The organism is Methylobacterium marchantiae (assembly GCF_042679825.1).
Lineage (GTDB): Bacteria > Pseudomonadota > Alphaproteobacteria > Rhizobiales > Beijerinckiaceae > Methylobacterium > Methylobacterium marchantiae.
Genome location: NZ_JBHTND010000008.1, coordinates 55,229 through 112,609 on the forward strand (window position 1 = coordinate 55,229; position 57,381 = coordinate 112,609).

At 66.2% G+C, this 57,381-nt stretch carries 48 protein-coding genes and 1 tRNA gene (2 of these 49 only partly in view); 27 read left to right on the forward strand and 22 right to left on the reverse strand.

Annotation, left to right across the window (positions count from 1 at the left end; genetic code table 11):
- The 7 genes from pheT to ACFQ4G_RS07935 all read left to right on the forward strand — a co-directional run.
- Positions 1-1,244, forward strand: the 3' portion of a protein-coding gene (pheT, locus tag ACFQ4G_RS07905; RefSeq protein ID WP_238205383.1) for a phenylalanine--tRNA ligase subunit beta. 1,180 nt of this gene lie to the left of the window's left edge; the window shows 1,244 of its 2,424 coding nt (coding positions 1,181-2,424); its start codon lies off the left edge, out of view; its stop codon occupies positions 1,242-1,244.
- A 49-nt stretch (positions 1,245-1,293) separates the two neighbouring features.
- A complete protein-coding gene (locus tag ACFQ4G_RS07910) occupies positions 1,294-2,133 on the forward strand; it encodes a DUF1186 domain-containing protein (protein ID WP_238205384.1) in 840 nt (279 codons plus the stop codon).
- Positions 2,134-2,214: 81 nt separating this feature from the next.
- Positions 2,215-2,793: an NADPH-dependent FMN reductase gene (locus ACFQ4G_RS07915; RefSeq protein WP_238205385.1), complete on the forward strand. Its 579-nt coding sequence runs from the start codon at positions 2,215-2,217 to the stop codon at positions 2,791-2,793.
- Positions 2,794-2,904: 111 nt separating this feature from the next.
- On the forward strand, positions 2,905-3,231 hold the full coding sequence (locus ACFQ4G_RS07920; protein WP_238205387.1) for a hypothetical protein: 327 nt from the start codon (positions 2,905-2,907) through the stop codon (positions 3,229-3,231).
- Between the two features lie 147 nt (positions 3,232-3,378).
- Positions 3,379-5,691 (forward strand): ribonuclease R, encoded by a 2,313-nt coding sequence (gene rnr / locus ACFQ4G_RS07925; RefSeq protein WP_238205388.1) that lies wholly within the window; start codon positions 3,379-3,381, stop codon positions 5,689-5,691.
- 199 nt (positions 5,692-5,890) lie between these two features.
- Positions 5,891-6,370 carry a DUF983 domain-containing protein gene (locus tag ACFQ4G_RS07930; protein WP_238205390.1) on the forward strand — a complete coding sequence of 160 codons (480 nt, stop codon included), beginning with the start codon at positions 5,891-5,893 and terminating at the stop codon, positions 6,368-6,370.
- Positions 6,327-7,085 carry an NUDIX hydrolase gene (locus ACFQ4G_RS07935; RefSeq protein WP_238205392.1) on the forward strand — a complete coding sequence of 253 codons (759 nt, stop codon included), beginning with the start codon at positions 6,327-6,329 and terminating at the stop codon, positions 7,083-7,085. The genes ACFQ4G_RS07930 and ACFQ4G_RS07935 overlap by 44 nt, the downstream gene beginning before the upstream one ends.
- A 285-nt stretch (positions 7,086-7,370) precedes the next feature.
- Here ACFQ4G_RS07935 and ACFQ4G_RS07940 read toward each other — a convergent pair whose 3' ends face one another.
- The 4 genes from ACFQ4G_RS07940 to gor all read right to left on the reverse strand — a co-directional run bounded on the left by ACFQ4G_RS07940 (position 7,371) and on the right by gor (position 13,157).
- Positions 7,371-8,753 (reverse strand): class II 3-deoxy-7-phosphoheptulonate synthase, encoded by a 1,383-nt coding sequence (locus tag ACFQ4G_RS07940; protein ID WP_238205394.1) that lies wholly within the window; start codon positions 8,751-8,753, stop codon positions 7,371-7,373.
- A gap of 252 nt (positions 8,754-9,005) precedes the next feature.
- Complete coding sequence (locus ACFQ4G_RS07945; RefSeq protein ID WP_238205396.1) at positions 9,006-9,305, reverse strand: RNA polymerase sigma factor region1.1 domain-containing protein; 300 nt, start codon at positions 9,303-9,305, stop codon at positions 9,006-9,008.
- A gap of 86 nt (positions 9,306-9,391) precedes the next feature.
- On the reverse strand, positions 9,392-11,689 hold the full coding sequence (locus ACFQ4G_RS07950) for an FdhF/YdeP family oxidoreductase (RefSeq protein WP_238205558.1): 2,298 nt from the start codon (positions 11,687-11,689) through the stop codon (positions 9,392-9,394).
- 82 nt (positions 11,690-11,771) lie between these two features.
- Positions 11,772-13,157 (reverse strand): glutathione-disulfide reductase, encoded by a 1,386-nt coding sequence (gor, locus tag ACFQ4G_RS07955; protein ID WP_238205398.1) that lies wholly within the window; start codon positions 13,155-13,157, stop codon positions 11,772-11,774.
- 414 nt (positions 13,158-13,571) lie between these two features.
- Here gor and ACFQ4G_RS07960 point away from each other — a divergent pair, with 414 nt between their 5' ends.
- Positions 13,572-13,958, forward strand: coding sequence for a hypothetical protein (locus ACFQ4G_RS07960; protein ID WP_238205400.1), 387 nt, complete (start codon positions 13,572-13,574; stop codon positions 13,956-13,958).
- A gap of 50 nt (positions 13,959-14,008) precedes the next feature.
- Complete coding sequence (locus tag ACFQ4G_RS07965) at positions 14,009-14,644, forward strand: general stress protein (RefSeq protein ID WP_238205402.1); 636 nt, start codon at positions 14,009-14,011, stop codon at positions 14,642-14,644.
- Positions 14,645-14,722: 78 nt separating this feature from the next.
- On the opposite strand, the gene rpmG is transcribed toward ACFQ4G_RS07965, so the two are convergent.
- The 11 genes from rpmG to ACFQ4G_RS08020 all read right to left on the reverse strand — a co-directional run bounded on the left by rpmG (position 14,723) and on the right by ACFQ4G_RS08020 (position 28,193).
- Positions 14,723-14,890, reverse strand: coding sequence for a 50S ribosomal protein L33 (gene rpmG / locus ACFQ4G_RS07970; protein WP_018044575.1), 168 nt, complete (start codon positions 14,888-14,890; stop codon positions 14,723-14,725).
- Positions 14,891-14,996: 106 nt separating this feature from the next.
- Positions 14,997-16,169, reverse strand: a complete 1,173-nt coding sequence (locus ACFQ4G_RS07975; RefSeq protein ID WP_238205404.1) for an MFS transporter — start codon at positions 16,167-16,169, stop codon at positions 14,997-14,999.
- A gap of 147 nt (positions 16,170-16,316) precedes the next feature.
- Complete coding sequence (locus ACFQ4G_RS07980) at positions 16,317-17,660, reverse strand: efflux RND transporter periplasmic adaptor subunit (protein ID WP_379040032.1); 1,344 nt, start codon at positions 17,658-17,660, stop codon at positions 16,317-16,319.
- Positions 17,657-20,884, reverse strand: a complete 3,228-nt coding sequence (locus ACFQ4G_RS07985) for an efflux RND transporter permease subunit (protein ID WP_238205406.1) — start codon at positions 20,882-20,884, stop codon at positions 17,657-17,659. The genes ACFQ4G_RS07980 and ACFQ4G_RS07985 overlap by 4 nt, the downstream gene beginning before the upstream one ends.
- A gap of 156 nt (positions 20,885-21,040) precedes the next feature.
- On the reverse strand, positions 21,041-22,141 hold the full coding sequence (locus tag ACFQ4G_RS07990) for a M48 family metallopeptidase (protein ID WP_238205408.1): 1,101 nt from the start codon (positions 22,139-22,141) through the stop codon (positions 21,041-21,043).
- Positions 22,141-23,433, reverse strand: coding sequence for a YjgN family protein (locus tag ACFQ4G_RS07995; protein ID WP_238205410.1), 1,293 nt, complete (start codon positions 23,431-23,433; stop codon positions 22,141-22,143). Before ACFQ4G_RS07995 ends, ACFQ4G_RS07990 begins: the two co-directional genes overlap by 1 nt.
- A gap of 230 nt (positions 23,434-23,663) precedes the next feature.
- Positions 23,664-23,888, reverse strand: a complete 225-nt coding sequence (locus ACFQ4G_RS08000) for a YbdD/YjiX family protein (protein ID WP_238205412.1) — start codon at positions 23,886-23,888, stop codon at positions 23,664-23,666.
- 5 nt (positions 23,889-23,893) lie between these two features.
- Positions 23,894-25,960: a carbon starvation CstA family protein gene (locus ACFQ4G_RS08005; RefSeq protein ID WP_238205413.1), complete on the reverse strand. Its 2,067-nt coding sequence runs from the start codon at positions 25,958-25,960 to the stop codon at positions 23,894-23,896.
- A gap of 170 nt (positions 25,961-26,130) precedes the next feature.
- Positions 26,131-26,742: a TPM domain-containing protein gene (locus tag ACFQ4G_RS08010; RefSeq protein ID WP_238205414.1), complete on the reverse strand. Its 612-nt coding sequence runs from the start codon at positions 26,740-26,742 to the stop codon at positions 26,131-26,133.
- A gap of 1 nt (position 26,743) precedes the next feature.
- The gene (locus ACFQ4G_RS08015; protein WP_379040036.1) at positions 26,744-27,517 is read right to left on the reverse strand and encodes a TPM domain-containing protein; all 774 of its coding nucleotides are present in this window, start codon (positions 27,515-27,517) and stop codon (positions 26,744-26,746) included.
- A gap of 22 nt (positions 27,518-27,539) precedes the next feature.
- Positions 27,540-28,193 (reverse strand): LemA family protein, encoded by a 654-nt coding sequence (locus tag ACFQ4G_RS08020; protein WP_379040038.1) that lies wholly within the window; start codon positions 28,191-28,193, stop codon positions 27,540-27,542.
- A gap of 222 nt (positions 28,194-28,415) precedes the next feature.
- On the opposite strand from ACFQ4G_RS08020, the gene ACFQ4G_RS08025 reads away from it, so the two are divergent.
- From ACFQ4G_RS08025 to ACFQ4G_RS08055, 7 genes are all read left to right on the forward strand, one after another.
- The gene (locus ACFQ4G_RS08025) at positions 28,416-28,721 is read left to right on the forward strand and encodes a SelT/SelW/SelH family protein (RefSeq protein WP_238205415.1); all 306 of its coding nucleotides are present in this window, start codon (positions 28,416-28,418) and stop codon (positions 28,719-28,721) included.
- Positions 28,722-28,801: 80 nt separating this feature from the next.
- Positions 28,802-30,946: a sensor histidine kinase gene (locus tag ACFQ4G_RS08030; protein WP_238205561.1), complete on the forward strand. Its 2,145-nt coding sequence runs from the start codon at positions 28,802-28,804 to the stop codon at positions 30,944-30,946.
- Between the two features lie 513 nt (positions 30,947-31,459).
- Positions 31,460-32,836: a methyl-accepting chemotaxis protein gene (locus ACFQ4G_RS08035; RefSeq protein ID WP_238205416.1), complete on the forward strand. Its 1,377-nt coding sequence runs from the start codon at positions 31,460-31,462 to the stop codon at positions 32,834-32,836.
- A gap of 132 nt (positions 32,837-32,968) precedes the next feature.
- Positions 32,969-34,507, forward strand: a complete 1,539-nt coding sequence (locus ACFQ4G_RS08040) for a class I adenylate-forming enzyme family protein (RefSeq protein ID WP_238205417.1) — start codon at positions 32,969-32,971, stop codon at positions 34,505-34,507.
- Between the two features lie 111 nt (positions 34,508-34,618).
- Complete coding sequence (locus tag ACFQ4G_RS08045) at positions 34,619-35,449, forward strand: glycosyltransferase family 2 protein (protein WP_238205418.1); 831 nt, start codon at positions 34,619-34,621, stop codon at positions 35,447-35,449.
- 12 nt (positions 35,450-35,461) lie between these two features.
- Positions 35,462-35,553 (forward strand) — tRNA-Ser (locus tag ACFQ4G_RS08050).
- A 133-nt stretch (positions 35,554-35,686) separates the two neighbouring features.
- The gene (locus ACFQ4G_RS08055) at positions 35,687-35,815 is read left to right on the forward strand and encodes a hypothetical protein (RefSeq protein WP_379040040.1); all 129 of its coding nucleotides are present in this window, start codon (positions 35,687-35,689) and stop codon (positions 35,813-35,815) included.
- 85 nt (positions 35,816-35,900) lie between these two features.
- Here ACFQ4G_RS08055 and ACFQ4G_RS08060 read toward each other — a convergent pair whose 3' ends face one another.
- Positions 35,901-36,713 (reverse strand): DUF2806 domain-containing protein, encoded by an 813-nt coding sequence (locus ACFQ4G_RS08060; RefSeq protein WP_238205419.1) that lies wholly within the window; start codon positions 36,711-36,713, stop codon positions 35,901-35,903.
- A gap of 789 nt (positions 36,714-37,502) precedes the next feature.
- Here ACFQ4G_RS08060 and uvrC point away from each other — a divergent pair.
- From uvrC to ACFQ4G_RS08080, 4 genes are all read left to right on the forward strand, one after another.
- A complete protein-coding gene (uvrC, locus tag ACFQ4G_RS08065) occupies positions 37,503-39,557 on the forward strand; it encodes an excinuclease ABC subunit UvrC (RefSeq protein ID WP_238205420.1) in 2,055 nt (684 codons plus the stop codon).
- 213 nt (positions 39,558-39,770) lie between these two features.
- Positions 39,771-40,370: a CDP-diacylglycerol--glycerol-3-phosphate 3-phosphatidyltransferase gene (pgsA, locus tag ACFQ4G_RS08070; protein WP_238205422.1), complete on the forward strand. Its 600-nt coding sequence runs from the start codon at positions 39,771-39,773 to the stop codon at positions 40,368-40,370.
- Positions 40,371-40,401: 31 nt separating this feature from the next.
- On the forward strand, positions 40,402-40,653 hold the full coding sequence (moaD, locus tag ACFQ4G_RS08075) for a molybdopterin converting factor subunit 1 (RefSeq protein ID WP_238205424.1): 252 nt from the start codon (positions 40,402-40,404) through the stop codon (positions 40,651-40,653).
- Positions 40,654-40,700: 47 nt separating this feature from the next.
- The gene (locus ACFQ4G_RS08080; RefSeq protein ID WP_238205426.1) at positions 40,701-41,135 is read left to right on the forward strand and encodes a GNAT family acetyltransferase; all 435 of its coding nucleotides are present in this window, start codon (positions 40,701-40,703) and stop codon (positions 41,133-41,135) included.
- A gap of 108 nt (positions 41,136-41,243) precedes the next feature.
- Here ACFQ4G_RS08080 and ACFQ4G_RS08085 read toward each other — a convergent pair whose 3' ends face one another.
- Positions 41,244-42,203 carry a metal ABC transporter substrate-binding protein gene (locus tag ACFQ4G_RS08085; RefSeq protein WP_238205428.1) on the reverse strand — a complete coding sequence of 320 codons (960 nt, stop codon included), beginning with the start codon at positions 42,201-42,203 and terminating at the stop codon, positions 41,244-41,246.
- 287 nt (positions 42,204-42,490) lie between these two features.
- On the opposite strand from ACFQ4G_RS08085, the gene ACFQ4G_RS08090 reads away from it, so the two are divergent.
- The 6 genes from ACFQ4G_RS08090 (at position 42,491) to ACFQ4G_RS08115 (ending at position 48,609) form a co-directional block, all read left to right on the forward strand.
- On the forward strand, positions 42,491-44,272 hold the full coding sequence (locus ACFQ4G_RS08090; RefSeq protein ID WP_238205430.1) for an ABC transporter ATP-binding protein: 1,782 nt from the start codon (positions 42,491-42,493) through the stop codon (positions 44,270-44,272).
- 56 nt (positions 44,273-44,328) lie between these two features.
- Positions 44,329-45,366, forward strand: a complete 1,038-nt coding sequence (locus tag ACFQ4G_RS08095) for an aldose epimerase family protein (protein WP_238205432.1) — start codon at positions 44,329-44,331, stop codon at positions 45,364-45,366.
- 62 nt (positions 45,367-45,428) lie between these two features.
- Complete coding sequence (locus ACFQ4G_RS08100; protein ID WP_238205434.1) at positions 45,429-45,989, forward strand: GbsR/MarR family transcriptional regulator; 561 nt, start codon at positions 45,429-45,431, stop codon at positions 45,987-45,989.
- A 26-nt stretch (positions 45,990-46,015) separates the two neighbouring features.
- A complete protein-coding gene (locus ACFQ4G_RS08105; protein WP_379040070.1) occupies positions 46,016-46,711 on the forward strand; it encodes a DUF4166 domain-containing protein in 696 nt (231 codons plus the stop codon).
- 25 nt (positions 46,712-46,736) lie between these two features.
- The gene (locus tag ACFQ4G_RS08110) at positions 46,737-48,236 is read left to right on the forward strand and encodes a TIGR01777 family oxidoreductase (protein ID WP_238205438.1); all 1,500 of its coding nucleotides are present in this window, start codon (positions 46,737-46,739) and stop codon (positions 48,234-48,236) included.
- Positions 48,237-48,285: 49 nt separating this feature from the next.
- Positions 48,286-48,609, forward strand: a complete 324-nt coding sequence (locus ACFQ4G_RS08115; RefSeq protein ID WP_238205440.1) for a YnfA family protein — start codon at positions 48,286-48,288, stop codon at positions 48,607-48,609.
- 9 nt (positions 48,610-48,618) lie between these two features.
- On the opposite strand, the gene ACFQ4G_RS08120 is transcribed toward ACFQ4G_RS08115, so the two are convergent.
- The 5 genes from ACFQ4G_RS08120 to tesB all read right to left on the reverse strand — a co-directional run bounded on the left by ACFQ4G_RS08120 (position 48,619) and on the right by tesB (position 55,989).
- Positions 48,619-51,384 carry a DNA translocase FtsK gene (locus ACFQ4G_RS08120; RefSeq protein WP_238205441.1) on the reverse strand — a complete coding sequence of 922 codons (2,766 nt, stop codon included), beginning with the start codon at positions 51,382-51,384 and terminating at the stop codon, positions 48,619-48,621.
- A gap of 238 nt (positions 51,385-51,622) precedes the next feature.
- Positions 51,623-52,594 (reverse strand): TorF family putative porin, encoded by a 972-nt coding sequence (locus ACFQ4G_RS08125; protein ID WP_238205443.1) that lies wholly within the window; start codon positions 52,592-52,594, stop codon positions 51,623-51,625.
- A gap of 307 nt (positions 52,595-52,901) precedes the next feature.
- A complete protein-coding gene (locus ACFQ4G_RS08130; RefSeq protein WP_238205445.1) occupies positions 52,902-54,407 on the reverse strand; it encodes an ammonium transporter in 1,506 nt (501 codons plus the stop codon).
- A gap of 88 nt (positions 54,408-54,495) precedes the next feature.
- Positions 54,496-54,834 (reverse strand): P-II family nitrogen regulator, encoded by a 339-nt coding sequence (locus tag ACFQ4G_RS08135; RefSeq protein WP_027172523.1) that lies wholly within the window; start codon positions 54,832-54,834, stop codon positions 54,496-54,498.
- A 273-nt stretch (positions 54,835-55,107) separates the two neighbouring features.
- Complete coding sequence (gene tesB, locus ACFQ4G_RS08140; RefSeq protein ID WP_238205446.1) at positions 55,108-55,989, reverse strand: acyl-CoA thioesterase II; 882 nt, start codon at positions 55,987-55,989, stop codon at positions 55,108-55,110.
- A gap of 251 nt (positions 55,990-56,240) precedes the next feature.
- On the opposite strand from tesB, the gene ACFQ4G_RS08145 reads away from it, so the two are divergent.
- Positions 56,241-57,381, forward strand: the 5' portion of a protein-coding gene (locus ACFQ4G_RS08145) for an FAD-dependent monooxygenase (protein WP_238205447.1). Its footprint extends 110 nt past the window's final position; only the first 1,141 of its 1,251 coding nucleotides appear in the window; its start codon is at positions 56,241-56,243; the stop codon falls past the right edge of the window.

Consider the following 57,381-nt stretch of genomic DNA (forward strand, 5'->3'; position numbering starts at 1 on the left):
CCGCCTCGATCACCGGCGACCTGCCCGAGACCGAGCGGGTCATCGATTTCCCCTGGACCGAGACCCGGCGGCTCGCCGGAATCGAGCTGTCCCGCGCCGAGATGAAGGTGACGCTGGAGACGCTCGGCTTCCATGTGGCCGGGGCGGGAGACCGGGTGAAGGTGCTCACCCCGTCCTGGCGCCCGGATGTAGAAGGCAAGGCCGATCTCGTGGAGGAGATCATCCGCATCGCCGGTCTCGACCGGATCGAACCGAAGCCGCTGTCCCGCAACGACGAGTCCATCGGCAAGGCCGTGCTGACGCCGCTGCAGAAGCGCACCCGCGTGGCCAAGCGTGCCCTCGCCACGCGCGGTCTCGTCGAAGCGGTGACGTGGTCCTTCATTCCGCATGACGATGCCGTGCTGTTCGGCGGCGGCAAGCCGGATCTGGCCCTGGCCAATCCCATCGCCGCCGATCTCTCCGATATGCGCCCCAGCCTCGTGCCGGGATTGCTGCGCGCGGCCCAGCGCAACGCCGATCGCGGCTATGGCGACGTCGCCCTGTTCGAGGTGGGTCAGTGCTTCGAGACCGATCAGCCCGAGGGCCAGTCGATCCGCGCGACGGCCATCCGCCGCGGCACCGCGCGTCACGAGGGCGCTGGCCGGCACTGGGAGGGGGCTGCCGCCCCCGTCGACGCGTTCGAGGCCAAGGCCGATGCCCTGGCGCTGCTCACGGCCCTCGGCGTGCCGACCGGCGGTCTTCAGATCGTGGCGGGCGGTCCGGGCTGGCTGCATCCCGGCCGGTCAGGCACGATGCAGTTCGGCCCGAAGAACCAGATCGGTTATTTCGGTGAGATCCATCCCCGGGTGATGAAGGCGCTCGACCTCAAGGGGACGCTCGTCGCCTTCGAGATCACCCTCGACGCCGTGCCCCTGCCGAAACACCGCCCGACCAAGGTGAAGCCCGCCCTCGCCCTATCCGACTTCCAGCCGATCTCGCGCGACTTCGCCTTCGTCGTAGGGCGCGACGTGGCGGCGGGCGACGTGGTGAAGGCGGCCCAGGCCGCGGAACGCAAGCTCATCGCGGGAATCGACGTCTTCGACATCTACGAAGGTGCCGGCATCCCCGAGGGGGCGAAGTCCGTCGCCATCGCGGTGCGGCTGCAGCCGGTGGAACGCACCCTCACGGATGCGGAGATCGAGGCGGTGACCGGGAAGATCGTCGCCGAGGTCGCCCGCAAGACCGGCGCCACCCTGAGGGGCTGAGACGGCTCGCGCGACCTGCGATCCCGCCTGCCGGACAATGAGAGAGGCCATGACGGAAAGCCCAGGACTGATCGAGGCCCTATCGGCGGCGAAGTATCTGCCGAAGGAAGCGATGCTTCAGGCCGTGGCGAAGCCGTCGGAGATCGCCGAGACCGTCCTCGCCGTCCTGGCTCTCGCCGCCGATGGCGAGGAACTCGACGAAGGCCAGGGCAACCTGCTGTTCTGGGGGCTCCATGTCCTGGGTACAGCCCGCGAGACACGCGTTTTCGCTCCGCTGATGCGCCTGCTCCAGCGTCAGGATGCCGATACGCTGGACGCTCTTCTCGGCGATGCCCTGACCACGACGATGGCCAAGGTGATCGTCAGCGTCTTCGACGGCGATGTCGAGCCGATTCAGGCTCTGCTCCTCGATTCCACGGTCGATGGTTTCGCCCGCAACGAGGTCTTCGCCGCCCTCGCCTACCTGACGCAGACCGGACGGATCGACCGGAACCGGACGCACGACCTCCTCGTCCGGTTCGACGACAAGCGGGCCGCCGTCGAGGGCGATGTCGCCTGGGTCGGCTGGGAGGAGACCATCGCCCTCCTCGGCTTCGCCGATCTCGCCATGCGGAGCACAGTGGCCCGGGCCGATGGCCGGCTGACGGACGAGTTCAGCGACGCCCAGTGGTTTCACACCACCCTGCGGCGGGCCACCGCCAAGCCGGCCGACCTGCAAAGGTTCGATCCGCGCGACTACGGCACCTTTGACGATCCCATCGCGGATCTGAGCTGGACGGCGGAAGGCGCCGGCCTGCCGGTCCGCAACCCGGTGAAGATCGGCAGGAACGATCCCTGCCCCTGCGGCAGCGGCAAGAAGTACAAGAAGTGCTGTCTCAGCGCGGCCTGACGAGAGGCGCCGAGATCCGCGACAGACTCGTCCTCCGACGATACGGTGGACGGACAGCGTCATCCCCGTCGGAGCAGCATCATGTCCCTCGTGATCCCCGTCATCCTCGGTTCCGTCCGCAGCGAGCGCCAGGGCCTGCGCGGTGCGCGCTTCCTAGTGAAGCTCCTGGAAGAGCGCGGTATCGAGGCGCCCCTGGTCGATCCGGCAGAGCTGAAACTCCCGCTCCTCGACAAGATGTACAAGGAATACCCCAAGGGCGAGGCGCCTCCCGTGCTGGAAGAGCTCGCCGCCCTCTATCGCCGGTCGGACGCCTTCGTCGTCGTCTCGGCCGAATATAATCACTCGATCCCGCCGGCCCTGTCGAACACCCTCGACCACTTCCTCGAAGAGTATTTCTGGCGGCCCTCGGCCATCGTCTGCTACTCGGCCGGGCAATATGGCGGGGTGCGGGCGGCGATGCAGCTCAGGGCGATGATGGCCGAGCTCGGCGCCCCGAGCATCGCCTCGCTCCTGCCGATTCCCCGGATCCAAAAGGCGCTCGATGCCGAGGGCGCACCGCAGGAGGAGTGGCTGTCGAAGGCCGCCAAGCGCTTCCTCGATGAACTCGTCTGGCACGCCGAGGCCCTGAAGGCGCAGCGCGCCAAGGGCACTCCGTATTGAGCAAGTCCACGCCGTCTTGAGCAACCGGGTCTCGTGCCGCGAAGTCTCGGCGCGAGACCCTGCGCAGGTCTTGCGCGTTGGTCTCCCAGGTTACCGGAGGCCGAAGCGACGATGACGAATCTTCAGACCCTTCTCGCCGGCCTCGTGAAGGCGGCATTGATCTCCAACGATGCGGAAAGCCTGCGCTGGCGCGAAGAGGCTCGGCGCGCCCACGCGGCTCTGGTGTCCGACGCCGATGCCGCGAGGACCCTGAAGATCGACGGGATCTGGACCCTGGCCGTGCGCGAGGCCGAGTCGCCGGAATTCCAGGCCCGGGAAGGCCGGGTGTCGTTCGGCCTTCCGCCCGCCTGCCCTTTTACCCTCGATGACCTGATCGACCCCGGATTCGACGTCGATCTCGCCGTGGAACGGATCGTCGGATCGGCCTCTACCGGTTGATGACGCTCGAACATCCGCCGAAGAGCGTTGCCGCGGAACGTCGCCGGTCCCATGTTCGTCGTATGGACAGCGCTTCTCCGAAGGCTTTCCGATCTCGCGCCGGCCCCAGGGCATCGGCGCGCCACTCGACCCCGAGCCCAGAGACCTTTGGCCAAACGCATCAATCCCAATCCCGGGCAGAGCGCCCTTCCCTCCCGCGAGCAGATCCTCGCCTTCATCGAGCAGGCAACGGAGAAGGTCGGCAAGCGTGAGATCGCGGCGGCGTTCGACATTAAGGGCGCCGACCGCATCGGCCTGAAGCGGATCCTCAAGGAGATCGAACTGGACGGTGAGATCGAGCGCGGTCGCGGCGGTCTAGCGCAAGCCGGCCGGCTCCCGCCGGTGACGCTCGCCGACATCAAGTCGCGCGATCGCGACGGGGATTTCTTCGCCGTCCCCGTCGAGTGGGACCACGCCAAGGGTCCGCCCCCGAAGATCCTGGTCTCGTCACCCCGCAGCGGCAAGAAGCCGGGCCGCGCCGCTCCGGGCATCGGCGACCGCGCCTTGCTGCGCGTGGAGCCGATCCCAGGCGAGAGCGGGCGGTATTCGGGCCGTGTCATCAAGGTCATCGGTAAGAACAAGGCGGAGGTCATCGGGGTCTATCGCTCCGGTCCGGGTGGCGGGCGCATCGTGCCCGTGGAGAAGCGGGCGCAGGGCCGCGAGATCGCGATTCCGGCGGGCGAGGAAGGCGAGGCGCGGGACGGCGACCTCGTCAGCGTCAGCCTCGTGAGCGAGAGCCGGTTCGGCCTGCCGCGGGGACGCGTGACCGAGCGCCTCGGATCGCTCGGCTCCGAGCGCGCCGTGAGCCTGATCGCGCTGCATCTCCACCACATCCCCCACGTCTTCGCCGCCGACACCCTTGCCGAAGCCGATGCGGTCGAACCGGTCGGCATGACGGGCCGCGAGGATTGGCGGCCTGAGCCGCTGCTGACCATCGACCCGCCCGACGCCAAGGACCATGACGATGCCGTCATGGCGGTTCCGGATCCGGACGAGGCGAATGAAGGCGGCTTCGTCGTCACCGTCGCCATCGCCGATGTCGCCGCCTATGTCCGGCCCGGCTCGGCCCTCGACCGCGAAGCCCTGATGCGCGGCAACTCGGTCTACTTCCCCGACCGGGTCGTGCCGATGCTGCCGGAGCGCATCTCCAACGACCTCTGCTCGCTGAGGGAGAAGCAAGACCGCCCCGCCATCGCCGTGCGCATGGTCATCGGGGCCGACGGGGTGAAGAAGCGCCACAGCTTCCACCGGATCATGATGCACTCGCGCGCCAAGCTGTCCTACGCCCAGGCACAGGCGGCCATCGACGGATTCACCGACGAGACCACGGAAATCCTGCTGGACCCCGTCCTGCGCCCGCTCTGGGCCGCCTACGCCGCAATGACGAAAGCCCGCGAGGAGCGCGGGCCGCTCGCCCTCGACCTGCCGGAGCGGAAGGTGCTGCTGACGCCGGACGGTGCCGTCGACCGGGTCGTGGTGCCGGCCCGTCTCGATGCGCACCGGCTCATCGAGGAGTTCATGATCCAGGCCAATGTCGCGGCCGCCGAGACCCTGGAACAGGCCAAGCAGCCGCTGATCTACCGGGTCCACGACGAGCCGGCCCTCGAGAAGATGCGGGCGCTCGGCGAGGTGCTGGCGTCCATCGGCATCAAGATTCCCAAGGAGGGCGCCCTGCGCCCGGCTCTGTTCAACCGCATCCTGGGCTCGGTGGCCGAGACCGAACACGCGATCTTCATCAACGAGGTCGTGCTGCGCTCGCAGGCCCAGGCCGTCTACGCGGCGCAGAATCTCGGGCATTTCGGGCTCAATCTTCGCCGCTACGCGCATTTCACCTCGCCGATCCGTCGCTACGCCGACCTCATCGTCCACCGCGCCCTGATCTCGGCCTGCCGGCTGGGCTCGGACGGCCTGTCCTCCGACGTGACGGTGGGCGCCCTCGACCAGATCGGGGAGCAGATCTCGGCGGCCGAGCGTCGCGCCATGGCAGCCGAGCGCGAGACCATCGACCGGCTCATCGCCCATCACCTCGCCGACCGGGTCGGTGCCAATTTCACCGGCCAGATCTCGGGCGTTACCCGCGCCGGGCTGTTCATCAAGCTCGACGAGACCGGCGCCGACGGTTTCGTGCCGATCTCCACCATCGGCAACGATTTCTACCATCACGACGAGGCGCGCCACGCTTTGGTGGGATCGAGTAGCGGCGAGACCCATCGTCTCGGCGACCGGGTCGAGGTCAGGCTGGTGGAGGCGGCGGCCGTCGCCGGCGCCCTGCGCTTCGAGCTTCTGTCCGAGGGCCAGACCAGGCCGCAGTCCGGCGGAGCGAAATCCCCGCGCTCGCCGAGCTTCCACAAAGCCGGTCCACCCGGCCGCCCGGCCGGTATCCGCAACTCCGGGTCGCGCCATCGCGGGTCGCGCCGCTAGGGCGGCTCGTGTAGGATCACGCCTCGCCGGAACGTTTCTTCCCGGTCACCGGCCTCATCCCGAGGTGCCGCGTCAGTGACCTCGAAGGAGGGTTACAGCCGGCTCAGCGGTCGCTGGAGAGCTCCTTCGAGGCCCGCTTCGCGGGCACCTCAGGATGAGGCCGGTGGATCGGAGACTCGAAGTGCAGGATAGTCATTCCATGACAGCAAGCGTCGAGACCCTGCCCGGCGAGCGCGTCGGCCTCATCAAATCCATGGCTCGCGGTTTCGTGTGCCGCTGCCCGCATTGCAGCGAGGGCAAGCTCTTCGGCAAATTCCTCAAGGTCCGCCCGGCCTGCGACGAGTGCAGGCTCGAATTCCATCATCACCGCGCCGACGACCTGCCGCCCTACGTCGTGATCTTCATCGTCGGCCACATCGTCGGGTATTTCATCCTCGAACTGGAGACGAACTACGACGTGCCGTTGTGGTTTCAACTCTCGTTCTGGCCGATCGTCACTCTCGGATCGGCCCTCGCCCTGCTGCAGCCGGTGAAGGGCGCGGTGGTCGGATTGCAGTACGCCCTTGGCATGGGGGGCTTTGCCACGCTACCGACGGGCCCAAGCGTGGCAATTGCGCGATCCGAGGAGGTTCAGCTTGGACCAAGCGACAATCCTACTCCCGACCTCGGCCGCGCCTGACGTCGCCAGACCCGACGCGGCCAAGCGCAAGGTCGCCCTGCGGCCTCGCAACGCGGCGACCCTCATCATCATCGACCGCACGGCGCGCCATCCCAAGTTCCTGATGGGCAAGCGCCACGAAAGCCTCGCTTTCATGCCGGGCAAGTTCGTGTTTCCCGGTGGCCGGATCGAGCCCGGCGACCGCCGCATGAGCGTGGCTGGCGCCCTCTCCTCGCGGGCGGAGGACGCCCTGACCAAGCGCGTGCCCCGCGCCTCGCATTCCCTGGGCCGGGCGCTCGCTCTCGCGGCGATCCGCGAGACCCATGAGGAGACCGGTCTCTTCCTCGGCACCACCGATTACGGGCCGCCCGAGACCACGCCGGAGGGAAGCTGGGAGGCGTTCAAGCGCTTCGGGGTGATGCCCGATCTCGAAGCGCTTCACCTCGTGGCGCGGGCGATCACGCCGCCGGGCCGGCCACGCCGGTTCGATACGCGCTTCTTCACCATCGATCGCAAAGCGGTGGCGGCCGAACAGCCGGGCATCGTGACGCCGACATCCGAACTGGTGGAACTCGCCTGGGTGAGCTTCGCCGAGGCGCGGGAACTCGACCTTCCGCGGATCACCCGCATCGTCCTCGACGAGTTGGAGCTGCAGATCGCTGGCGGGTTCGCGCCCTACCTGCCGATACCGTTCTTCCACGAGCGTAACGGCAAGAACATCCGCGACGTTCTGTAGACGCAACCGGAACCGGATCCGCTCACATTCCGTTGAACGAGCGATGATGTAGTTGGAGTACGGCGATGCTGAAGGGTGGTTTGCTATGGTTGATCGGTATCCCGCTGCCGATCATTTTGCTGATTTACTTCTTCACGTCCTGGCTGCACTGAGCGGCACGGAAGTGGACCGATCCGCCTTTGGAATGCGTTGATCGCTACATGCGCAGCTTTGAAAGCCAGAAGCCCTCGTCCCGGCCGGGATGAGGGCTTCTTTTTTGCCGTCGACTGTCCGATGCCGGCGACGCTACTCGGCGGCGTCGAGGTGCGGGCGAACGATCTCGGCGCGCTCGCGCTTGACCAGTTCCGCCGTCAGGAACGCCACTTCCAGGGCCTGCTCCGCATTCAGGCGCGGATCGCAATAGGTGTGGTAGCGATCCTGCAGGTCATCGGCCGTGAGGGCGCGGGCGCCCCCTGTGCATTCGGTGACGTTCTTGCCGGTCATCTCCAGATGGATGCCGCCGGCGATCGTCCGCTCGGCCCGGTGAACGCCGAAGAAGCCTTCGATCTCCGTCATCACCCGCTCGAACGGCCGCGTCTTGTAGCGTCCGGCCGAGATGGTGTTACCGTGCATCGGATCGCAGACCCACACCACCTTGCGGCCCTCGCGCTCCACGGTGCGGACCAACCCGGGCAGATGCTCGCCGACCTTCTCCGCGCCGAAGCGGCAGATCAGGGTGAGGCGGCCGGCCTCGTTCTCCGGGTTGAGCTGATCGATCAGCTTGATCAGCCCTTCCGAGGTCATCGACGGCCCGCATTTCAGCCCGATGGGGTTCTTGATGCCACGCGCGTATTCGATGTGGGCGTGGTCCGCCTGACGGGTGCGGTCTCCGACCCAGAGCATGTGGCCCGAGGTGGCGTACCAGTCGCCGCTGGTGGAATCGACGCGCGTCAGGGCCTCCTCGTAGCCGAGGAGAAGCGCCTCGTGGCTCGTGAAGAAGTCGGTGGTGCGGACCTCCTGGTGCGTCTCCGGATTGATGCCGATGGCCCGCATGAAATCGAGGGCATCGGTCATACGCTCCGCCACGTCCTGATAACGCGAGGATTGCGGGCTGTCCTTGACGAAGCCGAGCATCCAGCGATGCGCGTTCTCAAGGTTGGCGTAGCCGCCGGTGGCGAAGGCGCGCAGCAGGTTGAGCGTCGCCGCCGACTGCCGGTAGGCTTCGAGTTGCCGACGCGGATCGGGGATCCGTGCCTCTTCCGTGAAGGTGATCCCGTTGACGATGTCGCCGCGGTAGCTCGGCAGGCTCACGCCGTCCATCGTCTCGGTCGGCGAGGAGCGGGGCTTGGCGAACTGGCCGGCGATGCGCCCGACCTTCACCACCGGCGAACCGCCGGCGAAGGTGAGCACCAGCGCCATCTGAAGGAAGACGCGGAAGAAATCGCGGATGTTGTCGGCCGAATGTTCGTCGAAGCTCTCGGCGCAATCGCCGCCCTGGAGCAGGAACGCCTCGCCGGTGGAGACGCGGGCAAGCGCGGATTTCAGCTTGCGCGCCTCACCTGCAAAAACGAGGGGGGGAAAACTCGCGAGCTGGCCCTCGACCGCCTGCAGGGCAGCCGCATCCGGATAGGCCGGCACCTGCTGGATCGGCAGGTTCCGCCACGTCTTCGGTGTCCAACGCTCGCCCATGATGCTCTCCCGTCCACCTCTCGGCCGGCTTCGCTGAAGGGGAATCCTTCGTGAAGAGCGCGGCTTATAGAGCGGTTCTCAAAGAGAAGCGAGCTATACGCTTCGACATGGTTGTCGAGGCGCATGGCGGTCGATCCCGATGCATCTAGGACCAATGTTGGAAGAGGCATCGAAGGTCTTCGTCTCGAGGCGTAGCGGCGTTTCCAGTCCGCGAAGTTCGACCGACAAGATATCGATGGAACCCGACGACCGCTATTCCCCCTCGCCATCCTCCACGGCGATGCCGTGTTCCGACAGGATCCAGAAGATCGCTTCGAGATCTTCCGCCGTCACGTCCCGCGGAGGCAGCGCCTCTTCCAAGTCCTCGTAGGTCAGGCGTTTGGCGTGCTGCGCTTCCGCCTTGGCGATCAGGCGATCCACCGTATCGCGCATGTCCTCAGACAGGGCATCGTGACTCGGCAGCCGGCGATCGGCCTCCGGGAACAGGGCCTGCGCCAGCATGCGGTCGATGATCTCCTGGCGCCGGTCGTGCGCCTCGTCGTTCTTTGCCATTCCCGTGTTATGGGGCGCGACAGCCGCCCGAAACAAGGGAAAGCGGACCCCTTCCGGTCTCGATGAGCCCGGAAAGCCCGTTGCGCTCACCCGTGGATGGGCGCGGCCGAGCGCAATATTCTCACCGGGATCGCCTTGGCCGCCGGCGTCTTCGACTGCTCGTCGTGGTGCCAGAGCGGGATCAGTGGATTGAGTTCGGGATAATAGCCCGCGCAGTTTCCCAGCGGGATGTCGTAGACGACGATGCGCAACCCCTTCACCGAACGCAGTTCGTCTTTCGCCTCCGTCACCACGTCGACGGTCTCACCATCCGAGAAGCCGAGGCGGGCCATGTCTTCGACATTCATGAACAGGATCGAGCGCGTCCCCTTCACGCCGCGGAAACGGTCGTCATAGCCGTAGACCGTGGTGTTGAACTGGTCGTTGGAGCGCAGGGTGATCAGGTCGAGGGATTCGGCGCTGCGCGCCGGCATGTCGGGATCGGCGTCCAGGCCTTCCGGCACCACGAAATTCGCCTTGCCGCTTTCCGTCTCCCAGCGGCGCTCGCGGGCGGCCAGGGGCTTGTGCACGCCGCCCGGCTCGAACAGTCGACCGTTGAGGTCCTTGAACACCGCGGGATAGGTCGCCTCGATGGCGTCGCGGATGGTGCCATAATCGGCGACCCACGCGTCCCAGGAGATGGCGGGATTGGGGTGAAGCGTCGCCTTGGCGAGTTCGGCGACGATCCAGGGCTCGGAGCGGACCCCGTCGCTCACCGGATTCGTCTTGCCGCGCGAGCCGTGGAAACAGGAGGTGGAGCTTTCCATGGAGACAGCCTGGGGGCCGCTCGCCTGGTTGTCGATCTCGATCCGGCCGAGGCATGGCAGGATGTAGGCCTGCCCTCCGTTGATCAGGTGGGAGCGGTTGAGCTTTGTCGAGACCTGAACGGTGAGACGCAGCGAACGCCACGCCTCCTCCATTCGCACCGTGTCGGGAATGGCGCGAACGAAGTTGCCGCCGAGACCCACGAAGGCCTTCACGTCGCCGGACAGGATGCCTTCGCAAGCCTCCACCGTGTTGAGACCCTTTTCTCGCGGCGGCTCGAAACCGTACTGCTCCTTCAGGACGTCGAGGGGGGCGAGTTCCGGCTTCTCGGTGATGCCGACCGTGCGCTGCCCCTGGACGTTGGAATGGCCGCGCACGGGGCAGAGGCCCGCACCCTTTCGCCCGACATTGCCGCGCAGGAGCATCAGATTGACGAGCATCTGCACGGCCTCCGTGCCCTTGCGGTGCTGGGTCAGGCCCATGCCATAGATGCCGATGACGGCGCGCGCTCGGGCATAGACCGTCGCGGCCGCCTCGATGGCCGATCGCGTCAGACCGGACGCGGCTTCGAGGGCAGCCCAGTCCTGCGCCTCGCAATAGGCGACGAAGGCCTCGAAGCCGTGCGTGTGTTCCTCGATGAAGCTGACGTCGAGGATGCGCGGGCGGCCGACCTGCTGGGCCTCGCGGTCGGCGGCGATGAGAGCCTTGCACATCCCGGTGATCGCCGCGATGTCACCGCCGGCCTTCACCTGATGATATTGCGTCGAGATCTCGGTGGCGTGGCGCGTCGCCATCTCCACCACCGATTGCGGGTTGGTGAAGCGCTCGAGCCCCCGCTCGCGCAGGGGGTTGAAGGTGATGATCGGGACGCGGCGTCGTCTCGCGTCCTGAAGCTGGTGCAGCATGCGCGGCGAATTGGAGCCGACATTCTGGCCGAAGAACATCAGGAGATCGGACGCTTCGAAATCGTCCAGCACCACGGTCCCTACCGGGACACCGATGGACGCCTTCAGGCCGACCGAGGTCGGCTCGTGGCACATGTTGGATGAGTCGGGCAGGTTGTTGTTGCCGTACATCCGGGCGAACAGCCCGTACATGTAGGACGTCTCCAGGGAGGCGCGGCCCGACGCGTAGAAGACCACCGATTTCGGTTCGAGGGCGCGCAATTCCCGCCCGATGGCGGCTGTCGCCTCTTCCCACGAGACCGGCACGTAGCGGTCGCTCGTCGCGTCGTAGCGCAGGGGATGGGTGAGGCGGCCCTGCTCTTCCAGGGCGTAGTCGGTCCAGCCGAGCAGTTCGGTGACCGTGTGCTCGGCGAAGAAGTCTGGGCCGCAGCGCTTGGCGGTCTGCTCCCAGGCCGTGGCCTTCGCCCCGTTCTCGCAATATTCGAAGGTCAGCGCCTTGGCGGGCTTCGCCCAGGCGCAGGACACGCACATGAAGCCGTCGGGCTTGTTCTGCTTCATCAGCAGGGCGGCACCCGAAACGGGGATTTCCTCCCGGAGCAGGATTTCGGTGAGCGACTGTGCCGATCCCCATCCCCCGGCCGGACCGTCGTAAGGCTCGATCTTGGGATGGGCCATCTTGTCGGTCATTCGGAATCTCGCGCGCTGGGCCTGCGTGAGATCCAACGGGACCGGCGAGTCCCTGTTCCGGAGTGCGTCTCTAACCCACGCCCTCCGGCCGCTTGGTCACCGCCGGCACCCGCATGGTGACGAGTTCCTCGCCGACGGTCGGGTGCACCGCGATGGTCCGGTCGAAATCCGCCTTCGTCGCCCCCATCGTCACGGCGATGGCCACCGCCTGGATGATCTCGCCGGCATCGTAGCCGATCACGTGGACGCCGAGCACCTTGTCGCTGGCGCAATCCACGATGAGCTTCATCAGGACCCGCTCGTCGCTCCCCGACAGCGTCGCCTTCATCGGGCGAAAGCTCGACTTGTAGACGTCGATGTCGCCGTAGCGCTCGCGCGCCTGATCCTCGGTGAGGCCGACCGTGCCGATCTCTGGCGTGGAGAACACCGCCGTCGCGATGAGGTCGTGGTTCACCGCCCAGGGTTTGCCACCGAACACGGTGTCGGCGAAGGCGTGGCCCTCGCGGATGGCGATCGGCGTCAGGGCGGCGCGGTTGGTGACGTCGCCCACCGCATAGATCGACGGGATACGGGTCTGGGAGAAGGCATCGACGGGGATCGCACCGCCTTTGTCGGTCTCGATGCCGACCGCGTCGAGGCCGAGGCCGGCCACGTTCGGCACGCGGCCGGTGGCGACGAGGACGTGATCCACTTCGAGGATCGTCCCGTCGTCGAGGGTCGCGGCGATTCCGGTATCGCGCCGCTCCAGGCGCTCGAGGGTACGGCCGAGGCGCAGGTCCATGCGCTTGTCATAGGCGTGACCGAGCGCCTCGCGAATCTCCTGGTCGAACCCGCGCAGCAGGTACTCGCCCCGGTGCAACAGCGTCGTGCGGGAGCCCAGGCTCGCGAAGATGCCGGCGAACTCGACGGCGATGTAGCCGCCTCCGACGACGAGGATGCGCTCCGGCAGGCTCTCCAATTCGAACACCTCGTTGGAGGTGATGCCGAGATCGCCGCCCGGAATTACGGGCACCTTCACCGGATGCGCCCCGACCGCGACGAGGATGGTCTTCGCCCGCACGCGCTCGCCGGAGCGGACGAGGCGTACCGTATGGGTATCCTCGATCACCGCCCTGTCCGCGATCAGCGTGACGCCGGCCCGTTCGAGATTGGTGTCGTAGATGCCTTCGAGCCGGGCGACCTCCGCATCGCGGCGCGCCTTCATCACGCTCCACTCGAAACGCGGCTTCCTCACCGACCAGCCGAACCCGGCCGCATCCTCGAATTCGTCCGCGAAGCGTCCCGCATAGACCATCAGCTTCTTCGGGACGCAGCCTCGGATCACGCAGGTGCCGCCGATCCGGTATTCTTCGGCGAGGCTGACCTTGGCGCCGTAGCCGGCGGCGATGCGCGCCGCGCGCACGCCCCCCGAGCCACCACCGATGACGAACAGATCGACATCGAAATCCTCGGACATGGCGGGCTCCTCGCAGCGGGCGGTGTACGATCCTGGTGGACGACACGGCCGGTACCGCCCGCTCTATCGCGGGACGAGGGTATCCGTCACCGCCGCATGGCGAGAATCCGTCGTCGCAGGTTTTCCTCTCCCTTCGGGATGGTGGCCGGGTCCGCGCGCGGACGGGACCCGGCGGAGGCTCAGGCTGGTATGCGGGGTCGTCGACGGCGTCCATTCACACAGTGGTGACGGACGGCGCGATCATGCATGTCTGTTGCAAGCGGAAGCATAAAGCGATGAAGCGGATCGAACATTCATAGGATAAGAAAGTCGCCTCAAAAACAAAGCTACGCTTGGTGATCGTGGTTCCGGAGTCATTTACGGAACGCTTTGCCTACCCTCGCGATTGGATAGGTCCGATCGACGGAGATGATCATGCAACGACAGCTAGCTACACTCGCCTTTGTGGCGTTTCTAGGCTCGAGCGCAGCCTATGCGCAGACCACCGTGACCGGCAAGCCCGCACCCGATGCGGAGACGAGCGCCAAGTCCGGCGGTCAGGAATCCCTGACGCGGCCCAATACCGACAAGCCCGACGCGAACAACCCGGCGACGACCCACACGGCGACCTCGGCCAACCTCGAGGAAGGCGCCAACAGCTTCACCGAAGGCCAGACCCGGAGCCGGCTCGAACAGGCGGGCTACAAGGACGTGAAGGATCTCAAGAAGGACGACAAGGGCATCTGGCGCGGCGCCGCCTCATTGAACGGCAAGCCGGTCACCGTCGGCGTCGACTTCAAGGGCAACGTGGCCGCGAAGTAGCCGCGACCTCGACCTCCCGACCCCGTCGACAGCATGTGAGGAACGACCCCATGGCACAGCAAACCATCACCGCCCTCTACGATTCCTACGACGATGCCAGCAAGGCCGTCGCCAAGCTCGAATCGTTGGGCGTCAGTCATAGCGACATCAGCATCGTCAGCAGCAACGAGAACGACCGGCATTCCGGGCGCCTCGCGAGCACGGACGCAACACGGACCGAGACCGCCGAGACGGCGTCCACCGGTGCGGGAACCGGCGCCGGAGTCGGAACGCTGCTCGGCGGCGCGGCCGGCCTTCTGACCGGCCTCGGCCTGCTCGCGATTCCCGGCGTTGGCCCGGTCGTCGCGGCCGGCTGGCTCGTGACCACCCTCACCGGCGCCGGTATCGGAGCCGCGGCGGGCGGATTGGTGGGCGGCCTCACCGGCGCCGGTCTGAGCGAGGCCGACGCCCATACCTACAGCGAGGGCGTGCGACGTGGCGGGACCCTCGTTACCGTCAGGGCCGACGATGCTCGATCGTCCCAGGTCATGGACATCCTCGAAGAGCATGGTTCGGTCAACGTCACCGAGCGTGCCGAAGGCTGGAAGGCCGATGGCTGGACGGCGCCGAGCGCCGTTCCGTCGGATGCCACGACGCCGGCAAGTGGACGTCCGGGCGTCCGCTCCTATCCCACGGCCTCGCTCTAACATCGCGAATGCCGTCGTAGAACGAAAAAAGCCGCCCGAAAGGGCGGCTTTTTTACGCGTCGACGAGGAATGAGACCGTTACTTGATCTTGGTTTCCTTGAAGTCGACATGCTTGCGCACGACGGGGTCGTACTTCTTCATGGAGAGCTTCTCGGTCTGCGTCCGGGAGTTCTTCTTCGTGACGTAGAAGTAGCCGGTATCGGCGGTCGAGATCAGCTTGACTTTAACGGTGACGGCCTTGGCCATGGCGCGGTGCTCCTGAGATTGCGGCATTCCGCATGAGCGAAACGCAAAATGGCCGGCACGGACCGGCTGAATTCCGCGCGGTCATTGCCCCATCGAGTCCGCTTCGTCAAGGCCGTGCGGGGGTGCGAAGCCGCCAGAGGACCAGTCCGACATAGGCGACGAAGAGCCCGCACAGGGCGTGGGCGAATCCTTGGGGAGGCGCCAGATCCATGGAGCCGCCGATGAGCGGCGGCCCGATCATCAGGCCGACATTGTAGAGGACGAGGAAGGCGGCGTTTGCGCCCGCGAGTTCGCCCCCGCGGACGCTGGCGCCGAGATGGGCCAGCCCGACCGTGTACAGCGTGCCGGCGAGCCCTCCCCAGACCAGCAGCAGGATCGCCAGCCAGACGAGGGAGCTCGATGCGGCGGGGATCAGCGCCGCGCCGATGGCGCCACCCAGGGCGGCGGCGAGGAGGACGCGGCGCCGGTCGAACCGGTCGGCCAGCAATCCGAAGGGGATCTGGAACAGGACGTTGCCGAGGGCGAGCATGCTGACGAGGCCGGCCGAGCTCTCCGCATCGAGCCCGATGCGCAGGCCGTAGAGCGGCAGGATGGCAAAGCCGCCGGTCTCGACCGCACCGTAGACGAGGGCCGCGAAGAGTGCCGCCGGTGCCAGCCGGACATAGTCGAGGAAGCCGCGGCTGCCGGCGCCCTCGATCTCGGGCGAGAGGCCGCGCGCCAGGGCGATCGGCACGGTCCCGAGCAGGAACAGGACGGCGCCGGCGCAATACGGCGCATAGCCCTGGGTGCCGAGGAGCACGAGGAGCGTCGGTCCCACGGCGAAGCCGATGGCCAGCACGGTGGCGTAGATGCCCATGACGAGGCCGCGCCGCGCCGGCGGCGCCACCTCGTTGATCCAGAATTCCGACAGGACGAACAGCACGCCGAGGGTCGCAGAGAAGACGAACCGCAGGGGAAACCACCAGCGGATGTCGTGGAACAGCTTGAAGCCGATCAGGGACGCCGCGCCGATACAGATCGCCAGGATGAGCAGGCGAACGACGCCGATCCGGGCGGCGAGCCGCGGCACGAACGGCACGGTGACGATGCTGGCGAACCCCGCCACCGCCGTGTTGATTCCGATGAGCGTGCTCGACACGCCCATGCGCTCCATCTCCAGGGAGAGGAGCGGAATCGACAGGCTGAGGCCGATGCCGACCACCGCGACGCAGGTGATCGCGGCACTCATCGCCGCGATCCGGGTCCGGTCGAGGGTCTCGGATGCGTGATGGTCCAACATGAAAGGGAGACGTTCCGTGGAATGCGCACGGGGCGCAGGGGAACGGGTGTCTCTACCCGATCACGTCCCTCGGACGGAACCTGCGGGACGGCGTGGCAGACTTGCGTCGCGATAGAATTCCCTCGGCATCGGCCCCATTGGGCGATCCTACCGAGCCGCGGATTTTAGCGGCTTGCCGTCCTGCTTGGCAGGCTGACGTTCCATCGTCTGCCCGTCGCGCAGGTCGGCGGGCGGACTCAATACGATCTGCTCACCCCCGTCCAAGCCCTGGTCGATCTCGATCGTGGTGCCGAGGTCGCGCTTGATATGGATGCCGCGCCATTCCACCGTGCCGTCGTCGCGCGAGATTGCCACCTGGGTGCCGCGCTGGTTGAAGACCAGACCTTCGGCCGGGATCACCACGTTCTGGCCCGTCCGAGGCACTTTGAGCGTCACGTAGACGTAGAGGCCCGGCCGGAGAATGCCGTCTCGATTGGGAACGTCGACCTGCGTGGTGAGCGTCCGCGACGAGGTGAGCAGCGCGACGGAGCTTCGTTCGACCTCGCCGGAGAAGGTCCGGTCCGGCATCTGCGGAACCTTGATCGAGGCCGCGACGCCGGGGGCTACGCCCACCGCGAGGTTCTGCGGCACGTTCACCACCACGCGCAGGATGTCGTCGCGGTCCATCGAGAGCAGGGCCGTGCCGGTCCCGTCGGCATGGACGAGGTCGCCGATATCGACGCTGCGGTTCGTGATGACGCCGTCGAAGGGCGCGGTGACGTCCTTGAAGCCGGTCAGAGCCTTCAGCCGGTCCACCGTGGCACGCTGCGCCTTGATGTTGGCTTCGGCGACCTTCACGCCCGCCTCGGCCGAGGCCAGCGTCGCGCCCTGGCTCAGGACGCTCGCCTGCGAGTTGTCGGCGTTCTGCTTCGAGGCCCAGCCCTGCACGGCCAGGGTCGAGGTGCGGTTGTTGGTGACATTGGCGAGATTCACGTTGGCCTTGGCCTGATCGACCATGGCCCTGGCCTGAAGCAACTGGGCCTCGAGCTGCCCCACCTGCGCCTCGGCCTGCGCCAGCTGCTGGTCGAGGTCGGGGGCGGCGATGCGCAGGAGGATGTCGCCCTGCTTCACGCGGCTGCCGATATCGACCCGGCGCTCGGCGATGTAGCCGGTGGCGCGTGCGAAGAGCGCGGCCCTGGCGAAGGCATCGGTCTGGCCCGGCAGGGTCACTTCGACGGGCTGACTGGCCCGCTCGACGGACACCGTCCGAAGCTTGGGTACGAACTCCCTGGTCTTGCGCTGGGTCTCTTCGGCGGCGGCGCGCTGCTGCCAATGGCCGTAGCCGCCCCAGCCGAGCAGGCCGAGGGCGACGAGGCCGACGAGGAGAAACGGCCCCTTTCCGGGCGGCGGCGGCACCTCGGCCGGCTCGCGGGCGGATCCATGCGGCGTCAACGCGTCCGGTTCCCTGTCATGCGGCTGATCCGGCGCATCGCCGAGACGATCCTTGCTCATGCGTAATCCTGCAGCGGCTTGACCTCGCCCCGTCGCAGGAGGGTGTAGAGGAAGGGGACGAAGAGCAGCGTCGAGGGCGTACCGATGGCGATGCCGCCCATCACCGCGCGGGCCAAAGCGGCATTCTGCTCTCCGCCCTCCCCCGTGCCGAGGGCCATCGGGATCAATCCGAGAAACATCGCGCCCGCCGTCATCAGAACCGGCCGCAGTCGCGTCTCACCGGCGAGGAGGGCCGCCTCGGTGGCGCTGCAGCCGGTCGCTTCCCGGTGCTCCTTGGCGAAGGTGACGAGAAGGATTGAGTTGGCGCTGGCGATACCCACCGACATGATCGCCCCGAAGAGTGACGGAATCGAGAAGGTCGTGCCGGTGATGAACAGGCTCGCCACGATCCCGCAGAAGGCCAGAGGCAGAGCGGCCAGCACCACGAACGGGTCGCCCCAGCTCTGGAAGTTCACCGCCATGAGCAGGTAGACCGCCACCAGCGCGATCGAGAGCCCGACGCCCATCCGGAAGAAAGCCGATTGCATGTTCTCGATCTGCCCGCGCACGGTGATCTTGTCCGGTGCCGGCAGGGCTTTCTGCTCGTCCTCGACGATCCTGCGGATGTCCTTGGCCACCGAGCCGAGATCGGAATCCTGCACCGCCGCGTAGATGTTGAAGGTCGGCTGGGTGTTGACGTGGTTGATCACCGTCTGCGAGCCCTCGCGGCGCATGGTCGAGACGCTGGAGAGAAGCGTGAGCACGCCCGGCGCATCGGAATTGCCATTGACGAGGAGCGGCGTGTTCTGGAGCGCGGTGAGACTGTCGTTGCGGTATTCCGGCGTCTGCACCCAGAGCTGGTAGGGGATGCCGGTCTTCGGATCGGTCCAGAAGTTCGGCGTGACCTGGAAGGAGCCCGAGAGCGAGACGTTGAGCCCCTGCGCGATCTGCTGCTCGGTGAGGCCGAGTTCGGAGGCGAGGCGCCGGTCCACGTCGACGAAGAATTGCGGCGTGCCGACGATCTGGTGGAGATGGACGTCCACCGCCCCGCGCGTCTCCTTGAGGCGGCGGACGATGTTCTGCGCGACGGCGAGGTCCTTGGCGGTGTTGCGGCCCGAGACCTGGATGTCGATCTGCGCCAGCGTGCCGAAATTGAGGATCTGCGTGATGATGTCGGAGGGCTGGAAATAGACGATCAGGTCAGGGAAGCGTTCGCGCAGCACCTCGCGCAGGCGCTTGGTGTAGCCGGCCACCGAGCCGTGGCCCTCCTTCAGGTTGATCAGCATCTGCCCGTCGTTATTGGCGACGAAGGAGCCGTCCGAGAAGGCGAAATTGTAGTTGTTGGCGGGCAGGCCGATATTGTCGAGGACCTGATCGATCTCGCCCTCCGGGATGACCTCGCGGACGACCGACTGGACTTGGGCGAAGGTCTGCTCGGCGGTCTCGATGCGCATGCCCGGCCGGGTGCGCAGGTGCAGCGTCATCTGGCTCGATTCGACCTGCGGGAAGTAATCCTGCCCGACGAAGCCGAACAGCACGGCCGTACCGGCGAAGATCGCCGCAACGCTGGCGAGGGTGACGACACGGCGGCGCAGGACCACGTGCAGCAGGCCGAGATAGCTGCGATGGAAGCGGGCGAAGCGCGCCTCGAACCCGTGCCGGAACCGGCCGGCGAGGCGGAAGACCGGCCCGAACAACCAGCCGAGCGCGCGGGCGATGCGGCCGCGTCTCGGCTCCTCGCCACCTTTTCCGTGATGCTGCTCGTATTCGCGCGCCACCAGCACGTCGATCAGGACGGGAACCAGGGTGCGCGACAGGACGTAGGAGGTCAGCATCGCGAACACGACCGCCAAGGCCTGCGGGGTGAACAGGTATTTCGGCGTGTCGGTGAGGGCGAAGACCGAGACGAAGGCGGCGCAGATCGAGAGCGTCGAGATCAGCGCCGGCTTGGCGATGCCGGCCGCTCCCTCGACGACGGATTTGCGGAACGGCTCGCCCTCCTCGAACAGGCGGTAGGTGTTCTCGATCGCCACCGTGGCGTCGTCGACGAGGATGCCTACCGCCAGGGCGAGCCCGCCGAGGGTCATGACGTTGATGGTCTCGCCCAAAGCCGTGAGGATCGAGAGCGAGGTCAGGATCGACAGCGGGATCGACACCAGCACCACGATGGTGGACCGCCATGAGCCGAGGAACAGCAGGATCGTTAGCCCGGTCAACGCGGCGGCGATGACCGCTTCGTGGATCACTCCCTCGATGGCGGCGGAGACGAAGACCGACTGGTCGAACAATTCGCGCAGCGCCATGCCTTCGGGGGCGGCGGCGCGGATGTCCGGGAGCGCCTTCTTCACGTTGTTGACGACATCGAGGGTCGAGGCGGTGCCGTTCTTGAAGATGCGCATCAGCACGGAATTAAGACCGTCGGCTCGTACGATGTTCACCTGCGGCGGGCCGCCGTCGCGGACATTGGCGACGTCGCGCACCAGCACCGGCTGCCCGCCCACCACCTTGATCGGGACCTGATTCAGCGTCTCAATGGCGTCGGGCGTGGCGTTGAGCTGGATCGGGTATTGCTGCTCGCCGATCTTGGCGAGGCCCGAGGGCACGGTGAGGTTCTGCGCCGTCATGGCGTTGGTGACGTCGAGGGCCGTCAGGCCCAGCGCGCGCAGGGCCTGAACGTCGAGATCGACCATGATCTGGCGCGGCGTACCGCCGAAGGGGGACGGCAGGGTCGAGCCGGGCACCTGCGTCAGGCGCTGGCGGATGCGGTACTGGGCGTAATCGTAGACCTTGGTCAGACTCTCGCTGGTGGAGGAGAGCGAGAGCTGGATCACCGGTACCGACGAGGCCGAGAAGCGCAGGACGATGGGCGGTTGCACCCCGGGCGGCATGGTCGAGCGGATCGAATTCATCGCCGAGACGGTCTGGGCGATGGCGAGATCGATGCTCACCGACTGGTCGAAATAGACTTTCTGGATCGCCGTTCCCTGGAGGGTCGTCGATTCCATCCGGGCGATGTTGTTGACGTTGTTGGAGAGTGAGAACTCGGCATAGGTCGTGATGCGACGCTCCATCTCGGAGGTCGAAAGGCCGGTATAGGTCCACACCACCACGACGACCGGGATGTCCACCGTCGGCAGCACGTCCTTCGGGGCGACGATGACGGAAGCCGTACCGCCGAGCATCATCAGCACGGCGAGGACGTAGATCGTGATGCGAAACTTCAGAGCATACTGGACGAGGCCCATGCGGTTTCCGCGCATTGGTGTTCGGACTGGTGTACCACGTTCGTCGCATGGCACGAGGTGATCTGTAGCCGTGACGCCGCGACGCAATCGGCGCGCCGCGCGGGTATTTTTGTTTCCCGATGTAACCAGGACGTCATGCCGCCCGACGTGGCGTGCCTATGTCTTCGTGGCCTTGCCGGGGACGTTGCGGCAGATGCCCCTGAGCGTCGTCCAGTCCGCGTCATCGAGGATGCGCCGCCCGATCGTGTCGGTACCCGCCATCGCGCGGATACGGTTCGCGCGTTCGGCGGTGAAGGGATGGCTGCGGAGCAGGCTCGCGAACGCGCCATGCTCGTCGTCCTTGGCGATGCGTTCGAGGATCGTCGCCAGCGCCGTCGCATCGCCGCCCGACCGGCGCATGATCTCCACCGAATAGGAATCCGCCGCGTTCTCCGCCTCGCGCGAATACCCGGCGGAAATGGCGGCCTGGCCGACGGCGATGATGATGGTCGAGCCGGTCAGATCGCCGAGGACGAGGCTGAGGAGAAACGAACTGCCGCTCGCGGCCAACAGGGCACGCATGGGGTCGTGCGCGGCGACATGGCCGAATTCATGGGCCATCACCCCGGCGAACTCGTCAGGAGTCGCGGATTTCTCGATGAGATCGGACAGGACGACGACCCGTCCTCCGGGAAGGGTCAGCGCATTGGCAATTGCGTGCCTGCGCACGCCGATCGAAAGATCGACCGGCAGGCTGGCATTCGCGGTCATCCGGTCGATGAGCCTGTCGAGGATGGCGCGGGCCGGCGCATCGTCACAGGCCGGCGGGTCGCCGAGTATCCGGCCGATCTGGCCGTCCACCGCGCCGCCGAGCCGTGACTCGATCGATGCGGGTATCAGGGGCGCCAGGCGGACGGCGATGGCCGGGACACCGTAGATGGCGAGGAGGAGCACCGAGATTCCGGCCGCGACCGACCACAGGACGAGGCGCAGTCGGCCTCCCGAGCCGGCGGGATCGGTCCGATGGAGATCCGGGCAGCGGGCCTCGAGGGCGGCGGCCAGACCCTCGTCGGTGAACTCGACCCGGGCCGCGCTGCCTGCCGGACCGACCCGCATGAGCGGGCGCACCGTGTCGCCGGCAACGAGATCGGAGAGGGTCCAGGCGAGATGCAGGTCACGGCCCGCGATCTCCAACCGGTCTTCGAGGGTGAGGATCACCGGATGGGGCCTGGCGCTCAGGCCGTCGAAATAGGTGCCTTCGATGGGTGGAGACGCCACTAGAACCCGACCTCGAGCGCGCCGCCGACATCGAGGGCATCGGCGAGACCCTCGTTGAGGCCGCTGCCGACGCGCCGGCTCGAAGCCAGCACCGCATCGAGGCCGCCGGCATTCTCGATGGTGGTCGTCGTGGCGACCGCCGCCCAGAGTCGCGCGGTGATCACGCGGACATAGAGCACCGCGAAGAACAGGGCCCCTCCGAGATAGCCGACGATCATGCCGAGGACGATCGCCCAATGGGCGCCGCTCTGTGTGCCGCCGGCATGGAGGAGCAGGGCACCGCCGCCGATGACGAGGCCGAGGAGCAGGACGAAGCCGATGATCGACAGGAGGTAGACGATGTAGGGCCAGTAGAACTGGCGCGCCTTGAGCGTGGAGGACAGCCGCACCGGGCCGAGGCTCGCGGCATTCACGAAGATCCGCGTCTCGCGTGCCCGGTAGAAGGGGATGAGCAGCAGGCCCAGCGGCAGGGTGAAGCCGAGCGTACCCATGAGGATCGCGCCGAAGGTGGCGATGGGCGTACCGTTGTAATCGGAGTTGAACTGCGTCTCGCCGGGCTTGCCGCCTTCCTTCGGGACGAACAGGTCGTCGGGGATGGTGAAGTCCGAGGCGACGAGGAACGCGATGAATGCGGCGGCGATCGGCAGGAGAACCACGACGTAGAACATCAGCCAGGGCAGCAGGAGCGAGCGTCCGCGCGCGGACGAGGCCATCCGGCTCGACCCGATCAGCGTGTGGTCGATCCGGTACCGCTCCAGGCTTGCGCGCATGAAGGGAAAGGCGAGACCCAGGGTCGCGAGCGTCAGCAGCGACCAGCCGATCGCCATCGCCGCATAGGTGATCGCCGATCCGTCCTGTCCGAGGCGGATGCCGCGCCAGAGGGTGCGCGAGGCGCGATAGCGACGGCCGCGATAGATCGCGAACTGGCCGAGGACGAAAAGGATCAGGAAGGACAGGATGCTGCCGAACGGCGCGAGCCAGGGCACCGAGATCGTGGCGATGAAGATCGCCACGTAGATCGGGATCAGGATGGCGATGGCGACGAGGAAGCCGAGGAACAGCTCCTTGCCGCGCCCGGTATATTCGCCCGGGCTACCGTCGACGATCGTCCGGCTCCAGAAGTAGCGCCGCAGCTCGGTGACGTACCAGAACCGGTAGATGCCGAAGGTGACGAGCGACAGGAGGAAGCCGCGGATGGCGATGCCGCTCAACCCGGATAGACGCCTGTCGAAGGTGATGGCTCCGACACGTTCCGTACCGGTTCGCGCGTGGTCCGCCAGCGGCTGCGTCATGGTGCCCCCTCTCGTAGGAGGCGTCAGCTAATCCGATTCTTCGGGATCAAGCCACAGACAGGCGTTGCAGAACATCGGCTTTCGTCGATTCTCGACACCGAGGTCTTGCCGCGACGATCGGCTTTCCCGCGAGCGGCTTAACCCGATCTTCGGGACGTCATTCGATGGCGATGGCCGTCTCCCCGATTTCAACGGGGAGTGGCTGATTCGCCCGCAGGGCTCTCTTTTGCTCAGCAGCAGCGGAAGCCGCTGCGATTGCCGACTCCGAAACGGGCATTCTCCCGGTTCCGGAAGAAATCCCGCTCGCTCATTGGTTCCTGGTCCGCATGCGTCCTGCGGATATGGGCGGCATAGGCCTCGTAATCGCCCTGCCCCACCATGAGGCGGGCGCCGTCGCAGACGCATTTCGAGAAGGTCTTCAGCCGTTCCCTCAGCTCGCTCGACGACAGCGCCATGGTGCCTACTCCGCCGGAACGGCGGCCGGGCCGCCGCTCTCCAGCGCGGTCCAGCGATCGGCCCGGTAGGCCTTGACGCAGGCCATGATGCCGAAGGTGGCGATCGAGATCACGAGACCGACGAAGAGCACGGCGAGGGCCGCGTCGATCCGGTCATTGAAGACGATCTTGTGCATGTCGGCCATGCTCTTGGCCGGTGCCAGCACCTTGTTCTCGGCGATGGCCGCCGAGAAGCGGTCGGCATGGGAGAGGAAGCCGATCTTCGGGTCGGCCGAGAAGATCTTCTGCCAGCCCGCCGTCAGCGTGCAGATGCAGAGCCACACGGTGGGGACGATCGTCACGAAGGCGTAGCGCTCGCGCTTCATCTTGAAGATCACCACGGTGGCGAGCGTCAGGGCCACGGCGGCCAGCATCTGGTTCGAGATGCCGAAGAGCGGCCACAGGGTGTAGATGCCGCCGAGCGGATCGGTGACGCCCTGATAGAGGAAATAGCCCCAGGCGCCGACGCATAGCGCGGTGGCCAGGATGCTGGGCGCCCAGGCGGTGGTGTCCTTGAATGTCGGCGAGACGAGACCGAGCAGGTCCTGCAGCATGAAGCGGCCGGCACGCGTCCCCGCATCCACCGCGGTCAGGATGAACAGAGCCTCGAACAGGATGGCAAAGTGGTACCAGAACGCCATCATCGCCTTGCCGCCGATGGCCGAGGAGATGATGTGGGCCATGCCGACTGCGAGCGTCGGCGCGCCGCCGGCGCGGGAGATGATCGAGTGCTCGCCGACATCCACGGCGGTCTGCGCGATCTCCGCGGCCGTGATCGTGAAGGCCGGGTCGAGTTTCGTCACCGCCGCGGCAGCGCTCTCGGGCGTGGTGCCCACGAGGCCGGCCGGCGAGTTCATGGTGAAGTAGATGCCCGGCTCGATCACGCTGGCCGAGACCAGCGCCATCACGGCGACGAAGCTCTCCATGAGCATGCCGCCGTAGCCGATGAAGCGGGCATCCGACTCACGGTCGATCAGCTTCGGCGAGGTGCCGGAGGAGATCAGGGCGTGGAAGCCCGAGACCGCGCCGCAGGCGATGGTGATGAACAGGAACGGGAACAGCGTTCCGGCCCAGACCGGGCCGCTGCCGTCGACGAACTTGGTCACCGCCGGCATTTTCATGTGCGGGGCGACGTAGGCGATGCCCAGCGCCAAGCCGACGATGGTACCGATCTTGAGGAAGGTCGAGAGGTAGTCGCGCGGGGCGAGCAGGAGCCAGACCGGCAGGATCGAGGCGACGAAGCCGTAGCCGATCAGCATCCAGCACAGCTGCGTGCCGGTGAAGGTGAAGAACGGGCCCCAATAGGGATCGGCCGCGACGTTGCCGCCGTAGACGATGGCGAGCATCAGCAGGACGAAGCCGATGATCGAGACTTCGCCGACCTTTCCGGGGCGGATGTAGCGGGCATAGAGGCCCATTAGCATCGCGATCGGGATCGTCGCCGCGACGGTGAACGTGCCCCACGGGCTCTCGGCGAGCGCCTTCACGACAATCATCGCCAGCACCGCCAGCAGGATCACCATGATCATGAAGGTGCCGAACAGGGCGATCACGCCCGGGATGGTGCCGAGTTCGGCGCGGATCAGCTCGCCGAGCGAGCGGCCGTCGCGGCGCATGGAGATGAAGAGGACCATGAAGTCCTGCACGGCGCCCGCGAGCACCACGCCGGCCAGGATCCAGAGCAGGCCCGGCAGGTAGCCCATCTGCGCGGCAAGCACGGGCCCGACCAGGGGGCCGGCGCCGGCGATGGCGGCGAAGTGGTGGCCGAACAGCACGTTGCGGTTGGTCGGGACGTAATCCAGCCCGTCATTGTGCACGTGGGCCGGGGTCTTGCGGCCGTCATCGAGCCGCATCACCTTCTCGGAGATGAAGAGCGAGTAGTAGCGGTAGGCGATCAGGTAGACGCAGACCGCCGCCACGACGATCCAGAGAGCATTCACGTTCTCGCCGCGGCTCGTTGCGACGATGGCGAGGGCGGCTGCCCCCAAGGCTCCGACCAGGGCCCATGGCCCGTGCTTCGATACCGCGCTCATGACGTCTCGCTCCAGCGACCCGTCCTTGCTAGCGGATCGTCAAGCCCCTTCTCGCGCAAAATTCACGACAGAGCCAGAGGCGAAAAATACAATCCGGTGGGCGCTGTCAGTCGTGCCTGGTATCGGTCCAGAGCGGCGGCAATCTCGCCCGCTATCCGCCGTGGATCGTCTCACTCGGTGATGATCACCCGGTTCGGCAACTCGTCAACATCTCCGGGCTGACGTGGCAATTCCCGCGCAAGGATGGAGCCCATCGTCTGGACTGCAGCGACGAGTCCTTCGGATGCTTCGCCTCTTCTGAGCGAGGATAGCAGCGCATTGATGGTCGACGACCAGGCCGCCGGTGACACGCGCGACGCGATGCCCGAATCGGCGACGATCTCCGCATGGCCCTCCGCCACGGCGAGGTAGATGAGGATGCCCGTGCGCCGGCGCGTCCCGGCCAATCCGCGCGCGACGAATTCCCGCGATGCCGCTTCGTGCGCCCGTGCCCGGCGGATCGCGCGCGGAACCAGGGCGAGCCGCACCCCCGGATGCGTCGCGGCGGCGAGTGCGGCGAGCACGATCGCCGCCTGAGTGAGAGCGATCGCGGCGGCACTCAACTGCGTGAAAAGGATGAGCGGCCAGGGAATCGCGAGGCCAAGGGCCAAAGCTGGAACGAGGGCCGCCGATCGGTAGAGGCCGGCGCGCGCGGCCACGAGAACGACGATCTCCGCGGATGTCGTCGTCTCCGCTGCGGCGATCGCCTGGGCGATCCGCGTCCTGCCGGTCTCGGTCAGCATCCTACCAATCCCCGGAGGCGCCGCCTCCCCCAGACGAGCCGCCTCCACCGGAGAAGCCACCGCCGCCACCGCCGAAGCCGCCCGATACGCCGCCGCTCCATCCGCCCGAGGACGGACCGGGCAGGACGATGAAGCGGCCGCCACGCCGACCGCGGTTCATCCGGTACACGACGAACAGGATGACCAGGAACAGGATGATGAACCCGATGACATGGGTCGGCTCGGCCTCGTCGCCGCGCACCTTGCCCTTGCGCTGCCACTCGTCCGCATCGCCGGAAAGGATCGACAGCATGGCGTCGATGCCGGCCTTGATGCCGCCGCCGTAGTCGCCCGCCTTGAAGCGCGGGGCGATGGCGGTGGTGATAATGACCTTCGAGAGGGCGTCGGTCAGCGCTCCTTCGAAGCCGTAGCCCACTTCGATCCGCACCTTGCGGTCGTTGGGTGCCACGATGAGGAGCGCGCCGTTATTGGTCTTGGCCTGGCCGATGGCCCAGGACCGGAACAGCCGGTTGCCGTAATCCTCGATGGTCAGACCCTGAAGGCTCGGCACGGTCGCGACCACGACCTGATCCGACGTCTTGTCCTCATAGGCCTTCAGCTGCGCCTCGAGCCCGGATTTCTCCTCCGGCTTCAGGATGCCGGCGGCGTCGACCACCCGGCCGCTGAGGGCCGGAAACACCGGCTCGGCGGCCAGGGAGACCCCGGCGAGAAACAGGGCGCTCCCCGCCACGATGACGACGAGCGCCAGCAGCGGCGCGAGTCCACTCCGTCGCAAGGCTTCGGCCCCGGTCACCGGCCTAGAACTTCACGGTCGGCGGCCTGTCCGAGTTGGGCGTCGCGGAGAACGTCTCCATCGGCTTGGCTTCGGGGTAGAACCATGCGGCGATCCAGCGGCCCGGAATGGTGCGGACCTCGGTGTTGTAGGCCTGGACCGCCCCGATATAGTCGCGCCGCGCCACAGCGATCCGGTTCTCGGTGCCTTCGAGCTGTGATTGCAGGGCGAGGAAGTTCTGGTTCGACTTGAGATCGGGATACCGTTCCACGGTCACGAGGAGGCGGCCGAGGGCACCGGACAGGTTGTTCTGCGCGTCCTGGAATTCCTTGAACTTCTGCGGATCGGTGACGGTGGAGGCATCGACCTTCACGCTCGATGCCTTGGCGCGTGCCTCCGTGACGCCGACGAGAACGTCCTTCTCCTGCTGCGCATAGCCTTTCACCGTCTCGACGAGGTTCGGGATCAGGTCGGCGCGGCGCTGGTACTGGTTTTGCACCTCGCTCCACGAGGATTTGGCACTCTCCTCGAGCGTCGGTACCCGGTTGATCGCGCCGCAGCCCGAGAGCGTCGTGGCCAGGGCCACGGCCACGAGGGCGGACCGCATCCGGCGGAACACCGAGGAGCGGGGTGCCCGCTCGAACGTTTCGGTGGCGTCGGGACGCAGGACAGTCAACATCGGGATCTCCTTGTAACCGGACACGACGTGGTCGACGGGCGCGGCATCGCCGCACGATCGGTCCGGCAGCCTTCGGGCAGATAGGGTCGCGATCCCTCGCCAGAAAGGCCATTGTGCCGCTCCACCGCGACAAAACCCCGCTCGCATCCGACGGCATTCTAAAGCGGGACGCTCCCGGCGTGCAGGTTGACAAGCAACCGTGCTTGGGTCGCTGTGCCGGCCATGGATGACGATGCACCTGCCCCACAGGTCGAGAAGCCCAGAGTTTCCATCACCTACTGCACGCAGTGCCAGTGGCTCCTGCGTGCCGGCTGGATGGCGCAGGAGCTCCTTTCCACCTTCCGCGACGAAATCGGCGAGGTCGCCCTCGTGCCCGGTACCGGCGGCGTCTTCGTGATCGCGTGCGGAGCCGAAACGATCTGGGATCGGACGCGGGACGGGGGTTTCCCCGACGTGAAAACCTTGAAGCAGCGCGTCCGCGATCGGCTCGCGCCGTCCCGGGACCTCGGTCACATCGACAGGTCATGAGCGTCGACACGAAGAGCGAGACGGAGCCGACTTCCGGCGCGAAGACCGGCGGCGGATGGCAGGCGACGAGGCTGGGACGCCTGGTCGCGCGCATCCGGCAGCGCGGCTTCTCGACCCAGGTCTACCTGATCGCCCTGGTCGTGGCGCTGATCGGGCCCGGGCTGCTGTTCACGGCGATTCTGCTCGTTCGTTACGCCGGAACCGAACGGGCTCGGTTCGAGCAGGATGCGCGCGAAAACGTTCGCGGCGTCGCCCTCTCGATCGACCGCGACACGGCGGGGCTCGTCTCCGTCCTGCAGACCCTGGCGACCTCGCCCCGGCTGAAGGACGCCGAGTTCGAGAATTTCGACGCGCAGGCCCGGCTCGTCCGCGAAACCGTCGGCCTCGACATCCTGTTGCGCCGCCCCGACGGGCAGCAATTGGTGAACACGTCGGTACCGCGCGGGGCACCGATGCCGAAGACCACCCTCCCCTTCGATCGCGAGATCGCCTCGGGCACGCAGCGCGCGATGATCTCCGGCATCCTCTCGGGGAGCATGCCCGACCGCGCGACCTATGCCATCGCTGTTCCGGTCCTGAACGAGGGCGAGGTCGTCTACCTCCTGAGCTTCATGGCGCCGGTGAACCGACTCCAGGGAATCCTCGGGCGCGAATACGTGCCGGGCTGGACGACGGGCGTTTCGGACCGTGACGGGATCGCCCTCGCCCGCATTCCCGACCCGGCATCGATCGTGGGACGCCCCCGGCTGGCGACGCTTCGCCAGCGCCAGACCGAGACGCCGGGGGTCTGGGAGGGCAAGGACTTCAACATGCGGCCCGTCACGGTGGTCGAGGCGCGCTCGCGCCTCACCGGCTGGACGGTGAGTGCCGTGATCCCGAAAGCGCTCGTGGAGGCACGGCTGCGCGGCTGGATCTGGGCCTTCACCGGATTCGGGTTCCTCGTCCTCGCCACCTCGTCGATCCTCGCGATCAATCTCTGGTCCAAGGTCTCGCAGCCGCTTCGCCGGCTCGTGGCCACCGGGCCGGCCCTCGCCCGGGGAGAGGCGATCCCGCGCATCACCTCGCCGATCCACGAGATCCGTCGCCTCGGAGACGTTCTGGCGGATGCGTCCCTGCGCCTGCGCACCCGAAGCGAGGAGCGCGACAAGGCCCTCGCCGAGACGGAACGCGGCCTCTCGGCCCTGCGCGAGAGCGAGGCCAGGTTCCGGCACATGGCGGATTCCGCCCCCGCCTTGATCTGGATGACCGATGAGACGTCCGAGATCAGTTTCGCCAACATGCATTTCGACCACCTGTTCGGAAAGCCGGCGACCGCGCTCGCGGCCGGCGGATGGCAGACGATCGTCCATCCCGACGACCTGCCGGCCTTCTCGGCCAAGCTCTCCGAGGCTTTCGCCGACCGGGTCTCGGTCAGGGCGGAGGTGCGGGTGGTGGATCGCGAGGGCGAGGTGCGGTGGCTACGCTGCGAGGGCGTGCCCCGGCTCGACGATACCGGGACCTTCCTCGGCTATACCGGCTGCAACGTCGACATCACCGATGCCAAGCGCGCGGAGGAGCACCTGCTGCTGCTCATCCATGAGCTCAACCACCGGGTGAAGAACACCCTTGCCACCGTCCAATCCATCGCGATCCAGTCTCTGCGCGGCCTCGACACGGCGGAAGCCGCCGCGGCGAAGGCGGCGTTCGAGGCGAGGCTCCTAGCGCTGGCGCGGGTCCATGACGTTCTGACGCGCGAGAGTTGGGACGGTGCGGAACTCGGAAACGTAGTGGCCGACGCCATCGCCCCACTCGACTCCGCCGGTGCGAGTTCCTCACGCTTCATCGTGTCTGGGCCGCATCTTCGTCTGCCGCCCCGGCTCGCCCTCTCCATCGCCATGGCTCTTCACGAACTCGGCACCAATGCGGTCAAGTACGGCTCGCTCTCGCGGGAGGGGGGCACGGTGACGATCGCCTGGACGGTCGAGAGAGGAGAGGAGACGCGGCTGCTTCTGCGCTGGAGTGAGAGCGGCGGCCCCCCGGTGACGCAGCCGACCCGAACCGGCTTCGGCTCCCGCCTCATCGAACGCAGTCTCGCCCGCGAACTCGCCGGCGAGGTCCAGCTCCTGTTCGTGGCGAGCGGCGTGGTCTGCTCGATCGAGGCGCCCGTGCCTCCCCCGACATTGCTCGAACGTATGGCCAGCCTGGCCCCGCCTCAGACCGCCCGGCCCCTTCCGCGCTCGGCCTGACGAGGAAGCCCACTGACCAGCGGCGCTTGCTTCCGCGAGCGTTCCGACGAAGCACTATCGTGGGCGGCGTCTCGCCGAATGGGACAATCGCCCGGACTGAAGAGCATGAGACCTTTCTCACGCCAGGATTGAGTCCTGCGGTCTATTCGCAATGTCAGTATCTCATTTCGAAATATCGAGGGCTCGAGTGCCGTGGCGGGAGCGGTTTTGCTGAGTTGTATTGCGCTGGTACGTTGATTTCTGCGAATTTTACTTCGATGTCTCTAGAGTAAGATTTTGCAGGCTAATCAATATATCGAATCTGCTGAATTTTATGTAAGTCGTGGCTCGTAGCGATGTCTGATCAAAAATGGTCATATTATTCATGTTCGAAATTGCGATATCTCGATCGCAGCGCAGCATGAATATTTGCTTCCTTCCGCGCTTTTCGCTGAAGAAAAGCTGAGTGCTAAGGTGCTATTAAGCAATTGGCCTTAAAGCTTTCTGGATCGACGGTTCCAGGATCCTATTTCGATGATCGGCTTTTCCCGCAAGCGTCACGTGACTGAACAGCCTGCAATGCCTGACGCGGCTTCGCAGGCCTTGGCCGAAGACGCTCGCCTGTGCATTGCCGTCGAGGCACTGATGTCGAGCCAGGGGCTCGCCGCGGTCGACCTGCCGGAAGGTAAGCTCAAAGCGTCCCTCGAGCGGCTACATCATCGTGGGGCGGAGGACAATCATCGCAATCTGTCGTCCATCGCCTCCATGTCGAAGGAAGCGTCCGAAGCGGCCATCAATATCGGCTGGATGACCTACGACGTCGGCGAAGTCGCCCGTTCCACGCAGACCATCGCCGGTGCCACCGAAGAGATGGCGGCATCCATCGCCGAAGTCTCCCAGACCTCCGATACGGTCGTCACCGTCGCCCAGGACGCCCTGACCGCCATGAGCGCCTGTATCGGCGACGGGCGCGAGGCGAAATCCGCCATGCAGGAGATCGCTGCCCGGACCTCGCTGATCTCCGACCGCGTCGTGGTACTGGAGCGGGCCATCGCTCAGATCGAAATCATGGCCACCGCCATCGCGTCGATTTCTGCCCAGACCAACCTGCTCGCGCTGAACGCGACCATCGAGGCGGCACGGGCAGGCGAGGCCGGGCGCGGCTTCTCCGTCGTCGCGGCGGAGGTCAAATCGCTCTCCGCGCAGACCGCGAAGTCGACGGGCGAAATCCGCGGCCTTCTCAGCACCCTGACGGCCGAGATGGGAGCGATCTCGATCGCCGTCGACGAGAGCCGCAGCGCCGTGAACTCCGGCCGCGCCATCGTCGAGCAGCTGGAAATGCGCGTCGAGCAGACCAACGAGCGGATCTCCCAGGCGAGCGACCTGAACCAGGCGATCTCGCAGATGCTGGGTCAGCAGCGCTCCGCCACGGCCGAGATTTCCACCAGCGTCCAGAGCATCGCCGGCAAGGCCGCCAAGACCCATGAGGAGATCGACAAGATCACGACCCGCCTCGTGAAGGCGGAGAGCTTCGGGCGCAGCGCGCTCGCGGCGGAAAGCCACCGCGTCGCCGCCTATGGCCTCGTCACCCTGCCGGCCGATATCGGCATGTGGAAGCGCAAGCTCGCGCGCATCCTCGTCGGCCTCGCTCCGGCGGATGCCGCCGACGCGACGATGCTCGGCCGGCCCGATCACAGCGTCTGCACCGAGCTGAAGAGCGGCCCGCTGCGCGACCATCCGTCCCTCGGCCGCCTGGCGGCCGCGGAGAGGACGGCGCTCGAGGAGGCGGCCAAGATGGTCGCCGCCGTCGCCGCGAACAACTGGGACATCGGCACCCCGGCCTACCAAGCCGCCACCGCCGCCATGAAGGACATGCTCGGCGCCGCCAACGAGACGCGCGGCATCAAATAGGCCGGGATTTCCGCTCGTCGCGGGCGGTCTCTCTTCGAAACCTTCGGCAGTCGCACGGTCGGCCCCTTGTTGCCGACCGTGCGTTTCGTCATGGCTTGGGCTCGACGCCACGATAGAGCCCGAGCCGTCTCCATGACCCGACCGGACGCCTCTCCACCGTCCCGCTTCAACGCCGCCCGTCACTGCCTTGCGGACAATGCACGCCTGAGGCCCGACAAGGTCGCGCTGATCATGGCCGGATCGGGCGACGAGGCGCTGAGCCTGACCTTCGCCGAGGCCGACCGTGCCGTGCGCGGCATCGCCGCCGGGCTCCTCGCCCTGGGTCTGCGCGCGGGCGACCGCGTGATGATCCGGATGGGCAACGAGGCGGATTATGTCCTCGTCTATTTCGGCGCGCTCGCCGCCGGCCTCGTGGCTCTGCCCTCCTCGCCACAGCTAACGCCGGCGGAGGCGGCCTTCCTGATGGACGATTCCGGTGCCGCCGCATTGGTCACCGGCGCCGGCAACCGGCTTGATGCGGCTCAAGCCGCTGGCCGGATCGTCCTCGGCCCCTCCGAGATCGCCGCGATGAAGCGCGCCGAGCCGATCGCGGATTATGCCGACACTGCGGCCGACGATCCCGCGACCCTTGTCTACACGTCCGGCACGACCAGCCGCCCGAAGGGCGTGCTCCACGCCCATCGGGCGATCCGGGGGCGGCAGCCGATGCATGCCCATTGGCTCGGGCTGACGGAAGCGGACGTGATGCTGCATGCCGGCACCATGAACTGGACCTACACGCTCGGCGTCGGCATCACCGATCCGTGGTCCTGCGGAGCGACCAGCGTGCTCTATGACGGCCCCCGCGACCCTTCCGTCTGGCCCGCCCTCATCGCCCGCCACGGCGCGACGCTGTTCGCCGCCGTGCCGAGCCTCTACCGCCAAATCCTGAAATACGCCGACCTCGCAGGCTGCGACCTGTCCCGGCTGCGCCACGGCTGTACCGCCGGGGAGGCCCTGCCGCCCGACTTGCTGGAGGCCTGGACGAGGGCGACCGGAAAACCGATCTATGAAGCCCTCGGCATGAGCGAGATCTCGACCTACGTCTCCAGTGGCCCGACCATTCCCGTGAGGCCTGGTTCACCGGGCAAGCCCCAGCCCGGCCGTCGTGTGGCGATCCTGCCGCTGGAGGGAGCTGACGCTCCCCTGCCGGCGGGCGAGGTCGGGCTTCTCGCGGTCCATCGCACCGAGCCTGGCCTGATGCTCGGCTACTGGAACCGGCCCGAGGAGGAAGCCTCCGTGATGCGCGGCGAATGGTTCGCGGGCGGCGATCTCGCGAGCCTAGACGAGGACGGATACCTCTGGTTCCAGGGCCGCAACGACGACCTGATGAATGCTCTCGGCTACCGTGTGTCGCCCAATGAGGTCGAGGGCGTGGTGAGCTTGCATCCGTCGGTGGCCGAGGTCGGCGTCGCCGAATTGTCCGTCCGGGCCGATCTCAAAGTCATCGCCGCTTTCGTCGTCCTGAAACCGGGCGCCGAGGCGGATGGTGCGGCGATCCTGGCCTGGTGCGGCGAGCGGCTGGCCGCCTACAAATGCCCGCGCGAGATCCGCTTCCTTGAAGCCCTGCCGCGTACCGCCAATGGGAAGGTGCAGCGCAAGCGCCTGGCCGAGCAGCCGGCCGTGGCGTGACGGGAGCGCCGATCGGACATCGCTCCGGCTGCGCGCAAAGCCTCTGTCGCGAATCGTCTTTTTCGAGAAGGGACTATCGGCCTGCCGGGGCTTTGCCTTAGAGGCCTCAGCATGTCCGCGTTGCCGCTCTCGATCTTCCTCATCGCCTTCAACGAGGCCGACCGGATCGGCGCGACCATCCGTGCCGTGCGCGACCTGACGGACGACCTCGTCGTCGTCGATTCCGGCTCCACCGACGGAACCCAGGCCCTGGCGGCTTCCCTCGGCGCCCGGGTGATCCACAACGACTGGCCCGGCTACGGCCCGCAGAAGCGCTTCGCCGAGGCCGAGTGCCGCCACGACTGGCTCCTGAATCTCGACGCGGACGAGGTCGTGCCGCAGGATCTGTCGGATGCCATCCGTGACCTGTTCGCCGCTGGCGAGCCCCCGCAGCCGGCCTATCGCATCGCCATCGCGGAAATCTTTCCCGGCGAGCGCAGACCGCATCCCTGGGCCTATGCCCTTCACCCCGTGCGCCTCTACCGCAAGGATCGGGGCCGCTACTCGCCCTCCCCGGTCCACGACCGGGTGGAGCTCAATCCCGGTGCCGGGGTAGGCCGGGTGAAGGGCGTCATTCACCATTTCTCGGTGCGCTCCCTCGGCGACCAGCTCGACAAGCTCAATCGCTATTCCGACCAGCAGGCGCGGGATCTGGAGACCCGCGGCGTCACGATCCCGACCTGGCGCATCTTCGTCGAGCTGCCGCTGAACTTCCTCAAAGCCTATGTCGGCCGGCGCCATTTCGTGCGCGGCGTCTACGGCTTCCTCACCGCCATGAACTACGCGATCTCCCGCCACCTCCGGGTGGCCAAGCATTACGAACGCCGCGCGGCGCTGATTTCCCCACCCTTGCCACCCATCGAGCCGGCGAAGCGGGTTGACCCGTCCGACGCGAAATTCTAGAGCCACCCCTACGGAGACGTGGCCGAGCGGCTGAAGGCACTCGTTTGCTAAATGAGCATACCCCGAAAGGGGTATCGAGGGTTCGAATCCCTCCGTCTCCGCCATTGCACCATTCCAAACCGTTCCATACGGTATCCGGGCCGTTGAAAGCATTGAGCTTGTCACCCTGGTGGGGTTGACCCTGTTCCTATCCAACCCACCCGCTGCTCCGCTTCGTGCTGGGAGTTGGGCGGACACATGGCGGGAGACGTCAACAAGCTCACTGTGCGGACGGTGCAAACTGTGCAGCTTGCAAACCAGGTGCAGCGGCGCATTCAGGAAGCTATGAACTGGCTGGCTCAGGACCGGAACTTCAACGCGGCATGACGGCAAACGGCACGGCCGCTTTATCGGCTGCCGCGCTTACATCCTCGCTTTGAATCAGAGGCGGTTTCTGTCGCAGGACAAGCGCTTAGACGTGTTCCGTGAATGTTACCTCCACGAAGTTGCCCGTGGTGTGGTCTACTACGAGTTCGGTATGACCAAGCGATTGACCCTGAAACGTTTCCTCAAGTGTCTCTTTTCGTCTAAGGATATCGATTCTTTGTGCTCTAGAGGATCGAGTTATCGCTTTTGTAAAATCTCTAACGATCTTGAAGTCATTATTAACGGACATTATTGAATATATCTCTCCACCTACCTTGGTTAGCGGGTATGCGTTGAATTTATAGTCAATACCCCATTCCGTCTGTAGGCATAATGTATAGAATTTATTTTGTATAAGAGACATCTTGTTGTCGTATGTCTTGGTCCAGCTAATGGCATTTCCAAGCAATCCTACGTCGTTCAGTCGTCTGACCCTATCAAATGACTCCCCATCCGCCCCGACGAAAACGTGAAACAGGAGGCGATCCTCGAATATGACATCCGCGATGTCTCCAAAGTCCTTCGCAATCTCACTGTCCAGTGTCGATATGAACTGTATGGTCCTCAGCGAAAACGTTCCCGGCTTCCTGATTTCACCCGCCAAAACACGCGCCCACGTATCTTGTAGTTTCTCAGACGTCGCCTTCTCCGCAAACGAACTGTAGAAGTTCATCCAGTCATCATCAGGAGGTGGTGTCTCAGTGCGAAGCGACTCGCCGTCCGACAAGTGCTCTGCCGTCTTGTATGCGATTGACTCGCGGTTTTGCTGGAAGCCAAACTGCTCGCCAGTCCATCTATCGATTAGTCTACTTACTCGGTCAGTATCTTTGATACCTTGCTTGGCCGCCTCTTTCGCCAATGCCTTCGTGAGTACGCTTCTAGCTGCGGTGTCATCTCGTATTCTTTGCTGCCACTGTTCGCCCTGAGCCTTTCCGACTAGGAGGATGGACGCGATGCTTTCAGCGCCCGCGCCGATGAGGCGTGCGATTGCTTTCGTCGCACCGGGAATGTCCCCGTCGATAAGCTACTGGACCCATCCCGGAGGATGATACCGTTCGGGGAGGTTCTCGGTCATCGCGCATGCTTTCAAACGGGCATCGGTTGTATAAGTTGTCCCGCATTCGCTGTTCGGTTGCTACAGTCAGAGCAGGCTTTACCACCGCGAATTCACAAAGCATGCGCCGCGAGTCGTGGCGGAGTAGTTTTTGCCAAATAAATCAGCAGCTTGTCGGCGAGAGGTTTCCCGGTTCTCCCGAGTACCCGACCTGCGACAAATGTGCATGTCGCGTTGTCCGGCGTTGCGATAGGCTGCTGGGGTATGTGCTGGGGTTGGACGGCGTTAACGATAAAAATATCTCTGTAAAACAGAGGCTTAGTGCCAAAGTTGTCCGAACTTGGTCTCCGCCACTCCTCTATCAGTGAAATCCTTGATCATTCCGGGTCGCCCCGACGCGGCACGTGGTCAAGCACTACATCGCGCTCCGTCGAGCGCGGATCGAAATCGTGCCTCCGCACAGGTTCGAGGGTCGTCACCCAGCCAGCTTTGGCCGTCCAGCCTCTGCGATTGCGGAGCGCCGAAGCCGCGCGGGCAGGGATCGTGGCGGCACCGCCTCTTCCCCGATCCGTGCCGGCAGCTTAGATCCTCACCATGAGCCGCCCACCCTCGAAAGACCTGCCTTCGCAGCGAGACCTGCCGCCCGACACGTTCGACGAGCGCGAGGATGCGGAGGAGACCCTCGAGCAGATCGAGGACGGACCCGAGATCGACTTCGATTTCGAGGAAGGTGCGGTCAAGGCCGGCACCGAGATCATCCGCCGCTTCTGGAGTACCCTCCCCTCCGGTCCGGGCGTCTACCGGATGTTCGACGAGAAGGGCGACGTCCTCTACGTCGGCAAGGCGAAGAACCTGAAGGCCCGCGTCGGCTCGTATGCCCGTGGGCAGGCGCATTCGAACCGGATCGCCCGGATGATCTCGCAGACGGCGGCGATGGAATTCGTCACCACCGCCACCGAGACGGAGGCGCTGCTGCTGGAATCCAACCTCATCAAGCAGTTGAAGCCGCGCTTCAACGTGCTGATGCGGGACGACAAGTCGTTCCCCTACATTCTGGTCACAGCGGATTCCGAAGCGCCGCAGATCGTCAAGCATCGTGGCGCCCGCCGGCGCAAGGGCAGCTATTACGGCCCCTTCGCCACGGTCTGGGCGGTGAACCGCACGGTAAACGCGCTGCAGCGCGCCTTCCTGCTGCGGACCTGTACCGACAGCTATTACGAGAACCGCACGCGACCCTGCCTGCTCTATCAGATCAAACGCTGCGCCGGTCCCTGTACCGGCGAGATCGGCCTGCCCGAGTACCAGGCGCTGGCCGAGAACGCGAAGGGCTTCCTCGCCGGCAAGTCCAACGCCGTAAAGGACCGCATGCGCGAGGAGATGCAGGACGCATCCGAGAAACTCGAATTCGAGCGGGCCGCACGGTTCCGCGACCGGATCAGCGCGCTCTCGGCGATCCAGGGAACTCAAGGGGTCAATACCCAGGGGATCGAGGAGGCGGACGTGTTCGCCCTCGACGAGCAGGCGGGCCAGTTCTGCATCGAGGTGTTCTTCTTCCGCAACTTCCAGAACTGGGGAAACCGCGCCTACTTTCCCAAGGCCGATCGCTCGATGACGCCGGACGAGGTGCTGGGCTCGTTCATCGGCCAGTTCTACGACGACAAGCCGGCGCCCCGGATCGTCCTCGTCTCCCATGCCATCGAGGACGCCGAGCTGGTGGCGGCCGCCCTGTCGAGTCGTGCCGAGAACCGCGTCGAGGTCCACCAGCCTCAGCGCGGCGAGCGCAAGGCGCTGGTCGAATACGCCCAGCGCAATGCCAAGGAGGCGCTGGCGCGGCGCCTCGCCGACACCGCGTCGCAGGCCAAGCTCCTCGTCGCCCTGGGTCAGTCCTTCGGGCTGCCCTCCGCGCCGCGCAGGATCGAGGTCTACGACAACTCCCACATCATGGGCACGAACGCGGTGGGCGGAATGATCGTCGCCGGCCCCTCGGGCTTCGCGAAGACGCATTACCGCACCTTCAACATCAAGTCGGAGGAACTGACGCCGGGCGACGATTACGGGATGATGAAGGAGGTGCTGCAGCGCCGCTTCAAGCGTCTGGTGAAGGAGAATCCGCGCAACCCGATGGAGGCCGATGCCGCGGCGGATGGCGGCGGAGCGCCCGAACCGGTGGCCGAGGCGGATGCCGAGAGCATGCCGGCTTGGCCCGATCTGGTCCTCATCGACGGCGGCAAGGGCCAGCTCGATGCCGCGCGCACGGCGCTCGACGAGATCGGCGTCACCGGCGTCTCCCTCGTCGGCATCGCCAAGGGGCGCGATCGCGATGCCGGGCGCGAGACCTTCTTCGTGCCCGGCAAGCCGCCGTTCAAGCTGCCGCCGCGCGACCCGACCCTGTATTTCGTCCAGCGTCTGCGCGACGAGGCCCACCGCTTCGCGATCGGCACGCACCGGGCCAAGCGCAAGCGTGAGATGATCAAGAATCCCCTCGACGAGATCGCCGGCATCGGCCCGACCCGCAAGCGCGCGCTCCTCCACCATTTCGGGACGGTGAAGGCAATCGGACGCGCGTCCCTGGAGGATCTGGCGACGGCCCCCGGCGTCAACGCCGCGACGGCACGGGCAGTGTACGACTTCTTCCATGCCGGCGGGTGAGCTTCGGCAGCCGGGACGGTTCTAGGAGCTGGGCGTCTCATTCGAGAGGCGGCATATCCGAGAACGGCGTGAGCATTGCGGTCGAGATGCTCGGTCGTTTTTGCTGAGCGCCTGCCCTATAGGTCGATGCTCCCTGAAAAGCGGCGGGGCCTGACCGCCCTCGCCCCATCATCGCAGTTGACCCCTCCCCCGGCCCATGGTTTCACCGCGCGGATGACTGTCCTTCCCCTCCGACGCCGGTCGCCGGCCTGGACGCTGGCGAACTGCCTGACCTATGGGCGTCTGGTGGCCGTGCCGGTCGTGGTGGCGCTGCTGTACTGGCCCGAAGAGCATGCGGCACGCTTCGCGGCTCTGGGCGTGTTCATCGCCGCCGCCATCACCGACTATCTCGACGGCTACGTCGCCCGAACCTATGACCAGAGCTCCGCGCTCGGCCGGATGCTCGATCCGATCGCCGACAAGCTCCTCGTCGCCGCCTGCCTTTTGATGCTGGTTCCGGACAAGACGATCCATGGCTGGACGCTCTGGGCCGCCATCGTGATCCTGTGCCGGGAGATCCTCGTCTCCGGCCTGCGGGAATATCTGGCGGAATTGAAAGTCGGCGTTCCGGTGAGCCGCGTCGCCAAGTGGAAGACCACCCTGCAGCTCGTCGCCATCGGCTTCCTCGTTGCCGGACCGGCGGGTGAGACCATCCTGCCGGGTACGATCTGGACCGGGACCGCCCTGCTCTGGATCGCCGCGGCCCTGACGCTCTATACCGGCTACGACTATATGAGAGCCGGCATCCGGCACGTGATCGACGATCCGCGCTGACCCGCCGACCTCGTATGCGGAAAGGCAGACGATGAAGCTCGTGTATTTCGCCTGGGTGCGCGAGCGCATCGGCAAGGCAGAAGAGATCGTGAGCCTGCCGACCGGGATCGACACGGTGTCGGATCTCGTCGGCTGGCTGCGCGGACGCGGGGAGGAATATGCCTACGCGTTCGAGAACGCCGGAATCGTACGGGCGGCCATCGATCGGGTCCATGCAAAGCCGGACGCGGCGATCGCCGGAGCGACGGAAATTGCGTTCTTTCCACCTATGACTGGCGGCTGATGACTGGGGGCTGAGCGTCGAGCTTCGACGACCCTGGTGAGGACCTGATGTCCATCGAGACCGTGAACCGCGCGCTTCGCGACGACGATATCGGTCAGGTCGTGGCCCTGTGGCACGCGGCCGGGGTCTCGCGGCCGTGGAACGATCCGGCCAGGGATATCGCCTTCGCCCGCCGCGATCCGCACTCGACCGTGCTGGTGGCGGACCGTGACGGTCTGATCGTCGCCACGGCCATGGTCGGCGAAGATGGGCATCGAGGCTGGGTCTACTACGTCGCCGTCGATCCGCGGCTTCGCAATCTCGGCCTTGGACGGGGAATCATGGATGCCGCCGAGCGATGGCTGATCGACCGCGGCGTCTGGAAGATGCAGCTCCTCGTGCGCGAGGAGAACGACGCGGTCCGGCATTTCTACGAGCATCTCGGCTATCGCGACACGCGGACGATCTGCTTCCAGAAGGTCATCGGCGACGCGGCCGAGTGACCCTGTCTGGCCGGAACCGTTTGCCCGGATATCCGCAGCCTCGACGGACGGTGGTGCGCGGGAACACCTGCCGCCACGCGATCATCCAGCACCGATGCGACGTCGCCCCTATCGCTTCCCAAGGGCGGCGGCGAAGGCGGCGATATTGCTGCGCATCATCGCCACATAGGTCGCGGCCGGACCATCGGGGCCGGAAAGGGCATCGGAATAGACCTTGCCGCCGACTGTCGCGCCGCTTTCCCGCGAGATCTGCTGCATCAGGCGTGGGTCGGCCACGTTCTCGAGGAAGACCGCCGGGATCTTGTCGCGGCGGATCTGGCGGATGATCCGGGCCACGTCCTTCGGGCTCGCCTCGCTGTCGGTGGAGACCCCCTGCGGCGCGATGAAGTCGAGGCCGTAGGCGGCGGTGAAATAACCGAATGCATCGTGCGTGGTGATGATCCTGCGGTGCTCGGGCGGGATCGCCGCGATGGCGGCGCGGATGTCGCTCTCCAACCCGTCGAGCTTGGCGAGATAGGCTTCGGTGTTGGCAGCATAAACGGCGGCGTGGTCGGAATCTGCCTTCGTCAGGCCGTCCCGGATATTGGCGACGTAGATCCGTACGTTGGCGATGCTCTGCCAGGCATGAGGATCGTCATGGTGGGAATGGCCCGCATGTCCGCCCGCGTGATCGTCGTCGCCCTCGATCGTCTTCACCCCCCTTGCTGCGACGACGATAGGCGCCTTCGTGCCGGAGGCCTTGATCAGCCGGTCGAGCCATCCTTCGAGGCCGAGGCCGTTGACCACGACGATGCCGGCGGCAGAAAGCCTGCGCGCATCCCCCGGTGCCGGATTGTAGCCATGCGCGTCGGCATCGGGCCCGACGAGGGCCGAGACCTCGACGCGGTCGCCGCCCACCTGTTTCACGAGGTCGCCGAGAATCGAGAACGTCGCCACGGCCTGCAGCGGCTCCGCCGCGTCCACCGACTTCCCCGGTGTGACGAGGGCAATGGCGATGCTGAAGCATGCCATCACCACGGACCGGATGATCTGCTTCCTGGCCCGCATGGTCGTGTCTTTCTCTTTCATCTCTCGCATTCCCGACGGCACCCTACCCGACCGCGTCATCCTGAGACGTCCACTCAGCGGGCCTCGAAGCAGGCTTACGCCTCGCTTCTGCACTCGGCACGAGGCGGCAAGCTTGAGAGAACCGGGAGAACGGGAGCAGATCGCCACCCCAAACGCTCATTTAATGTAACAATATCACATTTCCAAGGTCGGCCTGTTTCCTGCCGTCGCTTGATCTTCCCGTCACCGACCGGCAAACCCCCGGACCGAAGCCGGGAGCCGCCCCGCGCGACAGACAACGGATGATCATGGCCCGTCGGCCGCTTCTGAGGGGTGACACCCTCCCCCTCCTCGGCCGGGTCTGGCGCGAGTGGCTGCGGCCGCACCGCGCCACGCTTGCCGTTGTCCTGGTCCTGATCGCCATCGTCGGTGCCGCCACCGGTCTCTATCCCGCCCTGATCAAGGGGGCCTTCGACGCGTTCGACAGCAAGGACCCGTCCGCCCTGACCTACGGGCCCGTCATCGTCATCGCCATCACCTCGATCCGGGGCTTCGCCCTGTTCGGGCAGACGGTGCTCACCAACCGGGTGGTCACCCGTGTCGAGGCCGACATGCAGGCGGCGCTCTACGGCCACCTCATCGATTCCGACCTCGCCCAGCTCGGACGGGAGAGCCCGGCGGCCTTCACCCAGCGTTTCACCACGGATTTTGCTTTCATCAAGGAAGCGCTGACCCGCATCTCCACCGTGTTGCTGCGCGATCTCGCCATGCTGATCGCCCTCGTCATCGCGCTGATCTGGATGGACCCGGTGCTCACCCTCGTGGCGGGCGTTGTCGTCCCCTTCGTCGCCGGTCCGATCGGTCGCGTCGGCAAGAAGCTGCGCCGGGTCTCGACCACCACGCAGGAGCAGATGGGCCTCACTGCGAGCCTCATCACCGAGAGCCTGCAGGGCGCGCGAATCGCCAAGACCTACTCCCTCGAATCCTATCTCAAGGGCCGCGCCTCGGGCGCCTTCGACGACGTCCGCCGCCTGAAGATGAAGGCGGCCAATGCGCGTGGACGCCTCGATCCGCTGATGGAGATCGGCGGCGGCTTTGCCGTGGCGGCGGTTCTGGTGCTCGTCGGCCAGCGCGTCATGTCCGGCGACCGCACCGTGGGCGATTTCACCGGCTACGTGGCGGCCCTGCTCCTGGCGGCGCAGCCCGCCCGCGCGCTCGGCACCCTCAACGCCATCCTTCAGGAGGCCGGCGCCGCCCTCCACCGCTACTTCACCCTGATGGACGAGGCGCCGCGCATCCGCCAGAAGCCCGATGCCGTGCCGCTGGTCGTCCGAGGTGGCGAAATCCGGTTCGAGGACGTGCGCTTTCGCTACCGCGAGGATGCACCGGCCCTGGAGGGGATAGACCTCATCGTCCCAGCCGGCGCCACCGTCGCATTGGTCGGACGCTCGGGCTCCGGGAAGTCCTCGCTGCTCAACCTTGTTCCACGTCTCTACGACGTCACCGGCGGACGCGTGCTCATCGACGGTGCCGATCTTCGCGACGTGACGATCCCGTCCCTGCGTGCGGCCGTGGCCGTGGTCTCTCAGGACGTGGTACTGTTCGACGACACCATCGCCGCCAATATCGGTTTCGGCCGTCCCGGCGCGACCCGCACCGAGATCGAGGCTGCTGCGGAGGCAGCGGCGGCGCATGGTTTCATCACTCGGCTCACGGAGGGCTACGAATTCCGCGTCGGCCCGTCCGGCGGGCGCCTGTCAGGGGGGGAGCGCCAGCGCATCTCCCTGGCCCGTGCCTTCCTGAAGGACGCACCGATCCTGCTCCTCGACGAGGCGACGAGTGCCCTCGATTCCGAATCCGAGCGGCTGGTACAGGGAGCCTTGCTGCGACTGATGCAGGGACGGACCACGCTCGTCATCGCGCACCGCCTTTCCACCGTGCGCGACGCCGACATGATCGTGGTCATGGAAGCCGGCCGGATCGTCGAGACCGGAACGCACGACGCACTGATGGTCTCGCAGGGCGGTTATGCGCGCCTCCACCGGATGCAGCTCTCGGGTGATGCTGAAACGCCGACCTCCGCCCCCTGATCCGCATCCCGCGCGTTGAGGCCGGAGACGACCTCCGGGGCGAAACGGGCGAGATCATGGCAGCGACTTCCTTCGGGCGGACGAAGGACGGACGGGAGGTGTCCCGTTACGCCCTCTCGCGGCCGCGCCTGCGCGTGCAGATCCTCGATTACGGCGGTGTCGTCAGCCGGATCGAGACGCCGGATCGCGACGGATCCTGGGCCAATGTCGTCCTCGGTGCTCGAGATGTCGCGGGCTACGAGGCGAGCGACGCGCATTTCGGCGCCCTCATCGGCCGCTACGCGAACCGCATCGCCAAGGGACGCTTCAGCCTGGACGGACGCGACTACCAACTGCCGCGCAATGCCGGCGCCAACACCATGCATGGTGGCAGGAGCGGGTTCGATCGGCGCATCTGGCGGGTGATCCGGGCGGACGACGCGTCCCTGACCCTCTCCTATCGCTCCTGCGACGGCGAGGAGGGCTTTCCCGGCAATCTCGACGTCGAAGTCGTCTATTCCCTGAGCGACGACGAGACCCTGCGGATCGACTATGCGGCCTGGACCGACCGGCCGACCGTCGTCAATCTCACCAATCACAGCTATTTCAATCTCGTCGGCGAGGGCTCGGGCGACGTGATGCAGCATCGCATCGCCATCGCGGCGGACCACTACCTCCCCACCGATGCCGAGCAGATTCCCACGGGGGAGATCAGGCCCGTGGCTGGCACGGCCTTCGATTTCCGCGAGTCCGAAGCTTTGGGCGCGCGCATCCGCGACGCGGATATGCAGCTCGCCCTGGCGCATGGCTACGACCACACATTCGTGCTGCGCGACCCCGGTGCGTTGCGGCAAGTGGCCAGCGCCCACGATCCGTCCAGCGGGCGACGACTCGACATCGCCACCACCCAGCCCGGCTTGCAGCTCTATACGGCCAACATGCTCGACGGCGCGGTGGTCGGGTCCGGCGGGCGGCTGTACCGCTCCGGCGATGCAGTCTGTTTCGAGGCGCAGGGGTTTCCCGATGCACCGAACCAGGAAAGCTTTCCCGCGACGGTGCTTCGTCCCGGCGAGCGGTTCACGGCGACGACGGCTTATCGTTTCAGCACGGACTGAGCGCCCCTCCCCAATCGCACAGATCGCTTGACCTGAGATCGTTTGTGTCTGTAATTTCTGTTATGACAGAAATTACAGACAGTACTGATAGGCTCCCTGTCGCGGTGGAGCGCTTCATCCTCCACTGGGGCGATCTCGGCGGCCAATGGGGTGTCAACCGCTCCGTCGCCCAGATCCACGCGCTGCTCTATCTCTCGGAGAAGCCGCTGGCGGCGGAGGAGATCGCGGCGACGCTCGGCATCGCCCGCTCCAACGTCTCGACCTCGCTGAAGGAACTCTCCGGCTGGAACCTGATCCGGCGGGTTCCGGTGCTGGGCGAGCGTCGCGATCACTTCGTGGCCGAGACCGACCTGTGGGAGGTGATCACCCGCATCGCCGCCGGTCGCAAGGAGCGCGAGATCGATCCGGCGATCGCGGCCCTGCGCACCTGCGTCGCGCAGGCTGAGGGCGATCCAACCATCGGTGCCGTCGCCTCACGCCGCCTCAAGGCCATGCTCGAATTCACCGAGACCATGGATCGCTGGCACAGCCAGATGCTCGGCGTTCCGCACGCGACCCTGGCCAAGCTGATCCGCCTGGGCAGCCGGATCGTGCGCTTCCTGCCCTCCAAGCCCGAAGGTTGAACCGGGGAGCCGTGATCATGGCCACGATGGCAATGACAGTTCAGTCCGCCACGGGCGAGGCGACGCCGCACATCGGTAAGGATACGGTGGGCCGTGCGAGGGAGGCCGACCTCCTCGATCTGCGCTTCCGCAGCCTGATCGCGGACGAGGACTGGAACAGCCTGTCGCCCGCGATCCGCAGACGCTTCACCAAGCGTCTCCATCCCGGCACCAGCGCCGTCTATGTCGGCTCCGTGGTCGAGACGCGCATGAGCCGTCTCGGCTGGGCGCTGGCACAAGTGGCCCGCATCGTCGGCGCGCCGCTACCGACCTCGCGGGCGGCCGGTCTCGCCAGCATCGTCTCCGTCACGGAGGATCGGGCGGGCGACGGACAGGTCTGGACGCGGCTCTACGCACGACCCGCAGGCTTTCCCCAGACGATCAACTCGGCCAAGCGCTTCGCCGGGCCGACCGGCCTCGAAGAGCATGTGGCCGGCGGCCTCGGCATGAGCCTCGATATCACCGTCATCGAGGGCCGTCCGGTCTTCGAGAGCCGCCGTTACTTCCTGCGGCTCCTCCGATGGCGCGTGCCTCTCCCCGGCTTCCTGACGCCGGGCGCCCTCACCGTGACCCACGGCGAGACTGGGGCGAACCGCTTCGCCTTCACCCTCACCATCCGCCATCCCTGGTTCGGCACGCTGATCCGCCAGGAGGCGGAGTTCCGCGACGTCGTCGACGCCTGATCCCTCACGCGGGAGACCCGACATCATGACCTCGACACTGCTCTGGTCGTTGATCGCCGTACAGATCGCCATGGGGGCCTTCGACACGCTCTATCACCACGAACTGACCGAGCGCCTCGCCTGGCGCCCGTCCCAGCGCGGGGAACTGCGCCTGCACGCTGTGCGCAACTGGCTCTATGCACTGCTCTTCCTCACCCTCGGTTTCGTCGAACCCAAGGGGTTTCTCGCCTGGATCGTCATGGGCGTGCTCATCGTGGAGGTGATCATCACCCTGATGGACTTCGTGGAGGAGGATCTGAGCCGCCGCCTGCCGGCCACGGAACGCGTGAACCACACGCTCCTGGCACTGAACTACGGTGCGATCCTCGTCCTCATCCTGCCGGTGCTGCTCGGCTGGGCCGGCGAGGCCACGGGCATGGCCTGGGTCAGCCACGGCGCCTGGAGCCTCCTCGCCCTCATCGCCTCCCTCTCGGTGGCGGTCTTCGGCCTGCGCGACTGGTTCGCGGCCGAGAGGTCCGAGCGACTCGGTCTGGCTTCCGCCGCCGGTCTCGCGGATGCGCTCGCTCCGGCGCAAAAAATCCTCGTCACGGGGGGCACCGGGTTCGTCGGCCAACGCCTCGTCGCGAGTCTCGCGGCGGCCGGCCACGAAGTCACGGTCCTGACCCGCGACGGCGCGAAGGCGGCCGCGTTGCCTGCGCCGTTGCGGGTCGTGACTTCCCTCGATCAGTTGCCGGGCGACACGCGGCTCGATGCCATCGTGAACCTCGCGGGCGAACCGATCGCCGATGGGCTGTGGACGCGCGCCAAGCGCCGCGCGATCCTCGCATCGCGGCTGAGGACGACTCGCAGGCTCGCCAAGCTGGTGGCTCGCCTCGACCGGCCACCGTCCGTCGTCGTCAGCGGCTCGGCCGTGGGGTGGTACGGCTCACGCGGGGACGAAGGCCTTGTCGAATCGAGCCCGGCGGCTCCGGCATTCACCCACAGGGTCTGCGAGGCCTGGGAGCGGGAGGCGATGGACATCGCCGCCTTCGGCCCACGGATCGTCGTTCTTCGTACCGGGCTTGTACTCGGTGTCGAGGGCGGCCTCCTCGCGCGGCTCCTCATGCCGTTCGAGTTCGGTCTTGGCGGACGGATCGGCTCCGGGCGGCAATGGATGTCGTGGATCTCGCGCGACGATCTCGTCCGCCTGATCTGCCACGCCGTGGCGACGCCATCCCCGTCGGGGCCGGTGAATGCGACCGCGCCGGAGCCCGTGCGCAATGCCGACTTCTCCGCATTCCTGGCGCGGCAACTCCGGCGGCCCGTCCTCCTTCCTCTTCCGGCTCGGCTGTTGCACGGACTCGGCCGTGACTTCGCCGACGAGATGCTGCTCGGAGGACAGAGAGTCCTGCCGCAGAAAGCCCTCGCCAGCGGGTTCAGGTTCCGGCATGTCCGCCTCGATACGGCGCTCGCATCCATCCTGGGACAGGATGAAGGACAGGAGGCGCCGGTCCATTCGGCGGCAATGGTGGCAGCGGGAAAATGATCGGCATCAGACGTGGATCCACGACCGTCCTTCGCGACGAAAGGCTGCGATGACCACAGCCCTCGTCTATGCCGGCGCAGCCCTTGCCGAGATCGCCGGCTGCTTCGCTTTCTGGGCGTGGCTCAGGCTCGACCGCTCGGCCTGGTGGGCGCTCCCGGGCGTGGCGTCCCTTGTTCTCTTCGCCGTGCTGCTCACGAAGGTGGAGAGCGACGCGGCGGGCCGCGCCTATGCGGCCTATGGTGGCGTCTACATCGCCGCATCGATCCTGTGGCTCTGGATCGCCGAGAGCCATAGGCCGGATCGTTGGGACCTGACAGGCGCCGCGATCTGCCTCGTCGGCACCGGCATCATCCTGATGGCGCCTCGCGCCTGACGGCCCGCGTCACATCTCGTGCGGATCGGGCTCCGTCAGGATATCGCGCTTGCCGGCGTGGTTCGCCGGTCCAACGATGCCCTCGACCTCCATCCGCTCCATCAGCGAGGCAGCGCGGTTGTAGCCGATCTGCAGGCGGCGCTGGATGTAGCTAGTGGAGGCCTTCTTGTCCCGCATGACCACTTGGACGGCCTGGGCGTAGAGGTCACCGCCGCTGTCGCCGAAGCTGCCCTGGTCGAAGACCGCGCCGTCGACCTCGATCTCGTCGATTGAGCCCTTGGCCGATTTCCCGCTGCCTTTGCCGCCCTTGTCGTCATCTTCACCGTCATCGGCGGTGACCGCCTCGAGATAGGACGGCCGGCCCTGGCGCTTGAGGTGGGCGACTACGCTCTCGACCTCCGAATCCGAGCAGAACGGGCCGTGGACGCGGGTGGTGCGCCCGCCGCCGGCCATGAACAGCATGTCGCCCTGCCCGAGCAGCTGCTCGGCGCCCATCTCGCCCAGGATCGTGCGAGAATCGATCTTCGAGGTCACCTGGAAGCTGATCCGGGTCGGGAAATTCGCCTTGATCGTGCCGGTGATGACGTCCACCGAGGGGCGCTGCGTCGCCATGATCAGGTGGATGCCCGCCGCGCGCGCCATCTGGGCGAGACGCTGGATCGCCCCCTCGATGTCCTTGCCCGCCACCATCATCAGGTCGGCCATCTCATCGACCACGATCACGATGTAGGGGAGCGGATTGAGATCCATCTCCTCGGTCTCGTAGACCGCCTCGCCGGTCTCGCGATCGAATCCGGTCTGGACGGTACGAGTGAGGATCTCGCCACGTCTGCGGGCTTCGGCAAGGCGCGCATTGAATCCGTCGATGTTGCGCACACCGACCTTCGACATCTTCTTGTAGCGCTCCTCCATCTCGCGCACCGCCCATTTGAGGGCGATGACCGCCTTCTTCGGGTCGGTGACGACGGGGGAGAGCAGATGCGGGATGCCGTCGTAGACGGAGAGTTCCAGCATCTTCGGGTCGACCATGATCAGGCGGCACTCTTCCGGCTTCATCCGGTAGAGCAGCGACAGGATCATGGTGTTGATGGCCACCGACTTGCCCGAGCCCGTGGTGCCGGCCACCAGCAGGTGGGGCATCTTGGCGAGATCGGCGATGATCGGCTCGCCGCCGATGTTCTTGCCGAGGCACAGGGCGAGACTCTGTTTCGTCTCGGCGAAATCCGCCGAGGCGAGGAGTTCGCGTAGGTACACGGTCTCGCGCTTGGCATTGGGCAGTTCGATGCCGATAGCGTTGCGGCCGGGAACCACGGCGACGCGGGCGGAAACGGCCGACATCGAGCGAGCGATATCGTCGGAGAGCGAGATCACGCGGCTCGACTTGGTGCCCGGCGCCGGCTCGAGTTCGTAGAGCGTGACCACCGGGCCGGGGCGCACAGCGAGGATGTCGCCGCGCACGCCGAAATCGCTCAGCGTCGCTTCGAGAAGGGTCGCGTTCTGCTCCAGGGCTTCCGTGGAGATCTGGCTCGCCAGGGACTGGCCCGGCGCTTCCGCGAGCAGTTCGAGGGCGGGATGTGCGTAGCTCTCCGAACCGTAATTCTGGGGTATCGGCGCGCGTCTGGCGGGTGCCGGAGCGGGGGACGGTGCCGGCGGCGTGACACGGGAGCGCGGCGCCGGCACGGCTTCGACCGGCGCGTCGAAAGCGTGGAATTCCTCGCCACCGTCGTCGGGCTCGTCGTCGTGCAGGATCGGCTCGGGCGGCGCCCGGCGCGGTGCAGGCCGGGGCTCTGCGACGCTGAGCGGCTCGAAGACCGGTTCACGGCGGCCCGGGGCTGGATCGTGTCCGCCATGCCCGGCGGTGTTGCCACGCCCGGCGGTGTTTCTGCCATGGCCCGCGGAATCCTGCGGGACATGGGTCGACCAGGGGATGTCGTCGCCGTCGGAGAATGCGCGGCGTGCGGCCAGCGCCGGCGATGCGCCGGCATAGGCGAGGTCAGTAGCGGCCGAGGCCCTGTCAGTACGCCAATCGGCGATCTTCCTGGCGATGGCTGTACGTCCGCCCATGAGAAGATGGGCTAGGGTCCCGAGGGAGACGATGCCGAGGCTCGGCTCGTCTTCCTCGTAGCGGCCGTCGTTCCGTGCGGACGATGGCGGACGCTGGTGCGAGGCGGACGGGAGCGGCTGGTCGTACGCCTCCTCTTCTGGCTCCGCACCGGCTCGGCAGGCGCCGGTGAGGCAGAGAATCGCGATCGCCGCGAAGGCGAAGCCGACGAGGGACGCGGCCGGGGATGCGACGGCGCCGACGATGAGACGCGCGGTGTGGATCAGGGCATCACCGGCGACGCCGCCGAGCCCGGTGGGCAGGGGCCAGCGTGCCGTGGGCGGAAGCGCGCTCGCCACCGCGCTAGCCGCGAAGAAGCCGATGATCCAGAGGGTCAGTCGCAGGCCGCCGCGCGGCAATTCGCGGGACCGCATCAGCTGGATGCCCCAGAAGGCGGGCGGCAGTGCGAAGGCGAGGGAGCCGAGACCGAGAAGCTGCATCGCGAGATCGGAGACCACGGCACCGCCTGTGCCAAGCACGTTGTGCGCGGCATGGTCGGTTGCGTGGTTGATGCTCGGATCGTCGATGGACCACGTCGCCAGGGCGACCGTCAGTGCGGTCGCCCCGGCAAACAGGATGAGACCGCCCAATTCCGTCATCCGCTTGGCCATGAAAGGCCTGAAGCTGTCGACGAAGGTGTCGTAAGGCGATGCAGAACGGCGGAGCGAGCGCATGCGGGACCAGACGCAGGGAGAAACGATCCGGTAACGCTAAGTCGACCGAGTTAACGGCCGTTTAAGGCTTAGAGATCGTTAGCGGCCCCCACAGACATGTTCGCGCTCGTCGTTGCGGCGAGTGAGAGACCGCACTGCATATTCTTCCCGCATCTTGCCGGTCCCGATGTCCATCGCCAACGAAGAAAGGCCCCGGAGTGATCCGGGGCCTTTCTTCGTCCGTCGCCTTGTGTCGTGCTCAGCGGAACAAGTTCATGAGACCGCCCGGCTCGGCGTAGATGCCCGGAGCCGCGGTGGAGGTCTGGAAGGTGATCGAGCCGATGACGGCGTCGCCGCACCAACGCGAGGTCCCGCCATTGACGAAGCCGCGGAAGTCGCCGGTGAGGGCGAAGCATTCCTGCTTGCTCAAGTCGGTGTTGTGATAACGGACGTCGAGAACGATGTTCTTGTAGGTGTAGGATAGACCGACGTTGCCATACAGGTAGCTCGGCAGGTTGAATGCTGTCTGCAGAGTGGCCGAGGTCTTGGCGGCGGTGAGGAAGTAGTAGCCGAGCTCTGACGAGATCGAGAAGCCGCCGGCATAGGACTCGGGCAGGAACGAGAACCAGGTCGCCGGCAGGGTGTAGGCGGCGGTACCGGACGTGTAGGTGCCGTTGGCGTGCTGGCCGAGATAGTTCGGCGAGAAGAATACGTTGAGGCCGAGGGTCAGCGAATCGGTCGCAGTCCAGGTGCCTTTGGCGGCGTATTCGAGGAAGTCGGTGTTTGCGGTCGTCAGCGGCACGTTGAACCGGCCGAAACCGTTGGGTCCGAACAGTCGCTGCTCGTTCGGGTAGAAATAGTAGATCACGCCGAGATCGAGGGCGAACTTGTCGTAGGTCGGACGAATACCGGCCGTGAGATCGAATTCCATGTCCGGCTTGGTCGGCAGCCGGGTCTGGTAGGTGGCAAAGCCGGTATAGGCGAATCCGCCGAAATACTGGGCTTCGAAGAAGGACTGGTAGCTGCCGTCACGGTTGGACTGCGATACGCCGCGGAAGTTGTAGTCCGTCTGGTAGCGCGAGCCGAACGAGAAGCCAATGAGCGGATCGGGGGCCTTGGCCTCGACCGGCATGACTTTAGGAGCCGGCATGTCGGCAGCGTTGACACCTCCAACGCTCAGGAAAGCAGCGAGGGAAGCGGCGGTCCCCAGCGCGGTCAGCTTCAGTGTCATTTCAGTTCAGCCCCAGTTATTCTGTGATTTGCAGGTTGCCCAATCCGCCTGTTCTTCGCAAAACCAACTTTGATGCAATTGCCTAGTAAATAGGCAAATTCGACCTATCCGAGGACTTGCCCTGGGGATGTTGCTTTTGCATCACATTCTCGCCGTACTCCGCGGCTGCGGCCGAGCGCCGGAAAAACGCTATCTCGGAGAGAGGATCTCGAGATTTGCGACGGATCCCGGATCCAGATGTGAAAAAGGCCCCGGTCGACGAGCGACCGGGGCCCCCTGCCGAAGCAGGACCGCGTTTGAGGCGATCTCAGTAGTTGTAGGCACGCTCGCCGTGGTCGGCGATGTCGAGGCCTTCGCGCTCTTCGTCCTGGGTTACGCGCAGACCGATGGTCAGGTCGACGAGCTTGTACAGGATGGCCGAGCCGATACCCGACCACAGGATGGTGAAGCCCACCGCCTTGGCCTGGGCCAGCATCTGCGTGGCCATATCGTACGTACCGACGGCGAGCTCACCGGGCTTGCTGGTGTAGTCGGGCAGGCCGACGCCGCCGAAATCCTGGCTGACCAGAAGGCCGGTGGCCAGGGCGCCGAGAATGCCGCCGATGCAGTGCACGCCGAACACATCAAGGGAGTCGTCGTAGCCGAGCGCGTTCTTCACCGTGGAGCACATGATGAAGCAGACGGCGCCAGCGACGAGGCCGAGGACGATCGAACCCATCGGACCGGCGAAACCGGCGGCGGGCGTGACGGCGACGAGGCCGGCAATGGCGCCCGAGAGCATACCGAGGAGCGAGGGCTTGCCCTTCAGCATCCACTCGACGAACAGCCAGGAGACGGCGGCCGCGGCGGTGGCGACGAAGGTGTTGATCATGGCCAGACCCGCGGAGCCGTTGGCCTCGAGGTTCGAACCGGCGTTGAAGCCGAACCAGCCGACCCAGAGAAGCGAGGCGCCGATGGTGGTCATGGTCAGCGAGTGCGGGGCGAGCAGGTCACGGCCGTAGCCGATGCGCTTGCCGAGCATCAGGCAGCCGACGAAGCCGGCGATGCCCGCATTGATGTGCACGACGGTACCGCCGGCGAAGTCGAGTGCGCCCCACTTGAAGATCATGCCGGCATCGGCATTGACCGCATCGAGCGCTGCCTGTGCCGTCGCCTTGGACGCATCGTCCGTGGCCGCTGCGAGCGCCTTGGCGGCGTCGCCGACGAGATCTGGGCCACCCCAGTACCAGACCATGTGGGCCATCGGGAAGTAGATCAGCGTGACCCACAGCACCGAGAACACAAGCAGGGCCGAGAACTTCATACGCTCGGCGAAGGCACCGACGATCAGGCCGGGGGTGATCATCGCGAACGTCATCTGGAAGCAGATGTAGACGTATTCGGGAATGACGACGCCGTTGGAGAAGGTCGCCACGGTGGTGGACGGATCGACGCCCTTCAGGAACACCTTGGAGAAGCCGCCGACGAAGTCGTTGAGACCGCCGCCATTGGTGAAGGCCATGCTATAGCCGAAGGCGACCCACAGCAGGCAGACGATGGACGCGATGGCGAAGACCTGCGTCAGGACCGAGAGCATGTTCTTGGTGCGGACGAGTCCGCCATAGAAGAGTGCGAGGCCGGGCACGGTCATCAGCAGCACGAGGACAGCAGAGACCATCATCCAGGCGGTGTCGCCCTTGTTGGGAACCGGTGCGGCAGCGGCCGGGGCCGCGACGACTTCTGGGGTCGGCGACTGTGCGAGGGATGGCTCGATGAACAGGAGCGCCAGCGCGGCGCCTCCCATTCCGAGCGCCAGGGCATTGCGAAGTTTCATGGAAACGGAACTCCCGGTCGCGGTGCGATGGTGATGTGATGGAGGGAAGAGGATGCGGGCCGGAGCATCGTCCAGCCGAGGCGGTTGATCAGAGCGCGTCGACGTCGGTCTCGCCGGTGCGGATACGGACAGCCTTTTCCAGCGGCACGACGAAGATCTTTCCGTCACCGATCTGGCCCGTGCGGGCGGCGGCGGCGATGGCGTCGATGACGCTGCTGGTGAGATCGGCCGCGACGGCGACTTCGATCTTCAGCTTGGGCAGAAAGCTCACGGCATATTCGGCGCCGCGGTAGATCTCGGTATGGCCCTTCTGACGACCGTAACCCTTGACCTCGGTCACCGTGAGGCCGTGGACGCCAATACCGGTCAGGGCGTCCCTGACCTCCTCGAGCTTGAACGGCTTGATGATAGCCATCACGATTTTCATGGGCGGCGCCCCCTTTGTTCTGGATGCCCCGGTCACTGGCCCGATCTGCGTCGCGGCACGGCTATCCGGAATTTTTCGCACCGGTCGGAATGACCAAGCGATCGCCACCCATCATTCAAGGACTATGCCAACGGGAACTTTTTCTCCTCCGGCTTTCTGCACACAAAGTGATCGATCACTGATGCGTGATCAGGCGAGTTTCCTGCCAAGTTTGCACAATAAGTAGTCATTCAGACGATATTGTGAGCATTTTGGTAGAGCTTAAAGCAAAGCTCATCGAGCCGGTGTGGCGATTTCTTCAATTGGGCGGATCAGCCCTTCCTGGGCGACCGAAGCCACGAGCCGTCCGTCCTGCGTGAAGATCGATCCCCTGGCGAATCCGCGTGCTCCGGAGGCAGTCGGGCTCTCCTGAGCGTAGAGCAGCCATTCGTCGGCCCGGAAGGCTCGATGGAACCAGAGGGCGTGATCGAGGCTGGCGGATTGAATCGTTGGATCGAACACGGTCCTGCCGTGGGGGATCAGCGTCGCGTCAAGGAGCATCAGGTCGGAAGCATAGGCGAGGACGGCACGATGTACGGCGGGATCGTTCGGCAAGCGTGATCCTGCCCGAAACCAGACATGGAAACGGGGCTCGCGCGGTTCTCGCGACATGTATCGCTGCACCTCGACCGGCCGCAGCTCGATCGGCGTCTTGCGTCCGAGATAGGCCCGCATGGCGACGGGGATTGACGGCCCTGCTTCCGCGGCGAGCGTCGGTGCATCCGATAAGGCTTCCGGTGGCGGGACTTCGGGCATGGCGACCTGATGAAAGACCCCCTCCTCCTCGTCGTGGAAGGAAGCCGACATGGCGAAGATCGCCCGCCCGTGCTGGTGGGCCACCACCCGCCGCGTCGCGAAGCTGCGTCCGTCGCGGATGCGTTCGACCGCGTAATCGATCGGCCCGGTCGGATCACCGCCGAAAATGAAATAGGCATGAAGGGAATGGGGTGGCCGGCTGCCGTCCACCGTCCGCGATGCAGCGACCAGCGCCTGTCCCAGGACCTGACCTCCGAAGACCCGGAACCACCCGGTCTGGATGCTCTGCCCCCGAAACAGGTCGTCGTCGAGCGGGGCGAGGTCGAGGCAGGCGAGGAGTTCGTCGACGGATCCGGTCATGCGGGCCTTTCGCCGGTCAGGTGCATCATGCGTTTCGGACAACGGCATCGCCATAGCGCGATGGATCACGCAAGGCACCCTTGTCGGGACCGGCCGCGCCGAATCCGAGCATGCGTGCCGATTTGTGCATTCATGCGTTGCCTATGGCGGTTCCTGATGCCACGTCGAATCCCGAGCGACCGCAGCCGACACAGAGTGGCGTGGGATGAAGAGGTGATGGGGTGAAGAGCACGAGCCGATCGACTGAGGGGTTGGCGCGCCGCAAAATTGTGGTCGCCGGCGGCGGTATTCCCGGCCTCAGTCTGGCGCTGGCGTTGCGGCAGGCCCACGGCGACGCCCTCGACGTCACCGTCTGCGACCCGGGACTTGGTATGTCCGCTCTGCGCCACAGGGGCCGGGCCTTCGCGGTGGCGGCTGGCGGCCGACGGATGCTGACGCGTTTGGGAGTGTGGAGCGAGATCTCCCATGCGGCCGGGCCGATCCTGGACATGGCGATCAGCGACAGCCGGCTGAGAGATCCGGTCCGGCCCGTCTTCCTCACTTTCGGGCCGGATGGGGCGAGCGAAGGACAGGTTGCGGGCGAACCTTTCGGCCACATGGTCGAGGCTGAGTTCCTGGTGGAAGCCTTGTTGGCGGCGGCGGGAGCCTGCGGCGTCGTGCTGGAGCAGGTTGGTATCCGCCATGCGCTACCGGAGACCCGTAGCATCGCCATTGCTCTGTCCGATGGGCGCGCGGCGAGCGCATCCCTGCTCGTGGCTGCGGATGGCGCGAAGTCCCGCCTGCGCGAGGCCGCGGGGATCGGCTGGGTCGGCCGTTCCTATCCGCAGATGGGGATCGTCGCGACCCTCGGGCACGAGCGACCGCATGGTGGCCGCGCCTATGAGCATTTCCTGCCGAGTGGTCCGTTCGCGACGCTGCCCCTGGTCGATGGCGGCGCGCTGGGTCACCGCTCCTCCATCGTCTGGACGGAAAAGGCGGCGGATGTCGATGCACTGATCGGCGGGAGCCGGGACGAAACCCTCGCCGAGATCGAGCGCCGGTTCGGGCTCAATCTCGGACGTCTCGTCATCGAGGATGGGCCGAGCGCTCATCCGCTCTCCCTCGGTATCGCGCGAAGCTTCCGGGCCGAGCGTCTCGCGCTGCTTGGGGATGCCGCGCACGTCATCCATCCCATTGCCGGCCAGGGGCTCAATCTCGGTCTTGCCGACGCCGCCGCCCTGGCGGAGGAAATCACGGAGGCGCTGCGGCTCGGCCTCGATCCGGGGTCGAACGAGGTCTTGCAGCGTTACGAACGTAGTCGCCGCTTCGACACCTTCGCCATGGCGACCGTCACCGACGGCCTCAACCGATTGTTCTCGAACGACGTCCTGCCGGTACGCCTCGCCCGCGATC

What these genes read in the sequence shown, in the direction of transcription:
- moaD (WP_238205424.1), top strand. Translation starts at nt 40,402, where the DNA reads ATGAAGCTCGTGTATTTCGCCTGGGTGCGCGAGCGCATCGGCAAGGCA.
- ACFQ4G_RS08080 (WP_238205426.1), top strand. Translation starts at nt 40,701, where the DNA reads ATGTCCATCGAGACCGTGAACCGCGCGCTTCGCGACGACGATATCGGT.
- gor (WP_238205398.1), bottom strand. Translation starts at nt 13,157, where the DNA reads ATGTCCGAGGATTTCGATGTCGATCTGTTCGTCATCGGTGGTGGCTCG.
- ACFQ4G_RS07960 (WP_238205400.1), top strand. Translation starts at nt 13,572, where the DNA reads ATGCAACGACAGCTAGCTACACTCGCCTTTGTGGCGTTTCTAGGCTCG.
- ACFQ4G_RS08045 (WP_238205418.1), top strand. Translation starts at nt 34,619, where the DNA reads ATGTCCGCGTTGCCGCTCTCGATCTTCCTCATCGCCTTCAACGAGGCC.
- ACFQ4G_RS08115 (WP_238205440.1), top strand. Translation starts at nt 48,286, where the DNA reads ATGACCACAGCCCTCGTCTATGCCGGCGCAGCCCTTGCCGAGATCGCC.
- tesB (WP_238205446.1), bottom strand. Translation starts at nt 55,989, where the DNA reads ATGACCGGATCCGTCGACGAACTCCTCGCCTGCCTCGACCTCGCCCCG.
- ACFQ4G_RS07945 (WP_238205396.1), bottom strand. Translation starts at nt 9,305, where the DNA reads ATGGCAAAGAACGACGAGGCGCACGACCGGCGCCAGGAGATCATCGAC.
- ACFQ4G_RS08120 (WP_238205441.1), bottom strand. Translation starts at nt 51,384, where the DNA reads ATGCGCTCGCTCCGCCGTTCTGCATCGCCTTACGACACCTTCGTCGAC.
- rpmG (WP_018044575.1), bottom strand. Translation starts at nt 14,890, where the DNA reads ATGGCCAAGGCCGTCACCGTTAAAGTCAAGCTGATCTCGACCGCCGAT.
- ACFQ4G_RS07965 (WP_238205402.1), top strand. Translation starts at nt 14,009, where the DNA reads ATGGCACAGCAAACCATCACCGCCCTCTACGATTCCTACGACGATGCC.
- ACFQ4G_RS08035 (WP_238205416.1), top strand. Translation starts at nt 31,460, where the DNA reads ATGATCGGCTTTTCCCGCAAGCGTCACGTGACTGAACAGCCTGCAATG.
- ACFQ4G_RS08100 (WP_238205434.1), top strand. Translation starts at nt 45,429, where the DNA reads ATGACAGAAATTACAGACAGTACTGATAGGCTCCCTGTCGCGGTGGAG.
- ACFQ4G_RS08020 (WP_379040038.1), bottom strand. Translation starts at nt 28,193, where the DNA reads ATGTTGACTGTCCTGCGTCCCGACGCCACCGAAACGTTCGAGCGGGCA.
- ACFQ4G_RS07930 (WP_238205390.1), top strand. Translation starts at nt 5,891, where the DNA reads ATGACAGCAAGCGTCGAGACCCTGCCCGGCGAGCGCGTCGGCCTCATC.
- ACFQ4G_RS08095 (WP_238205432.1), top strand. Translation starts at nt 44,329, where the DNA reads ATGGCAGCGACTTCCTTCGGGCGGACGAAGGACGGACGGGAGGTGTCC.
- ACFQ4G_RS07940 (WP_238205394.1), bottom strand. Translation starts at nt 8,753, where the DNA reads ATGGGCGAGCGTTGGACACCGAAGACGTGGCGGAACCTGCCGATCCAG.
- ACFQ4G_RS08000 (WP_238205412.1), bottom strand. Translation starts at nt 23,888, where the DNA reads ATGGCGCTGTCGTCGAGCGAGCTGAGGGAACGGCTGAAGACCTTCTCG.
- ACFQ4G_RS08110 (WP_238205438.1), top strand. Translation starts at nt 46,737, where the DNA reads ATGACCTCGACACTGCTCTGGTCGTTGATCGCCGTACAGATCGCCATG.
- ACFQ4G_RS08055 (WP_379040040.1), top strand. Translation starts at nt 35,687, where the DNA reads ATGGCGGGAGACGTCAACAAGCTCACTGTGCGGACGGTGCAAACTGTG.
- ACFQ4G_RS07995 (WP_238205410.1), bottom strand. Translation starts at nt 23,433, where the DNA reads ATGACGCAGCCGCTGGCGGACCACGCGCGAACCGGTACGGAACGTGTC.
- pgsA (WP_238205422.1), top strand. Translation starts at nt 39,771, where the DNA reads ATGACTGTCCTTCCCCTCCGACGCCGGTCGCCGGCCTGGACGCTGGCG.
- uvrC (WP_238205420.1), top strand. Translation starts at nt 37,503, where the DNA reads ATGAGCCGCCCACCCTCGAAAGACCTGCCTTCGCAGCGAGACCTGCCG.
- ACFQ4G_RS07975 (WP_238205404.1), bottom strand. Translation starts at nt 16,169, where the DNA reads ATGTTGGACCATCACGCATCCGAGACCCTCGACCGGACCCGGATCGCG.
- ACFQ4G_RS08105 (WP_379040070.1), top strand. Translation starts at nt 46,016, where the DNA reads ATGGCAATGACAGTTCAGTCCGCCACGGGCGAGGCGACGCCGCACATC.
- ACFQ4G_RS08025 (WP_238205415.1), top strand. Translation starts at nt 28,416, where the DNA reads ATGGATGACGATGCACCTGCCCCACAGGTCGAGAAGCCCAGAGTTTCC.
- ACFQ4G_RS07985 (WP_238205406.1), bottom strand. Translation starts at nt 20,884, where the DNA reads ATGGGCCTCGTCCAGTATGCTCTGAAGTTTCGCATCACGATCTACGTC.
- ACFQ4G_RS08090 (WP_238205430.1), top strand. Translation starts at nt 42,491, where the DNA reads ATGGCCCGTCGGCCGCTTCTGAGGGGTGACACCCTCCCCCTCCTCGGC.
- ACFQ4G_RS07950 (WP_238205558.1), bottom strand. Translation starts at nt 11,689, where the DNA reads ATGGCCCATCCCAAGATCGAGCCTTACGACGGTCCGGCCGGGGGATGG.
- ACFQ4G_RS08085 (WP_238205428.1), bottom strand. Translation starts at nt 42,203, where the DNA reads ATGAAAGAGAAAGACACGACCATGCGGGCCAGGAAGCAGATCATCCGG.
- ACFQ4G_RS07980 (WP_379040032.1), bottom strand. Translation starts at nt 17,660, where the DNA reads ATGAGCAAGGATCGTCTCGGCGATGCGCCGGATCAGCCGCATGACAGG.
- ACFQ4G_RS07920 (WP_238205387.1), top strand. Translation starts at nt 2,905, where the DNA reads ATGACGAATCTTCAGACCCTTCTCGCCGGCCTCGTGAAGGCGGCATTG.
- ACFQ4G_RS08040 (WP_238205417.1), top strand. Translation starts at nt 32,969, where the DNA reads ATGACCCGACCGGACGCCTCTCCACCGTCCCGCTTCAACGCCGCCCGT.
- ACFQ4G_RS07910 (WP_238205384.1), top strand. Translation starts at nt 1,294, where the DNA reads ATGACGGAAAGCCCAGGACTGATCGAGGCCCTATCGGCGGCGAAGTAT.
- ACFQ4G_RS07915 (WP_238205385.1), top strand. Translation starts at nt 2,215, where the DNA reads ATGTCCCTCGTGATCCCCGTCATCCTCGGTTCCGTCCGCAGCGAGCGC.
- ACFQ4G_RS08005 (WP_238205413.1), bottom strand. Translation starts at nt 25,960, where the DNA reads ATGAGCGCGGTATCGAAGCACGGGCCATGGGCCCTGGTCGGAGCCTTG.
- ACFQ4G_RS08010 (WP_238205414.1), bottom strand. Translation starts at nt 26,742, where the DNA reads ATGCTGACCGAGACCGGCAGGACGCGGATCGCCCAGGCGATCGCCGCA.
- ACFQ4G_RS08125 (WP_238205443.1), bottom strand. Translation starts at nt 52,594, where the DNA reads ATGACACTGAAGCTGACCGCGCTGGGGACCGCCGCTTCCCTCGCTGCT.
- ACFQ4G_RS08135 (WP_027172523.1), bottom strand. Translation starts at nt 54,834, where the DNA reads ATGAAAATCGTGATGGCTATCATCAAGCCGTTCAAGCTCGAGGAGGTC.
- ACFQ4G_RS08130 (WP_238205445.1), bottom strand. Translation starts at nt 54,407, where the DNA reads ATGAAACTTCGCAATGCCCTGGCGCTCGGAATGGGAGGCGCCGCGCTG.